Annotated in this window: 43 protein-coding genes and 1 rRNA gene; all 44 read right to left on the minus strand. The window is 47.8% G+C overall.

From position 1 onward, the window contains the following. Positions 1 to 343 precede the first annotated feature (343 nt). The gene (gene spoIIE / locus AA84_RS0109605) at positions 344 to 2,821 is read right to left on the minus strand and encodes a stage II sporulation protein E (protein ID WP_028977016.1); all 2,478 of its coding nucleotides are present in this window, start codon (positions 2,819 to 2,821) and stop codon (positions 344 to 346) included. 451 nt (positions 2,822 to 3,272) lie between these two features. Further along, positions 3,273 to 3,695: a S1 domain-containing RNA-binding protein gene (locus tag AA84_RS0109610; protein ID WP_028977017.1), complete on the minus strand. Its 423-nt coding sequence runs from the start codon at positions 3,693 to 3,695 to the stop codon at positions 3,273 to 3,275. Positions 3,696 to 3,762: 67 nt separating this feature from the next. Next, a complete protein-coding gene (locus tag AA84_RS0109615; RefSeq protein WP_028977018.1) occupies positions 3,763 to 4,143 on the minus strand; it encodes an FtsB family cell division protein in 381 nt (126 codons plus the stop codon). Between the two features lie 14 nt (positions 4,144 to 4,157). Beyond that, positions 4,158 to 4,736: a spore cortex biosynthesis protein YabQ gene (yabQ, locus tag AA84_RS0109620; RefSeq protein ID WP_028977019.1), complete on the minus strand. Its 579-nt coding sequence runs from the start codon at positions 4,734 to 4,736 to the stop codon at positions 4,158 to 4,160. Beyond that, positions 4,733 to 5,041 (minus strand): sporulation protein YabP, encoded by a 309-nt coding sequence (gene yabP / locus AA84_RS0109625; RefSeq protein WP_028977020.1) that lies wholly within the window; start codon positions 5,039 to 5,041, stop codon positions 4,733 to 4,735. Before yabP ends, yabQ begins: the two co-directional genes overlap by 4 nt. 69 nt (positions 5,042 to 5,110) lie before the next feature. Then, positions 5,111 to 5,356 carry an RNA-binding S4 domain-containing protein gene (locus AA84_RS0109630; protein WP_028977021.1) on the minus strand — a complete coding sequence of 82 codons (246 nt, stop codon included), beginning with the start codon at positions 5,354 to 5,356 and terminating at the stop codon, positions 5,111 to 5,113. After that, positions 5,353 to 5,628, minus strand: a complete 276-nt coding sequence (locus AA84_RS0109635) for an HU family DNA-binding protein (RefSeq protein ID WP_028977022.1) — start codon at positions 5,626 to 5,628, stop codon at positions 5,353 to 5,355. The genes AA84_RS0109630 and AA84_RS0109635 overlap by 4 nt, the downstream gene beginning before the upstream one ends. Before the next feature lie 90 nt (positions 5,629 to 5,718). Continuing rightward, positions 5,719 to 7,350 (minus strand): putative polysaccharide biosynthesis protein, encoded by a 1,632-nt coding sequence (locus tag AA84_RS0109640; RefSeq protein ID WP_028977023.1) that lies wholly within the window; start codon positions 7,348 to 7,350, stop codon positions 5,719 to 5,721. 259 nt (positions 7,351 to 7,609) lie between these two features. Then, a complete protein-coding gene (gene spoVT, locus AA84_RS0109645; RefSeq protein ID WP_028977024.1) occupies positions 7,610 to 8,146 on the minus strand; it encodes a stage V sporulation protein T in 537 nt (178 codons plus the stop codon). A gap of 95 nt (positions 8,147 to 8,241) precedes the next feature. Further along, entirely contained in the window at positions 8,242 to 11,796 is a 3,555-nt protein-coding gene (mfd, locus tag AA84_RS0109650) for a transcription-repair coupling factor (protein ID WP_028977025.1), read from the minus strand. Positions 11,797 to 12,068: 272 nt separating this feature from the next. After that, positions 12,069 to 12,638, minus strand: a complete 570-nt coding sequence (gene pth, locus AA84_RS0109655; protein WP_028977026.1) for an aminoacyl-tRNA hydrolase — start codon at positions 12,636 to 12,638, stop codon at positions 12,069 to 12,071. Positions 12,639 to 12,940: 302 nt separating this feature from the next. Beyond that, positions 12,941 to 13,567: a 50S ribosomal protein L25 gene (locus AA84_RS0109660; RefSeq protein ID WP_028977027.1), complete on the minus strand. Its 627-nt coding sequence runs from the start codon at positions 13,565 to 13,567 to the stop codon at positions 12,941 to 12,943. A gap of 95 nt (positions 13,568 to 13,662) precedes the next feature. Continuing rightward, positions 13,663 to 14,613: a ribose-phosphate diphosphokinase gene (locus AA84_RS0109665; RefSeq protein ID WP_037563393.1), complete on the minus strand. Its 951-nt coding sequence runs from the start codon at positions 14,611 to 14,613 to the stop codon at positions 13,663 to 13,665. 96 nt (positions 14,614 to 14,709) lie between these two features. Next, complete coding sequence (glmU, locus tag AA84_RS0109670) at positions 14,710 to 15,801, minus strand: bifunctional UDP-N-acetylglucosamine diphosphorylase/glucosamine-1-phosphate N-acetyltransferase GlmU (protein WP_028977029.1); 1,092 nt, start codon at positions 15,799 to 15,801, stop codon at positions 14,710 to 14,712. A 366-nt stretch (positions 15,802 to 16,167) separates the two neighbouring features. Continuing rightward, the gene (gene spoVG, locus AA84_RS0109675) at positions 16,168 to 16,458 is read right to left on the minus strand and encodes a septation regulator SpoVG (RefSeq protein ID WP_010025671.1); all 291 of its coding nucleotides are present in this window, start codon (positions 16,456 to 16,458) and stop codon (positions 16,168 to 16,170) included. Positions 16,459 to 16,622: 164 nt separating this feature from the next. Next, positions 16,623 to 17,471, minus strand: a complete 849-nt coding sequence (purR, locus tag AA84_RS0109680) for a pur operon repressor (protein WP_028977030.1) — start codon at positions 17,469 to 17,471, stop codon at positions 16,623 to 16,625. A gap of 54 nt (positions 17,472 to 17,525) precedes the next feature. Then, positions 17,526 to 18,392 (minus strand): 4-(cytidine 5'-diphospho)-2-C-methyl-D-erythritol kinase, encoded by an 867-nt coding sequence (ispE, locus tag AA84_RS0109685; RefSeq protein ID WP_028977031.1) that lies wholly within the window; start codon positions 18,390 to 18,392, stop codon positions 17,526 to 17,528. A 104-nt stretch (positions 18,393 to 18,496) separates the two neighbouring features. Then, complete coding sequence (locus tag AA84_RS0109690) at positions 18,497 to 18,688, minus strand: small acid-soluble spore protein, minor alpha/beta-type SASP (protein ID WP_010025675.1); 192 nt, start codon at positions 18,686 to 18,688, stop codon at positions 18,497 to 18,499. Positions 18,689 to 18,897: 209 nt separating this feature from the next. Beyond that, positions 18,898 to 19,152: a Veg family protein gene (locus AA84_RS0109695; protein WP_028977032.1), complete on the minus strand. Its 255-nt coding sequence runs from the start codon at positions 19,150 to 19,152 to the stop codon at positions 18,898 to 18,900. A 162-nt stretch (positions 19,153 to 19,314) separates the two neighbouring features. Further along, positions 19,315 to 20,178, minus strand: a complete 864-nt coding sequence (gene yabG, locus AA84_RS0109700) for a sporulation peptidase YabG (RefSeq protein ID WP_028977033.1) — start codon at positions 20,176 to 20,178, stop codon at positions 19,315 to 19,317. A gap of 423 nt (positions 20,179 to 20,601) precedes the next feature. Then, on the minus strand, positions 20,602 to 21,477 hold the full coding sequence (rsmA, locus tag AA84_RS0109705) for a 16S rRNA (adenine(1518)-N(6)/adenine(1519)-N(6))-dimethyltransferase RsmA (protein ID WP_028977034.1): 876 nt from the start codon (positions 21,475 to 21,477) through the stop codon (positions 20,602 to 20,604). Then, positions 21,474 to 22,034, minus strand: a complete 561-nt coding sequence (gene rnmV, locus AA84_RS0109710; RefSeq protein ID WP_028977035.1) for a ribonuclease M5 — start codon at positions 22,032 to 22,034, stop codon at positions 21,474 to 21,476. Before rnmV ends, rsmA begins: the two co-directional genes overlap by 4 nt. Before the next feature lie 15 nt (positions 22,035 to 22,049). Continuing rightward, complete coding sequence (locus AA84_RS0109715) at positions 22,050 to 22,835, minus strand: TatD family hydrolase (RefSeq protein ID WP_028977036.1); 786 nt, start codon at positions 22,833 to 22,835, stop codon at positions 22,050 to 22,052. Positions 22,836 to 23,173: 338 nt separating this feature from the next. Beyond that, positions 23,174 to 25,183, minus strand: coding sequence for a methionine--tRNA ligase (gene metG, locus AA84_RS0109720; protein ID WP_028977037.1), 2,010 nt, complete (start codon positions 25,181 to 25,183; stop codon positions 23,174 to 23,176). A gap of 203 nt (positions 25,184 to 25,386) precedes the next feature. After that, the gene (rsmI, locus tag AA84_RS0109730; protein ID WP_028977039.1) at positions 25,387 to 26,274 is read right to left on the minus strand and encodes a 16S rRNA (cytidine(1402)-2'-O)-methyltransferase; all 888 of its coding nucleotides are present in this window, start codon (positions 26,272 to 26,274) and stop codon (positions 25,387 to 25,389) included. Further along, positions 26,243 to 26,527, minus strand: a complete 285-nt coding sequence (locus tag AA84_RS0109735; RefSeq protein ID WP_028977040.1) for a GIY-YIG nuclease family protein — start codon at positions 26,525 to 26,527, stop codon at positions 26,243 to 26,245. Before AA84_RS0109735 ends, rsmI begins: the two co-directional genes overlap by 32 nt. Continuing rightward, the gene (locus tag AA84_RS0109740; protein ID WP_028977041.1) at positions 26,524 to 27,261 is read right to left on the minus strand and encodes a tRNA1(Val) (adenine(37)-N6)-methyltransferase; all 738 of its coding nucleotides are present in this window, start codon (positions 27,259 to 27,261) and stop codon (positions 26,524 to 26,526) included. Before AA84_RS0109740 ends, AA84_RS0109735 begins: the two co-directional genes overlap by 4 nt. A gap of 33 nt (positions 27,262 to 27,294) precedes the next feature. Further along, complete coding sequence (gene yabA, locus AA84_RS0109745; RefSeq protein ID WP_028977042.1) at positions 27,295 to 27,651, minus strand: DNA replication initiation control protein YabA; 357 nt, start codon at positions 27,649 to 27,651, stop codon at positions 27,295 to 27,297. Between the two features lie 14 nt (positions 27,652 to 27,665). Further along, positions 27,666 to 28,496 carry a PSP1 domain-containing protein gene (locus AA84_RS0109750; protein WP_028977043.1) on the minus strand — a complete coding sequence of 277 codons (831 nt, stop codon included), beginning with the start codon at positions 28,494 to 28,496 and terminating at the stop codon, positions 27,666 to 27,668. Further along, a complete protein-coding gene (gene holB, locus AA84_RS0109755; RefSeq protein ID WP_028977044.1) occupies positions 28,497 to 29,492 on the minus strand; it encodes a DNA polymerase III subunit delta' in 996 nt (331 codons plus the stop codon). Positions 29,493 to 29,585: 93 nt separating this feature from the next. Continuing rightward, positions 29,586 to 30,023, minus strand: coding sequence for a YaaR family protein (locus tag AA84_RS0109760; protein WP_028977045.1), 438 nt, complete (start codon positions 30,021 to 30,023; stop codon positions 29,586 to 29,588). Positions 30,024 to 30,049: 26 nt separating this feature from the next. Further along, positions 30,050 to 30,379, minus strand: coding sequence for a cyclic-di-AMP receptor (locus tag AA84_RS0109765; protein WP_028977046.1), 330 nt, complete (start codon positions 30,377 to 30,379; stop codon positions 30,050 to 30,052). A 34-nt stretch (positions 30,380 to 30,413) separates the two neighbouring features. Next, positions 30,414 to 31,085: a dTMP kinase gene (gene tmk, locus AA84_RS0109770; RefSeq protein ID WP_028977047.1), complete on the minus strand. Its 672-nt coding sequence runs from the start codon at positions 31,083 to 31,085 to the stop codon at positions 30,414 to 30,416. Positions 31,086 to 31,090: 5 nt separating this feature from the next. Continuing rightward, complete coding sequence (locus AA84_RS0109775) at positions 31,091 to 32,533, minus strand: aminotransferase class I/II-fold pyridoxal phosphate-dependent enzyme (protein WP_028977048.1); 1,443 nt, start codon at positions 32,531 to 32,533, stop codon at positions 31,091 to 31,093. Between the two features lie 113 nt (positions 32,534 to 32,646). Continuing rightward, positions 32,647 to 32,811, minus strand: a complete 165-nt coding sequence (locus AA84_RS19020; protein ID WP_156031426.1) for a hypothetical protein — start codon at positions 32,809 to 32,811, stop codon at positions 32,647 to 32,649. Positions 32,812 to 32,887: 76 nt separating this feature from the next. Beyond that, the gene (locus AA84_RS0109785; RefSeq protein ID WP_028977049.1) at positions 32,888 to 33,463 is read right to left on the minus strand and encodes a VanZ family protein; all 576 of its coding nucleotides are present in this window, start codon (positions 33,461 to 33,463) and stop codon (positions 32,888 to 32,890) included. A 164-nt stretch (positions 33,464 to 33,627) separates the two neighbouring features. Beyond that, positions 33,628 to 34,275, minus strand: a complete 648-nt coding sequence (locus AA84_RS0109790; RefSeq protein WP_028977050.1) for a response regulator transcription factor — start codon at positions 34,273 to 34,275, stop codon at positions 33,628 to 33,630. Further along, the gene (locus AA84_RS0109795) at positions 34,272 to 36,641 is read right to left on the minus strand and encodes an ATP-binding protein (protein ID WP_028977051.1); all 2,370 of its coding nucleotides are present in this window, start codon (positions 36,639 to 36,641) and stop codon (positions 34,272 to 34,274) included. Before AA84_RS0109795 ends, AA84_RS0109790 begins: the two co-directional genes overlap by 4 nt. Continuing rightward, positions 36,641 to 38,674 carry a sensor histidine kinase gene (locus tag AA84_RS0109800; protein ID WP_028977052.1) on the minus strand — a complete coding sequence of 678 codons (2,034 nt, stop codon included), beginning with the start codon at positions 38,672 to 38,674 and terminating at the stop codon, positions 36,641 to 36,643. The genes AA84_RS0109795 and AA84_RS0109800 overlap by 1 nt, the downstream gene beginning before the upstream one ends. A 125-nt stretch (positions 38,675 to 38,799) precedes the next feature. After that, positions 38,800 to 39,048 (minus strand): sigma factor G inhibitor Gin, encoded by a 249-nt coding sequence (locus tag AA84_RS17585; RefSeq protein ID WP_037563397.1) that lies wholly within the window; start codon positions 39,046 to 39,048, stop codon positions 38,800 to 38,802. A gap of 274 nt (positions 39,049 to 39,322) precedes the next feature. Next, complete coding sequence (locus tag AA84_RS0109810; protein ID WP_028977053.1) at positions 39,323 to 40,378, minus strand: undecaprenyldiphospho-muramoylpentapeptide beta-N-acetylglucosaminyltransferase; 1,056 nt, start codon at positions 40,376 to 40,378, stop codon at positions 39,323 to 39,325. Positions 40,379 to 40,542: 164 nt separating this feature from the next. Then, entirely contained in the window at positions 40,543 to 42,405 is a 1,863-nt protein-coding gene (locus AA84_RS0109815) for an ABC transporter ATP-binding protein (RefSeq protein ID WP_028977054.1), read from the minus strand. After that, positions 42,402 to 44,132, minus strand: a complete 1,731-nt coding sequence (locus tag AA84_RS0109820; protein ID WP_028977055.1) for an ABC transporter ATP-binding protein — start codon at positions 44,130 to 44,132, stop codon at positions 42,402 to 42,404. The genes AA84_RS0109815 and AA84_RS0109820 overlap by 4 nt, the downstream gene beginning before the upstream one ends. Positions 44,133 to 44,359: 227 nt before the next feature. After that, positions 44,360 to 44,439, minus strand: a 5S ribosomal RNA gene (rrf, locus tag AA84_RS19695); the annotation flags it as partial.

The raw sequence follows: 44,439 nt of genomic DNA on the forward strand, positions 1-44,439 counted from the left end.
GCGTCTCGCACCTCCGCTTTGTTTCTCGGCCAAGACACTGGGCTATTGGTTTGAAGATGGGGCAAAATCTTATACTTTCTTTTCCTGTGAGAAAAACCAAGCTGTGCTTGGTCCTCTATCTCCAGCCATGTGTGATGGATTCGTGTCTTTTCGGTGCTGAATCGTCGCTTCGGTTGCTCGCTTGCCGCGGGCGCACCACGAGCCTCCTCGGACAGGCAGGGATCTGCGGGGTCTCGTACCTCTGCTTTGCCAAGCCTTGGAAGGCAGCCACTTCGTTGCACGGATACGTTTCAACCCCTTTTCCAATAGTCGATACAGTAAAACTCACAAACTGCAAATGGGTTTACGCGCGTTTGATGCGCTTATCCGTTTGATCCGATGAAAATGCCGACCACTCCGGTATATGATGGCTTATTCGCGCCGTGATGACGGTCATATCATCATTGAGCGTTCCATTTCCTGCCCGAATCACTTCCTCGAGCAGCAAATCGGCAATTTCCTGTGGATCATCAGTCTCCATCTCTTTTATTTTTCGCTTGACCCATGCTTCCTTATTTTCAATGTGCTGAGGAACATCAAAAATTCCGTCGCTCATCATAATCAGCAGATCCCCTGACTTTAGCTGTTCGGAGCGAACATCAATTGAGACATCACGGATAATTCCAATAGGCAGATTTTCGCTGTCAAGCATAAAAACACGGCTTCCTCGTTTTATAAAACTTGGATTTGATCCTATTTTCAGAAATTTAGAGGTCGCATTTTGCAAATCAATTAATGCCAGATCCAGCGTTGCATAAATTTCCTCTGTCGAACGCAGCGATAAGATCGAATTAATCGACTTAATCGCCAGCGTCTCATGTATTCCCGATTTCAACACTTTTTTCAACAGCTGCAAGGTGTCTTTGCTTTCCATATCCGCTCGCTCGCCATGGCCCATTCCATCGCTGATCGCCATCACATATTTCTTGGAACCAATTTCAAACAGCGAGTAATTATCGCCGGAGATCCCCCCGCCACCGCGTGCAGCCGTTGCGACACCCGTCTCCAAATCATAAGCACGTGCTGAAACAAAGACGACTCGGCTCGGACCTCCGGGAAGGTCAGACGACTGTTTCTTCTCCACAACGATACTTTCACCGAGAATATCTGAGAGAAGCGGTGCGATGACCTTCTCGCACACTCCGTAGTGATCAACCGGAAGCACAGCTTCGATATCGATTGCCCCAGATTCCAGATTGTAGATTTCAACGCTTTCGACGCGAACACCAATCCCGTTCAGTTTCGTCAAAATCATTTCTTCCTGCCAATCATGAAGCCCGCGCTCTCGCTTCATTTCACGTGCGAAGTCGCCCATGACCTGGGATACCCCCTTCAATTGATCGGCCACTAATCGGCGGCTTTCCAAAACATTGTGGCGCATTTTCTCACTTAATTCGGCATGGCTCTGCTCGCGGTGAATGGCCTCCAGCGTACGCTCCGGTCTCGAACAATGGCTGCGCCACTGACGCTGCACACGCGCTTCCGAGTCCCGATTTCCGTGGCGTGCCTCCTCACGTAATTCAAGCATGATCCGCTGCGTCTTCTCAAAATTATTAATCCAGCAAAACTCTTTTTTAAAGCAATTCTGGCAAGTTTTTGCCGTAACGCGGCTTAAGAAAAGATCATCATCACTGGCCGACTCATGATTGTCTTCAGGCGGCGAGAAGCTTTTCGCAAGCGTTTGAAAAAGGCCGGAAAATTGTTCAACACGGCTCACGGTAACATCGCGCAGTTTGCGCACATATTGCTGTTGTTCTGCCTGATATTCACGCGTTCCCGGGATAAATGAGGCCATTTGCCGGATAAAACTTTTCGGCGTTAGAAAGAACAAAACCAAAGCGGCAATGGAGTCGATGACTTCGTTGCCTAAGCCGGCGTAACCGCTGCCATAAACACCGATCAGCAAGGTTGCGATCAAAAGGCCGGCTGCCACCCCCACTTTTCCAGCCTCTTTCAGCAGACCTCCGAGCACACCCGTAAAGGCGAGCAAACTCATTTGATAGAGGCTCGTTACACTAGCCATACCTAGAATCAGACCAATCACCACGCCCACAGTTGACCCGATTGCCGCACCTCCGGCATAAGCAAAAAGCAGCACCGCGTAACGTGCGAGTACATGGTCGATGGACACGTCATAGACATGCCAGCCGATCGTTCCGGCGATCACAGAAGAGATTAGAATCACAAAGCAAATGATTTCCTCGTTACGAAACAGTTTATGACTGACATGTGTTGAGATCAGCGGCACACTCTGCATGAAAATCAATGTGACCAAAGCAGATAAGGAGGCTTCAGCGCCGGCGGTCAAGAGATCCGTCCAAACAATGGTCAGCGAAAACGCCGCTTGGTACACCAAACGTACCGTGAATCCCATGATAAAAACGAGTCCCGGCAGCCACCGTTCCATTTTCACTCGCTTCAACGCGTTCATCATTCGCCATCCTATAAGAAATGCGAGCAAACCGAGCAGTGCATAAAAGGCTTGTCCCGCCGAAAGGGTCGCCGCACCAACCAATACCGCAAGTGAATCGGCATATTTGCGCTTGCGCTTCATCCAGAAAACCGTCGCAAAAAACGGAAGGATAAAAGGAGTTAAGCTGGTAATGATTACCGCACGTCCAAGGAGAAAACCGGCCGCCAAGAAAAAGAAATCCGTACGGAATACTACACCCAACAAGAACGTCTGGATCGAACGACCGGATCGCGCTCGTCCTTGCAATCTTTTCTTGTGCACAAAGGGATCAACCGTCTCTGCCGCTACACTGCCCATTTTTTGAATCATGTCGTTCGCCGCCTTTAACTTAGGATTGTATGATCCATTAAAGCATATAAGACATTCATAATTTGTCAGAATGACAAGGCTTATTCGAAAAAAACTTCGACCGCTTTCTCGATCTTCAGCCATATTTGACAAATGCTCGCATGGTCACGGCTGCTCGCGGTTCTGTCAAACGGCGAGTCTTGGCGAGTGCTCTCACTTTTCGCCATTGTCCTGTCGTTTGTTCTCAATTCATCGACAATGATTACGCTTCTTCTGTTTTCCTGTACTTTGATAAGAAAAATCAGGCAAACTTGGCCCTTACTTCTTCAGGATGCGGTGATTTCCGCATTGTGCACAATAGCATGTACGCCGTGACCACTCAAAATGCGCTCAGAACGCACAAAAAAGCATCCAAGTCCCTCTTGAACCTGGATGCTGCATTGCTATCTATTTATATCGATTCCGGTGGTACTCAGCCTCTGCGTGCGCCACGTCCTCCGCGTTTGGATTCGGTCTGACGCTTAATTGTCGAAAGACGATCCTCACTGTCTTTTAAATATTGAGAAATTTTGTCCTCAAAACTTAACGTGTGCGCATGTGAATTAAACCGTTTGCCGCCGCCATGTCTTGGTCCGCGAGACGACGATGCGACCTTGGGTTTGTCGACAGCTTTCCGAATAGACAGACCGATTTTTCCGTCGGGAGCAACCTGCAACACCTTAACCGTTACCTCATCACCGACCGACAGAACATCATGAATGTCTTTTACATAACGATCCGCAACTTCACTGATATGAACCAGCCCTGTTTTCCCACCGGGTAAATCAACGAAGGCTCCGAAGTTAGTAATTCCTGATACTTTACCCTTCAGCTTGCTGCCTGCTTCAATTGACATAAAGAAAAGCTTCCTCCTAAAATGGTATCAATAATTATATTATTATACATAGCAAAAAAAGTGCCTGTCAATCCTTGGTCTGAGCGGGTTTTGAAAAAATAATCTCACCCTTGTTCGATAATAGATAATCACGTCTGGCGATTTCGCCAATATAGTCTTTATCATGAAGCAGCTTGATTCGCTTCTTCACGTCGGATGCCTCATGTTTCGATTGGCTCAGCTGCTTTTGCAAACTTTTTTTGGTCTGCGTCGCTTCGTTAATTTGGTGAGATTGTGAAATCAATGAGGAAATCATGAAGGTGCTAAGCAGAGCGAAAACCACAAAGAAAGCAAGCAAACGCCGCATTAATCCTTTTTGTCGTTTCCTTTTTCTTTTTTCATTCAACTCATGTGACTGCAGATAATTATTTTGCAGCCGAGTAACCCGCTCAACGCCCGCACGTTCCATTTTATTCCCCCCGATCATTTCCGCTTCACAAGAAGTGATACCCACTGCCCAATTTTTTGCCGGATCTGTATTTGTTTCTTTGTTACAAATAGGAGAAAACGGTCCGGAAGAATCATCCGGATGATGCCTCTTAGCAGCTTCAAAGGAACAGCAAGCAGAAAAAGCACACTTCTTATCGCAGTGTTTACTGTCATTCTACACAATCTATACGTAAGCATCAATAGGAAAAAGATCGGATAGATCAATAAACGATAGACAGATTTTGCCGTAAACCGCCCTGTTCGGACAGCCATAAAGACTATTTTGCCGAAAAGACGCATAAAAGGCTTCTCCAAGAGTGCTTTATAAAAGGAAAAACCAAGCGCAATGGCCAGGAAATAATAAAGACGCAGCTGACCTTCATTCATCGGCAACAGAAATGAAAAGAGCAGCAGCGCTTGTACGATCCAAAAGAGAGGGTCTGAAATGAGCAGAATCCAACGGCGCTCTTTCCTCGGGTGAACAAAATGCTGATAGACAGAAAAAGAGGCGCCAAACCATATGCCCATGACAATCATCAGCATGAGCGACGCATATTGTTCTTCCAGTGTCATCGAAACAGCTTGCTGAAGAAGCCTTTGTGTGCTTCTCCGCCCTGATCATCCAAATAGCTGATTTCAATAATATGCCCCTCAATTAAAACTTGTCCCTGCTCAACATTCAGATTCTGCATTTTCAGACCCGAACCCCGAACGGCTAGATACCCCAGCACGGTTTCAAGTAGAAATTCTTCATGGTCAAAGCTTTCTACATGTTTCACACCGGTGATCTCAATCGACTTTCGGTCCTTCACCACAATGTTCTGATTTTGTATTGGCTTGTCTTTATTAGGGATTGGCGACGAATAGAATTGACTCAATGGACTCCCCTCCTCTAATTCTTACATTATGAAGGAGCTGTCCCATTTAGAACTTAAGCGAAAGGGCTGTTATTTTTGAACCACTTCATAGAGCGAAGCTGCTTCTTCTTTCTTAACAACCTCTTTAAGCTGCAGAATTCGAACCGTCATCGGTCTTTGCCCAAAGTGGAGCGTCAGCACATCGCCGACCGCGACATTCGTGCTTGCCTTTCCCGGCTGCCCATTAATGTCGACCCGTCCTTGATCCGCAAGTTCTTTCGCCACCGTTCGCCGTTTAATTAAACGGGAAACTTTTAAAAATTTATCTAATCTCATTTTTTCACTGCATCCTTAAATTTATTTCCCGCTCTGAATCCGGGCACGCATGTCGCCGGAATCGTAATGGTTTCGCCCGTCTGTGGGTTGCGTCCTGATCTGCTGGCACGTTCGCGTACTTCAAATGTACCGAATCCGACGAGTTGTACTTTTTCATTTTGTTTCAACGCTTCGATCACTTGGCTCAATGTCTCATTCACGATAGCCTCGGTATCCTTTTTCGCAATGCCTGTTTTGTCTGCTACTTTATTAATGAGTTCATTCTTATTCATGAAAAATTCCTCCAAATCATTAATCGTGATTCCCGCTGTCCCTGGCTGTTCCGCCTTATTTGTCCCATTTTATCATATGTAGCCCATGGTTCACAGTTTCGAGGATCGATGTGACGCCTCTGCTTCACGTCCCGTATGGTCGCTGCGCTTCGTCAGTGTCGCGGCAAACGGAATGCGTACCAAGTCACGCGCATCAAGAAAACGAAAAAACCAGATCAGTGTGACAAAAACCACACCGCCGACCATAGCAGCAGACAGCGCGCATAACGCTGCTGCCGGGCGCGAGGCAAGCGGTTCGGTAACCCTGCGCATCACTTGCTTCCACACAAAAACAGAAGTCGCCATCCCGGCAATTGCCGACGCTAGCTTAACCAGCGTCAACCAAGAAAACGCACGCGTCAATCCGGCACGCCGTAAATAAAAAACGTTCAATCCGGCTGCAATAAGTGTACCCGTACACGTTGCCAGTGCTGCGCCGACAATAGAAAAGCGGGGAATGAGCAGAAAGTTAGCCGCCGTTTTCGCGCACGCACCGACAATCAAACCTAAAAAAGGCATCCATGGCTTTCCGGCTGATTCCCAAATTCCTGAGGCGGTCAGCATCAGCGACAGGGTGAGCATCGTCAGCGCAGCAAGGGCGAATGCAAGCGTTCCGTTCGCGTTTCTGAAAAGCATGATGTTCACTTCTCGACTGATCGACATAAGCCCAGCTGCTGCAGCCGTACCAAATGCAAGGCTGATTTTGAGCGCGAGTGCCGCTTCAATACGAAAATCATGATGCCGACGCTGCACCGCAAGCTGTGAGAGTCTCGGCACGATTGCTGCGGTCAGCGAGGCTGCCGCAATCATCCCGAACTGAGTCAAGATATAAGCACGATCATAGATCCCTTTTACCGCACGCGCATCAGCAACCTGTCCCTGTTCGAGCAGACGCAGTACCGTAAGCGAATCAATCAGCTGAAAGAACAGCAGCGGCACCGCGAGAACGGAAAACAAACAGCCGCTGATCATCAATTTTTTTACCCATCGCCATCGAACAGGATGATCCGATAAGGACAGTAGCCTTTTGACTGCAGTCTTTTTGTGTGGCACAAAGAGCATTAAAATCACTAATGACACAAGTGGCGCAAAAGCTGAGCCGGCGGTTGCCGCAAACCCAAACGCGTAGGGATCTCCATGATTAACAAACAAGTACCAAGATACACCGAGAATAAAACAAACCCGTACCGTTTGTTCGCCGATTTGAGACAGTGCGGTCGGCAACATATTTGCTTCATTTCCTTGAAACGTTCCGCGCAAAAGGGCAACCAGCGGCACAAACAAATAAGCCGCGGAAGCAACGCGGATCAATCCGGTCAGATGGCGGTCGCCCATGATTGCGGTCAAGAAATCAGCGAAGAAAAAGAGCCCGACGAAAAAAAAAGTGCAAAGCAGCAGCAAGGCCATTCCGGCATGCCGCGCTACTGCAGCCTTCTCTGTTGGATGGCCGGATGCTTCTGCCATATATTTAGAAATCACAATCGGGAAACCGGTTGTCCCCAGTGCCGCGGCGAGCGCGTAAAACGGATAGACTTGCTGATAGACATAGAAGCCGACGTCACCAGCAAAGTTTTGGTAAGGAAGCCGGTACAGCGCGCTCATCAGCTTCACCAATAATGCAGCGGCGGTTAGAATCAGTGCGCCCTTCCATACGCGATGGCTTCCCTTGTTCTCTTGATTCATAGATGTTCCTGCTTTTCTCAAGAATTATAAATAGGATTATATCATATCTTTCCTCTTGGGATGGATTAATCACCTTGTTCACGAATGACCCTCCAGCTGCTCGCTGCACGTATCAACAAAGCGCGATCCCGCTGGCGCCAGAGTACCTCCGCTTTGATTCTCGGTCAAGAGACGGGTCGATTGGCTTGAAGACGGGGCAAAATCATAAACTTTCTTTACCTGCAAAAAAAGAGGCCGCAGACGCGCCTCTTTTTATTGTTCAATGTTCCATTTGTCTGCCAAGGAACCCAGCCGCTGTCTCTGCAAGCTTCACTTCGGTTTCACCTATAGCCTTCTGATCCTTGTCAATCAACATGATCGTCCCAATCGGATCGCCCCCGGCAATAATTGGGGCTACAACGTAAGGCCCGGACAAATTTTCATGCCCTTCAACCAAAGGTTCACCGCGTTTCTGCTCAGAAATGGTCTGCCGCTGCTCCATGGATCGTTCCGGGACAGAAAGCAGCCGCTTTTCTAAAAAATCTTTTTTCGAACCTCCTGAGACAGCGATCACCGTATCACGATCGCTCACCAAGGTCAGTTTGCCTGAATTCTCTGCTAACGACTCTGCATACTCTTTCGCAAAATCACTAAGCTCACTCATTGGCGAGTATTTCTTTAAAATGACTTCACCATCATGATCCACAAAAATCTCTAATGGATCGCCTTCACGTATACGAAGCGTGCGCCGTATTTCTTTGGGAATGACTACCCGCCCAAGATCATCAATCCGGCGGACAATACCAGTTGCTTTCATTTCAAGGATGTCCTCTCTTTCCGCTTCCGCAAAAATGATTGATTCCTTGAATTATTATCTGCGCTCCTGGCAGAACTATGCACCATTCACCAAATTTAACCTGCTTTCTCCGAAGGGCTCTTCACCTGCTCAATACCGCTAAGCAGTTTCGTGACTTCCTTCAGCATCGGCTCGGTATGACGCGCATCACGTTTAATCGTCACTTTCATTTTTGTACCCTCGCTGCCGAGCGCAACACCGTTGCCCATTTTGCTCACCGCTTTAAATAGCGATTCACGATCAAGCGCCTTCCAGCCCATCTCCGAAAAAATAATCGTGGTTTGTGCGCCTTGCTGTTTGATTTCCTCAATCATCAAAGTATTCGCACGTACACGCATCTCAGCTACTTTAAACAGATCGGCAACCTCGCGCGGGTAATCGCCAAAGCGGTCAATCATCTCATCGCGCAATTCGGCGATATCCTGCAATGATTCAGCCGATTTGAACCGTTTGTACATATCAATCTTCTGCAGCGAGTCGTCAAGATACGCATCCGGAATATAAGCATCCGTATCCATTTCAATCGTGACCTTAGGCGGACGCGGTGCGGCGGCCTGCGTTTTATCTTTACTGCTGCGCTCGGCGATCGCGTCTTGAAGCATCTGCGAGTACAGATCAAAGCCGACCGAATCGATGAATCCGTGTTGCTGCGCGCCGAGCAGATTGCCGGCGCCGCGAATTGACAAATCACGCATTGCGATCTTAAAGCCGGAGCCGAGCTCGGTAAACTCTTTAATGGCTTGCAGCCGCTTTTCGGCTACTTCATTCATAACCTTGTCGCGCTGATAGGTGAAATAGGCATACGCAACGCGGTTTGAACGTCCGACACGACCGCGCAGCTGATACAGCTGCGACAGCCCCATCCGATCAGCGTCATAGACGATCAATGTGTTCACATTCGGAATATCAACGCCAGTCTCAATAATGGTTGTGCTGACCAGTACATCCGCATTTCCATCAAGAAAATCAATCATTGCCGATTCAAGTTCCGATTCTTTCATCTGGCCATGAGCAAACGTTACCGAGGCATCCGGGACCAGAGTTGAGATCATCTCCGCCATTCTCTGAATCGTCTCAACGCGGTTATAGAGGAAGTATACCTGGCCGCCGCGTGCCATTTCCCGCTCAATGGCTTCGCGGATCAGCGCTGCATTGTATTCCATAACAAAGGTCTGAACCGGAAAACGGTTTTCCGGCGGTGTTTCAATAATTGAAAGATCGCGTACCCCAAGCATCGACATATGCAGCGTCCGTGGAATCGGCGTTGCAGTCAAGGTCAATACATCGATATTGGCCTTTAGCTGTTTAATTTTTTCTTTATGCGTTACGCCAAACCGTTGCTCTTCATCCACAATCAGCAGACCAAGATCTTTGTACTGAACATCCTTAGACAATAAGCGATGCGTGCCGATGACTAGATCAACCGTACCGTTTTTCAAACCTTTAAGCGTTTCCAATTGTTCTTTTCGCGAACGGAAACGGCTAAGCAAACCGATGGTTACTGGAAAATCTTCAAAACGTTCACTTGCTGTCTCGAAATGCTGCTGCGCAAGAATTGTCGTCGGCACAAGGAACGCCACCTGTTTCCCATCGGCAATGGCTTTAAATGCCGCACGCAAAGCGACCTCCGTTTTTCCGTAACCGACATCGCCGCACAGCAATCGATCCATTGGCTTTTCTTTTTCCATATCGCGTTTGATTTCCTCAATTGCCTGAAGTTGGTCAACGGTTTCCTGATAGGGGAAAGCCGCATCAAAATCATGCTGCTCTGCTCCATCCTTGCTGAATGCGTATCCTTTGCTGGCTTCGCGTTTTGCATAGAGCTTGATCAAGTCATCAGCGATATCCTGAATAGACGAGCGCGCCTTGCGCTTAACCTTCTTCCATTCACTTCCGCCAAGCGAATAAATTTTTGGTTCTTTGCCTTCTGAACTGACGTATTTTTGAACTTGGTCGATATGTTCAATCGGGACGTAAAGTTTATCATTTCCCTTATAGATAATTTCAAGATAATCTTTATGAATGCCGTTTACTTCCAGTGTTTCAATCCCGGTGTAGCGGCCGATCCCATGATCAACATGCACGACATAATCGCCGACGTTCAATTCGTTATAGCTCTTCAGTCGCTCAGCATTGGATAGCTTCTTCCCACGTCTCGCAGGCTTTGCTGTTTTTTTGGTAAATACTTCTCGCTCTGTAATGACCGCGATCTTCTTCAGCGGCAGTTCAAAACCGTTTTCAAACTGACCGACTGTGATTTGACTGATTCCATGAACCGGAAGTGTATCCGGAGCGACAAGTTCTGCCGGCACACCATAATCCGACAACACACGTTCCAATCGTTTCGCTCGCTCCGAATCGGAAGCAAGGAAGACGACCGCAAAATCGCCTTTTTTCCAGCGCTCAGCCTCTGTTTTAAGCAACTGAATTTGTCCATGAAAATTCTGCATCGTGCGGCACGTCATGTTGATGACATTCTGCGGCTGGAACTGGCCATGATAACGAAGAAACAATGAGAGCAGCAGCAACGGCTGATTGAGCCGTTCGGTTAATTCATGCCATTCCATTGTCATTGGCAGATCGCCGACGAGCTCCCCGCGCTGCAGCAGATCAACACGCCATTCGGCTTCCTCATGGTCCAGTTGTTCGGCCATTTCCTGAATGCGGCTGATCTCATCAAAAATGATCAATGCGTCCTCGGGCAAATAGTCATGAAACGTTGTTTGTTTGCTGTAGAATAACGTCGCGTATTTAATCATCCCGTTAAAAGGCTGATTTTGCCTTAACGCCTCAAGTTCGGCTTCGGTATGTTCATTGATCAGTTCCTTAACCTTCTGGTCGGACATCTTTTTCAAGGCACGTGCCCGTTCGCTTTCCAAGCCTTCTGCGGCTGTCGTAAAGTTTTCATCGTAGAGCAACAATTCACGTGCAGGCCCAATCAAAACGGGACCGCGAATCATATCCAGCGAGCGCTGCGTTTCACTATCAAAGAAGCGAACCGAGTCGATCTCATCATCGAATAGTTCAATACGAACCGGGTGCTCTTCCGTTAAGGGATAGATATCGATAATGCCGCCGCGAATACTGAATTGTCCGGGTCCGGTGACCATCGATTCACGCTCATAACCGATTGCCGTCAGCTTGCGCAGCAGTTCATCCAATTGAACCGTTTTTCCGCTTTCAAAGTGCAATAAGCTCGCTTTCCATAGATAAAGCGGGGCCAGCAGTTTCTTCAGCCCAGCTGCCGGTATGATGATTAATCCCTTTTTTTTCTGGGCCAGGTGGTTGAGCACATCAATACGCTGGGCCAGCAATTCAGGACTGGCGACCGCCAGTTCAGAAGCAATTAAATCATTTGCAGGATAAAGGAACAGTTCCTCTGCGTCGATGAGCCCCTCTAGATCGTTATAGAGCTTCTGCCCTTGAAACAAGTTATGGGTCACCACAACCGTTGTTTGGTTTCGCTTTTCATAAAGCGCTGTGATCCACAGTGCTTTTGCCCCCCCCGACAGTCCGGACACGAGCTGCTGTTTCATCCCCTGCCGATAACCATCAAGAACGGTCTGTATTTCGTTAATCTTTTGCTGATAGTATTGGCTCAGCCCAAGCATCGGCTAACCTCACTTTCTAGGACTTGGCTCAGCAAAGCCACCGGCGCAGGCTGAGCCCTGTTCATGCGTATACAATCCCCTTCGCTTCCCTCGCTCTTTTTGCACGGCATCATTTTGCCAGAAAAATGAGTGGAATTGGAAACGTTGGCGATCTCTTTGTCCTTTGTGTTACGAAACCGAAAAATGCTTTGGCAGATGCCAAAGCCCTGTACGGTTACATCAGAACCTGATTCTATAAAAAATAACTTCTATGATTATGCCCTTTGGGAAAATTACTTATTCGAATTATACATGTTCATAAGCTGTGAAAAAGGCTGCGTCAGCCATGCTTTTGCCGCCGAAGCAGAGCGTTCGATTGCAGCATCAATCGCTATCCGATCATCGCCTTGGAAACCTTGCAATACATAGCGAACGACCGCTTCGCGCGTATGCTGCGGATGTCCGATTCCTACTTTAATACGTGCAAACGCCTGAGTGCCAACGTGCTGAATGACAGATTTAATGCCGTTATGACCGCCAGCACTTCCCTTTTGCCGCAAGCGAATCTTGCCAATCGGCAGATCCATGTCATCTTGAATAACCAAAAGATCATCGGTATCCGATTTAAAAAAACGCAGCAGCGGGCCAACCGCTTCACCGGATGCGTTCATATAAGTAAGTGGCTTCACAAGCAAAACGTCCGTTTCACCAATTTTCCCTTTGCCAAACAACGCATTAAACTTATTCTTGGTTAAGCGGATCGATTCCTGCTCGGAAAGATAGTCAATCACTTCAAAACCTATATTATGTCGTGTATGGGCATATTCAGAACCTGGATTTCCCAAACCAACAATCACTTTCACAGTATTCACTCACCTTCAATGGAAGCTGGGTTTTTCGTTCATTACTTTATGACCCACCGACAACCCTATGCCGTTGTTCTGCTTTTTTAGTGCCTAACCCAGCGCTTCGGCTGTTCGCTGCTGCGGGCAGTCTGAGAGCTTTCGTATGCGCGCATGATCTTCGAGACTCCCCTTTTATACCGCTTGCCTCATCCAGCACGCTCAAGATCATAAACTTCCTGATCTGTAAAAAAGGTGTCTCAAAGTTAAAAACAGACTTTTGAGACACCCTCTCTTTCCCTAATCAAATCAGAAACGCTTCGTTATTCTGCAGCGTCGGTACTTGTCGGTTCAGCCGCCGTATCCTCAGCAGTTTCTTCTTCAGGTGCAGCTGCTTCTTGAGAACCATAAGAAAGAGAAACAATTGCGTCTTCAGCATCGCCGAGAATCGTATAGTCCTTAGCAGTGGAAGCAAGGTCACTGATGCGGATTGAATCGCCAACGCTTAATTTGGTTACATCGACTTCAATCGCACTTGGCAGTTTGTTCGGCAACGCGCGAACAGTCAGTTCAGACAATTGATTGTTCAATACGGCATCGCCGGATTCAACTTGTTCGACACCCTTCAGGATAACCGGAACAACGGCATCAATTTCTTCATTCATATTAATTTCGAGAAAGTCAATATGGCGAACGTTGCCTTTGAGCGGGTCAAATTGCAGATCGTGCGCCATAACGGTATATTTCTTCTTTCCTTCGATAGCCAAGTTGATGATGGCATTGCGTCCTTCATCGCGGAACAGCTTGTCAATCGCTTGAGCATCAACGGCTAGTCCTTCATTTCCTACGGTTTTTCCGTAAACAACGGAAGGAACTTTACCTTCTTTTCTTAACTGCTTCGTATATGACTTCTTGTAGTTATTACGAATTGCCGCATTTAATGTTGCCATGCGCGCGTGCACTTCCTTTCAACTCATCCATCTTTAGAATTTTTACCAAGCATAAGAAATCTAACCCTGTATCAACACATTACTTCAGTCCTAGGTTAGTTAAACAACCGGCTGACTGAAAGTTTCTCATGAATTCGGATGATTGCTTCTCCAATCAACGGTGCAACAGACAATTGCACAATCTTATCAATCTTCTTTTCTTCCGGCAACGGAATGGTATTCGTTACCACAAGCTCGCTGATTGCAGAACCCTGAATACGTTCAATAGCAGGACCCGATAACACAGGGTGTGTACAGCAAGCATACACCTTTTTCGCGCCGCGCTCAACTAAGGCGTTTGCAGCAAGCGTAATCGTTCCCGCCGTATCGATAATATCGTCGATGATAATGCACGTTTTATCCTGAATATCGCCAATAATGTTCATGACTTCCGAAACATTCGGACGCGGGCGACGTTTGTCAATGATGGCAATCGGCGCTTTCAAGCGATCAGCCATCTTGCGGGCGCGCGTGACGCCGCCATGATCTGGAGAAACCACAACGATATCATCAAGCTGCTTACTCATGAAGTATTCCGACAGCGTCGGAACACCAAGCAGCTGGTCAACCGGGATATCAAAGAATCCTTGGATTTGCGGTGCGTGAAGGTCAAGGGTCAAAACGCGTGTAGCCCCTGCAGTCTCAAGAAGATTTGCAACCAGCTTTGCAGTGATCGGTTCGCGTGCACGCGCTTTGCGATCTTGACGCGCATAGCCGTAGTACGGAATCACCAAGTTAATCGTCTTAGCCGATGCCCGTTTTAATGCATCGATCATAATCAGCATTTCCATCAAGTGCTGGTTAACCGGGTCACTCGTTGATTGAATAACATATACTTCGCTGCCGCGAATACTTTCTTCGATACTGATTTGAATTTCACCGTCGCTAAAGGACGAAACAAGACATTTTCCCAATTTAATGCCGATATGTTCTGCAATCTGCTTTGCAAGATCAGGATTGGAATTGAGACTGAATACTTTCAAATTTGGATCTAAATAGCTGACCATCGAATGGTTCCCTCCAGTTAATGGTTTACCCAGTGCTTTTCTGCATCTTTTAGTTATTATTTTTGAGCGTTGGGATCTTGCCGCAGCCTTGCCGCTTTAAGGGGTTGGCCCGCTCCGTTCTCCAATGTCCGTGTTCAACGTGTCAGTAAAACTGCCCACTTTAGCCTGATCATGGATCTTGGACAGCGGGCGAATGTAGGCAAACGGACCAATCTGTACTCGATTGCCAATCGTACTTCGCTCAAGCACGGATTGATCAATTGTCGTTTCATCGCCAATGACGCAATCGCGAATTTGCGTGTTGGCTCCAATGACACAGTTCTCGCCGATTTGCGTTTTTCCTGAAATCACTGTTCCCGGATAGATGACCGTATCCTTTCCGATCGTACATGTTGGCGCGAGATAGGTGCGCTCCGGATCAATAAGTGATACACCTTGTTTCATCATGGTGCAATTAATGCGTGCCTGCATATATTTCCCCGCAGCCGACAATTGAATTCGGTCATTAACACCGACCGTCTCTTCAAAATGCTCCGTGGTATAAGCAATAACTTTCTCAGATCCCCGGACAAGCATACCAATGACATCAGGAAGATAGTATTCGCCTTGAGCATTATTGTTCTTTACCTGGCCAAGCAACTGGAACAACCGTCGATTATCAAAACTATAGATTCCTGTATTAATTTCTGTTACTTTTTTTTCTTCAGAAGTGGCATCCTTTTCTTCGACAATTTTCGCTACATTGCCAAAACGATCCCGTATCACGCGTCCATAGCCCGTCGGCTGCAACGTGTTCGCTGTAAGCACCGCAGCAGACGCGTTTTTCTTTTCCTGAATTTGAATCAGTTTTTCGATCGTCTGGTGTGTGATGAGCGGTGTGTCGCCGCAGAGCACAACCGTCGTTCCATCAAGGTCGGCAAGTTGTTCAGCTGCTTGCAGCACGGCGTGACCCGTCCCCAGCTGCTGACGTTGAAACAGACATTCAGCATCTTTGCCCACTTCGGCTTTGACCGCATCGGCACCGTGACCGACAATCACATAGGTTTTGGAAAAATTCACCTGAGTCACTTCGTCCACGACATGGCGAATCATTGATTTCCCGCAAACCTTGTGAAGTACTTTGTGTACCTTCGACTTCATCCTTGTTCCTTTTCCGGCAGCAAGAATGATCGCAAAGCGATTTGACATAATGAACCCCCATAGCATTTGCTGATCCTTAGCGTCCATTTTAGACTATAGCTTAAAAACAGCCCTTTTTCAAGATCGTCCAAACGAAAAACGAATTGCTGTACGATCTTGCCGTTTCCCCCGTCTCAACGAGTAAATTTGCCATGTCTTTACAGGATCTCTCTAAAACTTATGAGCGTCCGTCTGCATATGTGTCTTGCCGGTTAACCGATCAGAAAATCCTATCATGAATGTTTCTAATTCTAAGAAAAAAAGAACCTAATCGGCTCTCTTTTCTCAGATGTGTTCATAAAATGAAGTGGAATGATACAGATCAACAGAACAAAAAGATTTAAAAGCTGCCTAGAAGTGCTGCTTCTGCAGTTTTTATGAAGCTCCTGCTTGCTCAAAAGAAGGATCCTCTTCACACGCGTGTTCATATTCATTCAGAATTGCGGACTGTATTTTCTCTCTAGTTCCGGATGTGATGGGGTGGCAGATATCCCTAAATTCCCCGTCCGGTGTCCGTTTGCTTGGCATCGCTACGAAGGTTCCGTTATTTCCATCGATCACACGAATATCGTGAACAACAAATTCTTTGTCAAAAGTGATCGAAGCAATCGCCCTCATTCGCCCGTCAGTATGCACAAGTCGCAATCTGACATCTGTTATTTCCATTAGTAAGACACCACCCTTTTCCCTAATGCGTAACTCATGGTTCTTACTACTTGTTTCAACACAAAAGTGGGAAATCCTGCTAATAGGAAAAAGAAATATGAATATTTTCAATCAATTTTGACACACACCGAACATCATAGCGATTCTGATGCCCGATCTTTTGTTTATACGTTTGTTGGGTTCACGTGCTGCTTCGGCAGCCAATCATATACGTTACCGTTTTCAATGATCGGCGTTTCCTGACGATCAGGGATGGCTAATTTAAGCAGTGATACATAACGGTCGACCAGTTTCGGTTGTTCTTCCTTTGTTTCAACCAACACCGCCATGCCGGCAACTTCCGCACCGAATTCCTGAATCATACTTGTCATGCCCTTCATCGTTCCTCCCGCTTTCATAAAGTCATCGACAATGAGGACACGTGCATGTTCCTTCAGACTTCTTCGTGGCAGAACCATCGTTTGGATCCGTTTTGAGGATCCGGATATGTAGTTAATACTTACCGTAGAGCCTTCCGTTACCTTGCTGCTGCGCCGCACGATCACAACAGGAATGCTGCGCTGCGAAGCAACGGCATAGGCGAGCGGAATCCCTTTGGTTTCCATCGTCATGACCGCGTCCAGTTTCTCATCAATAAAAACCGAAGCAATCAGACGTCCAATCGCATTGATATACGCCGGCTTGCCAAGCAAATCGGTCATATAAAGATAGCCGCCCGGGAGAAGCCGATCCTTTTGCGTCATTTGCTGGCGCAGAGTGCCCAGCAGCCGTTCAACTTCCGCAAGTCCCATATACGGCATATAGCAGACGCCTCCAGCAGCCCCTGCCTGTGTTTGAAGACGACCAATTTCCTGAGACTCAAAATTCTCTTTAATAATCGTCAGATCTTCGCTGATCGAGGATTTGGCCGACTGATACCGTTCCGAAAAATAGGAAAGCGAGATCACTTGTTGAGGATGCCGCAACAAATACGCCGTCATATCAACAAGTCTGCTGCTCCGCTTAAGTTTCATCATGTTCCTCCAAAACCCGAATATTTTAAAGCAATTCTACACCATTATTCGTATTTAAACAAGAGGAAACGGTTTACATAGGCGAACAGCATAGACTTGCGAGCAATATCCTCTCATTCCATTGATCAAACGCTGCATCCGGGACTCATGCTGTGTAAGTGCAAATACAGTTGGTCCGCTGCCGCTCATCAAAATGCCTTCAGCACCGATTTCTTCCATATGTGATTTGATCTTCGTAATGTCGGCAACCTTACGCATCGTCACCGGTTCCAGACAATTGCCAAGCAAGCGGCAAATCGATTCAAAATCACCAGCATCAATCGCGTGCAGCATCGCATCCACATCCGGATGTTCAATTGGACGACTGTCTAGGTCTTTATAGATCTGGGCTGTCGAAACGGAGACCGTCGGCTTGACCAGCACAACCCAGCAAGGCGGCAAGGGTGGGAGCGCCTCCAATTGTTCGCCACGACCGGTTGCTAGAGCCGTTCCACCTTTGAGACAAAAGGCAACATCGGATCCGATTTGCTCCGCAACAGCCAGCATCTCTTGGTAGGACATGCCCAGCTTCCACAGCCGATTCAATGCGCGGATCGTTGCCGCAGCATCCGTACTGCCGCCTGCAAGTCCTGCGGCGACGGGGATATTCTTTGTAATTGCAATCTCGACGCCGCAGCGGATCCCATACTTCGCTTTAATGTAGTGTGCCGCTTGATAGGCGAAGTTGCGCTCATCCTCAGGCACGTACGGTACCGATGCGCGTACTTCGATTTGATTCTCGGGCAAATCGCCGCATTCCACGCGATCGGCCAAGTCAATCGACGTCATGATCATTCTTACTTCATGGTATCCATCGCCACGCTTGCCGAGCACGTCCAAAGAAAGATTAATTTTCGCCGGCGCTTTTTCAAGTACTTTCAAACGGTTCCCCCACTTCCCCCATTAACTATTTACACTATAAAGGAAACGAACCAGAAGAAAAAGGGGTCCTATCCGTTTGACGGACAGAATCCCCTCTTTCACGCTCAATCATCGTGCTGATTTTTCGTTCCGTTCATTGTTGTTTCAGCTTTCTCGATGGCAAGGCGCACCATATTCCCCGCATCGCGGGCTTTGATGCCACCCCATCCTTCAGATTTCACCGTATCATAAAACCCCAGCTCTTTGGCAAGTTCCTCTTTAAATGACTCAGACATAATGCCTCTTCGTCTGGACATGATCGGTACAACTCCTTTCAATGGTCGAGCAGAAATTAGGTTATACCGATTGACTTCCTTCTATTCGAAAATCGTGTTAAAATAAATTTTGGCAAAAGATTCAGGCAGCATAAACGCGCATCACAATTTTGTTGCCGATCATGAACAAAAAGGGTGCGCGTATCCGCTGTTATTTATAATGTTTGTCATCAAAATCAGACAGCCGGTCATCATTGACCGCTCGCCATCTCCTCCAAAAAGGTGAGTTCTACTGCGTCCGTCAATACATCTGTGTAGCTGTAGGACACACGATCATATGCGCTTGACTCCTTATCCAGCCTGACCGTGAAAACAGACGGATAGGTTCCTTCCAAAACACCGATGCGTTGAATGGTTTTGCGTCTTCCACCGTTTGCTTTCAATGTCAAACGTTCGCCGACACGTTCATCAAGGACGCCTTTGATATCATCAATGGTTTTTCCCATCTCGACAATCCACCTCGCTTAATTATAAGTATACCACAATGGACGTCAAAAAATCAAATAGAATTAACTATAGCAGGAAACCCTTACAGCTGTCAATATATTTGTGGCAAACGACAGATATTTTTTTCTTCATCATTCGACTTTTTGCTCGAAACCATGGCTTTATTCCGATGGAAACGGCAGTCCGGTACGCAGCATGCCACGGCTCTCCACCCCACCTAAGCCGCCTGCGCCGGTCAATGTATTTTTCAGAACATCCCAGACGTTGACACGATCCATAAATGATGTGAAACTGATTCGAGCTGCCAGATAGACCGGATCAAGCGCGTGAATGTTGATGCGATCAGGTGAACTAGCAAAGTTCGCCCCTGCCCGAATCAAATATTCAAAATGTGATTGACAGGCGCCGGAGAAAATAACCATTTGATCAAGGCTCGGCCAATGATAGCGGATTTCTTTGACTGTTCGAATAAAAAAGCTGGAGTTGCGATACGCTTTAAGATCGCTTGCCGTTCCTTTGTTTTTCATAAATGCGTCGTGACCCGTTAGGACGAGAATATCGGGTCTGATTTGAGCCACCAGCCTTGGAGCCAGATCAGGCATCTCTGATTCAGGTATATATTTACCAATCACCGGTACATGCAGTTTTTTGTAAAAGGTAAGGCATTTTTTCAAATAATAAGGATCACCGTCAATATGAAGCACACGCCCCGGCATTTCAAAGTATGAGGTTTGGTCACGATAACCGTTGGTGGCCGTGTAACCGTGTTTCATTTTCATTTGCTTGTAATCCTGCCTGAACAGCTTGTAGGATTCATCCTCCTTCGAGCTCGTCATTTTTTCATACTGTTCCCGTTCATCCTCGGTCACTGGTACTAAATCGTCCAGGGGTGCATCTGCATAGAGACGCACGTCATGGCCGTTCAGTTCGGCGCTTTTTGTTTCTTCGTGAATCGCCACCACACGAAAAGGAAGGTCGCAATGGTACGAAGTCCGTGCCACAAGATCTCCAACTTGAACCGTCATGTTCTACTCCCTCTTTCCACGCGCATCCGGCACTGCATACTCCATCAGAGTCATCCTTTTCATGCTATGATCGATCGTCTATGAATATTCATGGACAAGGCTGCCGTGAGAAAAACTAGGCTGTGCTTGGTCCTTAAACCATCCTGGTTTTTGTGTACGCTCCGATTACTCGCTTGCCGCGGGCGCACCGCGAGCCTCCTCGAACACACAAATTCCTGTGGGGTCTTCCTCGCGCGCATCAACAAGGCGCGATCCCGCAGGCGCCAGAGCACCTCCGCTTTGATGCTCGGTCAAGACACGGCTCTAGCGGTCTGAAAACGGGGCAAAATCTATACTTTATTTTCCTGCAAAAAAGACGTCTCAAAGTCTACTTTTGACTTTGAGACGTCTTTTAAATCACCCGCTGCAAATGGGGTATAGCGGTTATCCTTTCAGCTTCTGCAATTGACTGCTGAGCGCCGCAAACTCTTCAATCGACAGCGTCTCGCCTCGCCGGCGCGGATCAATCCGTGCCGCCTCCATTGCCGTAAGCAGATCGTTTTTTCGTTCTTTGGACCAAAGATTGTTCATCAAGTTGTTGAGCAGCGTCTTCCTGCGCTGCGCAAAGCTGGCACGCACCACTCTAAAAAAGAATGCTTCATCATCGACGCGAATTTTTTTCTGCGGACGGACGTCCAAGCGAATCACCGCTGAATCAACATTCGGTTGTGGTACGAACACCGTCTTCGGAACCGTCATCACGATTTTCGCCTCAGCAAGATACTGAACGGCAATAGACAATGAACCATAGCTCTTTTCGCCCGGATCGGCCTGCAATCGACTGGCGACCTCTTTTTGAATCATTACAACAATCGTTTTAATGGATAGACCATCCGTGAGCAGCTTCATCAGAATAGGGGTCGTGACGTAATAGGGCAGATTGGCAACAACTGTTACGGACGTTCCCGGCGGGCATTCCTGTGCTAGGATTTGAGCGACATCCAACTCAAGTACATCACCGAAATGGATCGAGACATTATCGAAATCCTGCAGCGTGTCGTTAAGGACCGGCGCCAATCGACGGTCAATTTCCACCGCGATGACCTTTTTGGCACGGCCGGCAAGGACCTGCGTCAGCGCCCCGGCTCCGGGTCCAATTTCGAGGACATAGCTGTTTTCATCGATTGAAGCTGAGGATGCAATATTATTTAGGATGTTCTCATCAATTAAAAAGTTCTGACCAAGACTTTTCTTTAACGTAAACTGATGCTTGCGTATAACGTCCTGCATTCTTTTTGGTGAGGAAATTCTTTTATTCATGATGATTGCTCCTTTGCTCCAATGGCATCCATTGCCTGCTTCAGGTCACGTTCAGAGATTTGGAACATACGCAGCCGCTTGTAGAGCTGCTTGCCGTTGGCGTAGCCGATGTTCAGTTGGTCGCAGAGCTGCTCCCGGATCCTGCGCGATGCTTTGCTGCCAAGCAGGCCTAGGCTTCTCAGTGTTTGCATGCTGATCTGTTCCTCCGGTTCCTCGAATTGCGTGTAAACCTTTGCTAAGGATCGAAGGATCGTGCGCGGAGTCGCATGCTCGATTCCCAGACTCTCGTTTGACCCGCCTTGTCCTTCGGCACGAGTAATGAAGGCATGCTTGCAGCCCGGTACCGCCTGACTGACTATCTTGCGAATCCGTTCTCCGGGGTAATCGGGATCAGTAAAAACGATGACCCCGCGGCGCTTCTGCGCATTTTGAATCGCCCGGATCGTCCGTCTGCTGACGCGTGAGCCGTTCGTTTCAATCGTGTCGGCATCAAGCGCCCGGCGAATGGCTTCGGTATCGCTTCGGCCTTCGACGACAATAATTTCTTTCACAATCATAAGTTTTCTCCTTGGTTAACCATTTTCAGAGGATTCATCAATTCGGAAGCAGCGCAATGCGTTTTGCGTCGTTTGCTCTGCAACTTCTTCAAGTGACAGGCCTTTCAACTCGGCAATTTTTTCCGCAACCAGCCGTACTCGCGCCGGTTCATTACGTTTGCCGCGAAACGGATGGGGACTGAGAAACGGACAATCGGTTTCAATCAGCAGACGCTCGATCGGTACTTTAGTTGCCGTTTCGCGCTGCAGCTGTGCATTTTTAAACGTGACCGGCCCGCCAAAGCTAATGTAAAAGTTTAAGCCGATAAACCGTTCTGCCCATGTCCAGTCATCGCTGTAGCAGTGCATCACGCCGCCAATGGTTTCCGCATGCTCTTCACTCAGAATCCGCGCCACATCCTCTGTCGCTTCGCGGCTGTGAATGATAAGCGGCAGGCCGGCATCCTTTGCGAGCCGAATCTGTCTGCGGAAGACGTCATGCTGCACGGATTTCGGTGATTTATCCCAATGATAGTCAAGACCAATTTCACCGAGCGCAACGATTCCCGGATGCGTCAGTCCTCGTTTGATCATCGCGAAATCGGCATCAGTCATATCGATTGCGTCCTCCGGATTCCATCCGATCGCACCATAGATAAACTTATGCTGATCAATGATTGGAAAGACGCGTTCAATCGTTGGCCGATCCACACCGACAACGATCATTCGGCCAACTTCGGCTTGCTGGGCACGCGCAAGGACTTCTGAAAAATCTGCATCAAACGATTCATCATTAATATGTGTATGTGTATCAAAGAGCATGAAGCATCCTCCTCTATGCTTACGCACGGTTATGCTCAGAAAAACCGGGCTGGTTGATCCTTTACTCCCACTCGTGTATGTGGCCAATTCATCCATTTAAGCAGCAGCGCTTCAGCTGCTCACATCAACAAGGCACGCCCCGTGGACATCCGGCGTTTCCTCAGTCACGCAGGGGCATGCGGGGGCTTCTTGACTTGCATCATTCGCCGCAATAATCCAGCACGTTTCGTCCAAAGCTGCGTCTCTGCCGTGCTTTTAAATCGTCTGATTCTACAAAAAAGCGGGATCTGCGCGTGTGTTCGCTCATCTCCCGCTTGCTTTTGTATCCTTATTACAGCTTAGCGAATTTTCGTTCCGTTCGGTAACGGCCCGGACACCGTTGCTACCTTAAGCGTCCCGTTTGCATCGCCTGCAAGCAGCATGCCTTGAGACAACTCGCCTCTCAGTTTGACCGGTTTCAAGTTGGCGATCACAATGATCTTTAAACCAACAAGCTCTTCCGGCTTGTAGAATTCCGCAATACCGGAAACCACCTGGCGCTTTTCATAGCCAAGATCAAGCTGTAGTTTCAACAGCTTGTCGGCGCCCTTAACTTTATCCACCTGCAAGACTTCAGCGACCCTCAGGTCAATCTTTTGAAAATCATCCAGATTAATTTGCGCCGGTGCTTCGGCATTCTTTTTCGCCTTTGATTTGCTTTCTTTGTTGCCGTTCGGTTTTGTATCGGATGCGCCGCGCATTTGCGACTTGATATAAGCAACCTCTTCCTTCAGATCAAGACGCGGGAAGATCGGTTCTCCCTTTTGCACCGTCCACTGGCCCTTGTTTGCGCTCAGATCACGGATTGAATCCCACGCCTGATCTTCAGCTTGAGTCACGCCGAGCTGCGTAAACATTTTCTTCGGGGTCGACGTGAAGAACGGCTGAATCATAATTGCGACCGCGCGAATCGTGTTCACAAGATGCCCGATCACCGAACCCAGCGCCTCTTTCTTCGCTTCATCCTTAGCAAGTACCCAAGGTTGCGTATCATCGATGTATTTATTCGTTTGTCCGACGAGTTTCCAGATTGCCGAAAGCGCAACCGAGAACTGCAGATTTTCCATCTGTTCTTCAACGGTCGCAAGCGTTGTCTCCAGTGCATCCTCAAGGGCTGCATCAAAGTCGGTGACATGACCCGCATAGGCAGGTACTTTCCCGTCAAAGTATTGACCGCACATTGCAACCGTTCGGTTCAACAGGTTGCCGAGATCGTTTGCAAGATCAAAATTAATACGTTCGACAAAAGCTTCCGGTGTGAACATACCATCGGAGCCGAACGGTACTTCGCGCAGCAGATAGTAACGCAGCGCGTCCAGCCCATAACGATCAATCAAAGGTTCCGGATCGACAACATTCCCCTTCGATTTAGACATTTTTCCGTCCTTCATCAACAACCAGCCGTGTCCGTATACTTTCTTAGGCAGCGGAAGACCAAGTGCCATCAGCATGATCGGCCAGTAAATCGTATGGAAGCGAACAATTTCTTTACCCACAAGGTGCACATCGGCCGGCCAGAACTTCTTATAATTGGTGTCGTCTTCTGAACCGTAGCCAAGCGCCGTAATATAGTTGGTCAGTGCATCCAGCCATACATAGACCACATGTTTCGGATTGTTCGGCACCGGGATGCCCCATGAGAAAGAGGTACGTGATACCGCAAGATCCTCCAGCCCCGGCTTGATAAAGTTGTTAATCATTTCATTTTTACGCGATTCCGGCTGAATAAAATCCGGGTGTTCTTCATAGTATTGAAGCAGGCGATCCGCGTATTTGCTCATCTTAAAGAAGTAGCATTCTTCCTTAACCTTTTCAACTTTGTGGCCGCTGTCCGGGCTTTTTCCGCCGATAACTTCGCCTTTTGCGTTCTTTTCAATATCGACCAGCTGCGACTCGGTATAATAAGTTTCGTCAGGAATGCTGTACCAACCTTCGTATTGACCAAGATAAATATCGCCTTGGCGTTCCAGCTGTGCAAAGATTTTCTGAACAACCTTTGTATGACGTTCTTCAGTCGTGCGAATGAAGTCATCATAGGAGATGTCGAGTTTTTTCCAAAGCTGCTTGATTTGGGCAACCATACCATCGACGTATTTGATCGGCGTTACGCCTTTTGCTTTAGCTTTCTCCTCGATCTTCTGTCCATGTTCATCCGTTCCGGTCAAGAACATGACATCATAACCGCGCAGCCGTTTATACCGGCACATCGCGTCTCCGGCCACCGTTGTGTACGCATGACCGATATGTAGTCTACCGCTTGGATAGTATATAGGCGTTGTCAGATAAAAAGATTTACGTTCCTCCGTCATTAGCCCGTGCAGCCTCCTTATTTCTTTCCGTTTCCAAATGATCCCTATCTTTAAAAACTATACGTTTCGCATGTATGAATGTCAAGAAAGTGAATGCCTTGCCCTCATATATTAAAGAATGCGTTTGGCTGTGCTTATTCCAAGCCTTTCCAAGTAGCAAAAGTCTATTCAAAAAGGATCCGCATCCGTCTGCGCATCCCCGTTCATTGCGATTCAATTTGATGGTAAATGCGATAAATATCCCGCTTCGGCTGTGCGCGATCGATCGCCACCTGCTTAATCGCCTCTTTGGCGCGCCAGCCTTTTTCGCGAATATAGTGGTCCACATGGTCCTGAATCGTCAGCGCCGACCACCAAAGTTCTTCCTCACGCGTCTCATCATCACCGCTGCCGTCAACAACAAGGCAAAATTCACCTTTTGGCGCATCACCGCCCGTAAAGAAGTTGATCGCTTCCTCAAGCGTCCCGCGGATAAACGTTTCATAACGCTTCGTCAGCTCGCGAGAAATTGAGATCTGCCGGTTCCCGAACACTTGGCGAAGATCGTTCAACGTATCCTTCACGCGAAACGGCGATTCATAGAAGATCAGCGTATAAGGCACCATCCGCAGCGCATCGAGTACCTGCGCACGCGCTTTGCCCGCTCGCGGGAGAAAACCGTAAAATAAAAAGTGATCGGTGGACAGCCCGGACGCAATCAGTCCGCTCAGTGCTGCATTTGCACCAGGAAGCGGGATGACGCGAATCTGATGCGCGATGCAGGCAGCGGCAAGATCTGCTCCTGGATCGGAAATTCCCGGTGTCCCGGCATCCGTTACAAGGGCAACATTTTTCCCATCTTCAAGCTCGGCAAGCAGCTTGTCCCCACTTGCTTTTTTATTGTGCTCATGATAGCTTACAAGCGGCGTATGGATGTTGAAATGGGTACACAGTTTCATGGTGTGCCGTGTATCCTCGGCAGCAAGAAGATCTGCTGTTTTCAGTACATCAAGCGCTCGGTAAGTGATATCCTCCAGATTGCCAATCGGCGTCGGGACAAGAAACAAACATCCTTTTCCATTATCGCTTTGAAAACTGCGCTGCTCCCACATCATGTCCGCTCCTTTGAATAAGTGCCAACTTCTCTTGGCGCGTTAACTGTTTGATCGACCATTCGCGACGCAGGGCCGCCGATTTATTCTCCAGTTCTTCCTGATAAACGATGCGCAAGGGCTTATGACTGCGTGTATAGCGCGCCCCTCTGCCGCTGCAATGCAGGGAAAAGCGCTTGGCAACATCAGCCGCATAGCCTGTGTAAAGGCTGCCGTCCGCACATTCTAGAATATAAACACTGTAATGGTTCATTGCTTCTGCCGCACATCCTCTGTATATTGACCTGCTGCATCATAAACAACAATCGGTTTCAGTACCGTAAGCCCGGGCTTCCCGCCCTTCGTTCCTTCCAGCAGCACCATGTTGGCCGGTTTCTGTCTGTGCGGATGTACCCATTGCATTCGTTTCGGTTCGATGCCTTGCGCGCGCATACCGGACATGAGCTCAACCAGCCGCTCCGGACGATGTACGAGCGCCAGCTTCCCACCGGGTTTCAGAAGACGCGCACTGATTTCGAGAACATCGGCAAGTGTGATCAGCAATTCGTGCCGTGCAATCGCCAAATGCCGGTTCAGCTTCATATCGCGCGCCGCATCAACCGTAAAATATGGCGGATTACAAGTAACCACATCACAGCTGCCGCGCCCAATGTGTGCATCGCTATCCTTAGCATCTGCACATAAAAAAGTGACTCGGTCCTCTAAATGATTTAAAACCGCGCCTCGGCGGGCCAACGCGCAAACTTCCGGCTGAATTTCAATGCCGATAATGCGTCCCTTTGTCCGCTGTGATAATAAAAAGGGAATCACACCACCCCCGGCACAAAGATCCACGAGCCGCCCTTTTTGAATGGGAACATAGGCAAAGCGAGCCAGCAGTACAGAATCCAACGAAAAAGGAAAAAGCTCGCTCGATTGAATAATCTTTAGATCGGTATCGAAAAGGCAATCAACCCGCTCATGGTTCTGTTCCTGCTGTTCGTTCATTCATTTCACCCTAATTCCGTTCTTGTTCCTCTTTCATTTTTTATTGAGAAAGGAAAGGCAAAACAAGCAGTCACCATCTTTGCGCACGCTGCCATAATGCAAATTGCAGATATGAAAGCCTTCTTGATAGAGTCGCGCCAGGTTGTCGTATCCTTCGCCGATATCCGGCTCGGAAACGGTGCCTTTCAGTTTCGCCTGATTCTGTGCATCTTGAAAATGCGCCTTTCCGTCCTCAAGGCGCTTTCTCAGATTCTCATTTTCAAGCGTGAGATTCTGGTTTTCTTCAAGTACCGAAGCAAGCTGTGCCTTCAGATTTCCGAAGTCAACATAGATTTGCCCCAGCTGCTCTTCCAAATGACTGACTTGTGAGAAAATGTCCTTCTTCTCCAAGTTCATCCACCCTCTTATTTAGTGGCTTGCGAAGAAATAACCCCTTCTTCAATAAGCTCATCCAATGTATACTCAACAACTTTTTTCTGCTCTTTCAGTTCAACTTGAACCAAATGCTGCAGAATATTTAAACCAACCACTCGACCGGCTCCGTAACTGACTTTAATTACAGAACCAATATCCGGCAACGCTTTTTTCGCAGATTCGTATTGATCATTTTCATACTTTAGGCAACACATCAGCCGTCCACACACCCCGGAGATTTTCGCAGGGTTCAAAGACAAGTTTTGGTCTTTCGCCATTTTAATGGATACAGGTTCAAAGTCCCCCAAAAAAGTCGAGCAGCAAAGCATGCGTCCGCAGGGACCAATCCCCCCCAGCATTTTGGCCTCGTCGCGTACGCCAATCTGACGCAACTCGATTCTTGTCTTGAACACGGATGCCAGATCCTTGACCAATTCGCGAAAATCAACGCGTCCATCGGCAGTAAAGTAAAAGATAATTTTGTTGCGGTCAAATGTATATTCAACATCCACCAGCTTCATTTCTAGGTGGTGGTTGTAGATTTTCTGAAGACAAATATCCATTGCAGCCTGTGCGTCTCCTCTATTCTTTTGCACCTGCTGTTCATCCGATGCCGTTGCAATACGCACGACCTTTTTCAAAGGCAGAACGACATCTTCTTCATCGACTGTTTTTCTTCCGATCACAACGGTTCCGCATTCAATGCCGCGCGTCGTTTCGACAACAACATGAGCATCAACCGGAATGTCTCGTTGATCCGGATCGAAATAGTAGATCTTACCGGCTTTCTTAAATCGAATGCCGACAATATCGTAATTCATTTATCGGGTACCTCCTAACCTGATTACCAGCCGTTCCATCACACTTACACCGTTGACATGCGCATCCAATTGTTTACGCGCGTCAAGAATAAGCGACATCGCTTGAACGGCCTGATTCGATGAAAACGAGAGCATTTGCTCTTTTAATCGATCCATCTGATCTTCATAGACAATTTCTTCTCGTCGATTTAAGTGCAACGAAAGCAAATCTCTGTACCAGTAAAGCATCAAGTCCAAACCGACCGTCATTTTCTGATTATCATCAAAGTTGGGAGCGAATTTTTCATAAATATAGAGTTGTGCCGCCTCCAAGGACTCGCACAATCCTTTTAGTAATTGTAACACTTGAGAACGCGCCTCGGCAAACCATTCCTCTTTGCAGAGACGTACTGCTTCTTCATAATCATGTGTAAGCGCAACTGCTGGTTTGAGGAGCGGCTTCGGCAATCCTTGTTCGTCCATGCGTCGACTAATTGCGTGATCAGATAAAGGCACAAAGGCAAGCACCTGGCAGCGGGAAATAATGGTATCGAGCAGCTGGTGAATCTGTTCGGTAATAAGAAGGGCAAGTGTCCCGGAATGCGGCTCTTCGATAAACTTGAGTAAGCTGTTTTCAGCCTGTGCCGTCATCTTTTCCGCTTGCTCAATGATAAATACTTTGCGCCCAGATTCAACGCCGCGGTAAGCGAACTCCTTCATCAAATAAGCAATCTGCTCTTTTTTAATCGATGCGGCTCCTTCTTCCGGGGCCACCCAGATCACATCAGGATGGTTGCCGGATGCAATCCGCCGGCAGTTCCTGCATGTCAGGCACGGCCCTAGATCAGTCGGCTGCTCGCAAAACAAGGTTTGTGTCACAAGCATGGCCGTCTCATGCTTTCCGGTTCCCGCTGGGCCTTCAAGCAAGTAGGCATGTGCCAGTTCTTTTCGATCAATCGCATGCCGAAGCACTTTTGCCACTGTTTGCTGCTCTTTGCTTAACTGTTGCCAATCCATGATCTTGCACGCTCACTCTCTGATCTGATTCTTATGTGTTGCGCCGGCATCCCTTTATTGTTGTACGGCTCATCGAAATCCCGTCCTGCTTTTTTAAACATACAGATTAATCAGCATGCCGCGTATCTCATCCAGCTGATCAAGCAAATCCACTTCATCCTTTTGTTTCTCCAACAACTCATTGGTCAGCGTAATCAATTTCTGATTGACGGTCCGAACCAGCGTTTGTTTAGTGCCGCCCTGCTGCCATGAATGTGCCTGCGACGTGCTTAGCCCGCTCTGCACTGCTTCCTGAAGGAATGCTTGAATGTGTTTCTTGTAGAGCTGCAGATCGCGAACCGTGCGCGATACCGACACTCGCTTTGCCTGCTGATCTACCTGATCCAGCAAGGCTTTGAGCGCATCACTTTGCATCGAGCCCTTCTGAGCATTTAATGTGCGGGCAAACGATATCTGCGGCTGGACTGCCGCACGTTCCCGCGGCGCGCGCGGATCGCTGATTCCGGCAGACTGGTTGATTTTAATAGCCATGAATGATATCCTCCCGATACTTCATCCTAAAAATGTTTAAATTGATCGACGTCGAGAACGAAAACCGTTGCACCGCCAACTTCAACCTCAACCGGATGCATCATGTAACCGTCCGTATTCGCGTCTAGCGAAGAGATTGGTGAAATCACCTGATTACGGCTGTGACAATGCTGCTTAATTAAATCCAGTAATTCGTCCACACGCCTGTCTTCGGTACCAATCAAAAAGGTCGTATTGCCGGAACGCAGGAACCCTCCAGTACTTGCCAGTTTCGTCGCATGAAGTTTCGCAGCAACAAGCGCCTGCTGGAGATTTGCACTATCCTTATCCTGAACCACTGCAACAATCAGCTTCATCTGCATCATTCCTTTCGCATGGTCTTAAACCGTATTAATCAAATCGACGGATAAACTGAAAGAAGTCGTCACAAATCATACGGTGTACTTGCTTTTGGTCTTGGGCACCATCAATGAGACGGATCCGTTGTTTATTTTCTTCATAGATAGCGTGAAATCCTTCCCGCACGCGCTGATGATAAGCAAGCGCCCGCATTTCAATTCGATCCAAGTCGGCAGCATCCTTCATCGCGCCCAACTCAGCCACGCCACTGCGCCGTTTCATACGCTGTCTGCCGATCTCCGGTGCAATATCGATCATGTAGGTACGATCCGGAGTCAGTCCGCCAGTTGCAAAATCATTGATCTGTTTGACGGTTGCAACCATCTCACCCAGACCGTACCCCTGATAGGCAATTGAGGCATCGACGAACCGGTCGCACAGAACGATCTTGCCTGCCTTCAGTGCCGGTTGAATTTTCTCAGATACATGCTGACTTCTTGATGCAGCATACAGCAAAATCTCCGTATGATCGGCGAGTTCCGTATGCTCCGGATTCAAGATGATCGAACGAATTGCATCGCCAATCGTTGTTCCACCCGGTTCTCTTGTAAGGATAAAGCTGCGTCCACGCCGCTCCAGTTCTTCGGCAAGCTGGTGGATCTGCGTCGTTTTTCCTGATCCGTCCGGCCCCTCAAATGTAATAAAAAGTCCTTTATCTGTCATCCGTTTCATTCTCCCTCATGCTGATAGATCATTATCCTTCCTTCATTCGTGCTCGCATTTTGGAAGGCCGCCCCCGCCTGCTGCCAATAACGGATCAGCGCTAGACTTCGTTCAGTGATGCGCTCGCCTTCAACAACGATCGGAATGCCGGGCGGGTAGGGAATCACTTGTTCCGCCGCGATCCGACCGACCGCCTCACTTTGCACAACCGATTTGTGGGGCAGTGCTGCCAAATCTCGGTACGAACCCATTAATATGCTGCACTCTGGAAAAGGAGGCAGCTGCCGTTGCTTCGACTGAATCGTTTTCGTGCATGACCGCAAGACCCGTTCAATGCGGCGAACTGCATCCTCATAATTGATTTCATCGGTCAGTCCAAGCACAAGCAGCACGTGATGCGGATCGGCCATCTCCGGATACACGCCGGCATCGAGCAATTTGCGCTGCACGGCAAAACCACTTTCGCTTGTATGCAGACGCAGCACAAGTTTAAACGGATCCATCAAGAAGTCGTTCGGCTGCTCGTGCTCCACAGACAAACCATCAATTTCCTGCAGCTGCTGCGCAAATTCATCACGGTGTGCAAGCATTCTTTTAAACCGGTTTGCACGCAATGTTGCCAGCCAGCAGCGTGCCAAATCTAGCGAAGCCATGATCGGATAAGACGGACTCGAGCTTTGCAGCATTGCCAGCACCGCTTTTACCTTAACACTTGCCACCCGGTTTGAATTGATGTGGAGATAAGCGCCCATCGTCATTGCCGGCAGCATTTTATGCGCCGAATGAACCACAAGATCGGCACCCAAATCCAAGCTGCTCGGTGGAACAGGAGCGCCAAGTTTAAAGTGAGCCCCATGCGCCTCATCCACTAAGACCACTAGTCCTGCTTGGTGCGCTCGGTCAATTAATTGACTGAGCGAGCGCGCGGCTACGCCGTAGTACGTCGGGTACGTCAAAACAAGTGCCGTTGCCTGCGGATAGCGGCCAAGCGCCTCATCCAGCGTCTGCGGATCGATGCCTTGCGCAAATCCTGATTCCTCAGCAACAGCCGGTGCCAAGAATACCGGCCGCACCCCCGCCAGTTTCAACGCGTTAAATACCGACTTATGGCTATCGCGCTGGACAAACACGCGATCTCCCGGCGCACAAGCCGCCAGTATCATTGTTAAGTTGCCTACCGTCGAACCACCAACAAGAAACAAGCTTTCCCGTGTCCCATAATAGTCAGTCAGCAGCTGTTGCGCCTCATCAAGTATACCCTCCGGATGATACAAATCATCCAGATCGGCAACCTCTGTTGCATCGAGTGAAAGCAGCGATGAAAAATAAGGCAACGCTTTTTTTGAAAAAATGAGGCCGTCCTTATGACCCGGGACATGAAACGAGCAGACCTGTGTTCGATGATAGTTCGTTAATCCGTCCAAGACGGGCGTTTTCGTTTGATCCATACTGGAACTTCCTTGACTGTTGATACACTCATTTTAGCATAGACCGGCCATTTTCAACCATGAATAACTTTAGGAAGTCCGCTCACTTGAACAATCAGGCAAGCTTCAGCAATTTATTTCTTACCTAATTTAACAAACAATTCCGTGGCACCAAGGATGAGCAGAGACAGGGCAAAGAGGATCATTGCTGAGGTATGTGAAACCGTTTGATCATTTAAAATCACAAGACTAAAAAGAAAAAGAAGAATACCAATGATAAATCCGGCAGAACGTTTCATAAGAATCAACTCCAAACGGGGAATTTCATCATCTTAGAGGAACTGTGAAGGGTAATCATTAAAAACAGGTTACGTACTATCTGGCCGACAGCGTGTTTACGATACATTCTCGCATCCATGACTTCGTTTCCAGCCAGCAGAACAGCAAAGTACCTAAACTAATGCCGATTCCATTGAGAATCAGCCGGTCAATATCAAAGAGGTGTTTTGGAAATTGAGGGATCGCATTCATGAGAAAAAGGCATAATGCTGACGCAAACGAGGCCGCAAAGCCAACCATCAGAAAACCTGACCAAGACAAGCGTCCGCGCCCAATAAAACCAACAAAGAATACAAAAGGAATTGGAAGGAAAATATGCCACATGATCAGCCAGTGTCCTTGAACACTCTGAAGTTGTGCTGCGATAATTCGAAAGGGTTCAAGATTGATAAGCGGGCTGTCCGGCGCAATAACAGAACGTTCTGCACTGCCCATCGGCTGAATCATAAGCAGAAGCGCAATCATTGCGTAGCCGATCAACAGCGAATAGAAGACCCCGCGATGATAAGTGAGCGTTCGCCGTAAATATTTTTCCCAAAGCAACGTGGCGCCAAGCAACAGACAATAGGTGACAAAAAACTCAGCAATCGTCGGATTGTATAAATCGGTCATCACACCACTCCTCGCGTGTTCTGTTCTTATATCAATCATAATATAAGTTGAACCGCATCACTCCGCATTTCTGATGCGGTTGCACGCACTTTTTCGTGCGGGACCCCGCACAAAACAGAAGAAAACGTTTAATGATCCTTCGCTGTGCCCTTCTCCGACTATGACTAAGCATTCCTCTTTGGGACTCTGATCAATCCTAATTCGTTCACTCGCTCAACCGCTTCAATTCGCGAATGGACGCCTAATTTCTGAAAGATTCCAGTCAAATGTTTTTCAACGGTACGCTGTCCGATGAGCAGCTTACGTGCAATATCACGATTGGTCTCACCACGCATCACACCCGTGAGAATCTCACGCTCTGTCTGATTCAAGTGTACATTCGTACCACTTTTCCGTTCCGTGTCGCGCACATGCAGGCGTTGAAACAGCCATATTGGCAGCAGAACCTCGTCGCGCAACGCCGCATTCAGTGCCGCAATTAGCGAATCAATCGAAGCCGATTTGCTCACAACGCCGGCAATGCCCCGCTCAATCATTGACGCAAACAGCGGCTCAATTTCGGTTTCATAGCCTGTATAAATAATGATTTTTGCATCAGGATCGAGGTCCAAAATCAAATCCGAGGCGGCCATCCCGTCCATATCGGGCATATTCAAATCGATGAGGAAAAGGTCAAAGCGCCTCTCTTTTAATAAGGCCGCAATATTTTTTGCAGAGGGCTGCGATTCGACCTCAAAGCCTGCATTCTGCAGTACAGCTCTTGTTCCACTGGCAACCACTGCATGGTCATCAATAACAAGTACGGATGTCATCTCTGCAACTCCTTTCGTTTGCTTTGGTTTGTGATCGGAAGCTTAATACACAGGGCAAAGCCGCCGCTGACGCTTCCAAGTTCCTGAGTCCCAAATTCCACTGTCCCACCAATCCCTTGTACCCTGCTGACGATACCGGTCAGGCCCATGGTGCTGAAGTAAGGGTCAAGTGCTTTTGGATCGAATCCAATGCCATTATCGCGATAGTTGAGCACGCCGCACGCATCATCAAAAGTAAGTCCCAACCAAACCCGCGAACAATGCGCGTGTTTCATCGCGTTCCCCAGCAATTCCTGCACCGCACGAAACAGGCACAAGGCACTTTGCTTGGACAGATTACATGGCGTTCGGCTAATGGCTGTTTCAAGATAGAAGTCCGCAGACAAGTTTACTCGACGGAACAATGCATCAAGCGCTTTGCTGAGTTCACCATGAAAGATATCCGCAGGGTACATTTCTCGAATCAGTTTACGCATCATATCCGCATTATCAAGAATGCGGTCACGGATCGTATTGATGCGCGAGCGCGTCTCCGGATCATCAATCGTTTTCATTGCTGCATCCATTTCACGAGCAATGGCCAGTTGGTCCTGAATGTTCGTATCATGGATGTCGCGAGATAGATGTGCCCGCTCATTTTCTGAAATAGAGAACAGCCAGCGGTTCATTGAATGAGGAATCTTGGCACGGTCATCTTCAAGATGCTTAAATGCGCGCATCAAGCCTTCCGTTTTATATAGATTATCGACAACAACGCGCGCATAATTAATCAAGGTCTCCAGCCATATCCGTTCGTCCAAGTTCAGCGCACGCCCGGGCTTGACCCATTTTCCAACGAAAATTACCTGTTCGGCGTCGCGCGCTCTCAACACCGCTCTGAATCCTTTCCGGACTGCTTTTCTTACCTCCAGCTCTGCATCTGCTGCGCGAGCAAAACGCAGCAAATCAGGATGAACATGCGCGTTCATTGAGCGGATCTGCCCATCTGCTTTAATGATCACGATCCCCGCATCCTCAACAGGAAGCTCCGATTGAACCGTGTGGCGTAGCATCAAGGCTACATGGCGCAAGGTGTATTCCGTCTTTGAGGTTTGCAAAAAACGATTCAAGGCACGCTGTCTTGCCGCGCGATGCGGATGAAGCATGTCCCTAAGCCGATAATCAATATATTCTTTCACGTAAAGAATAAGCAGGGCCGTAACAAAACAGATCAGACCGAAACGGACAACAGCCTCCGGGCGTTCTGTAAAATGGCGCTGCGTCATGCCAAGAAAAGTGAGCATCATCATTAACGTAATGATAAAGCTCAACGCACAATAGTAGCCGAACTGTCCAATATAAAATGACATATCAATAAATGCGGATGACAAAATCATCGAGCATAAGGTGATCGGCAGAATAATAACAAACGGCGTTGTCCACTCAACTGGGACAAGTGAAGTCCCAATAATCATGTTTGGTACGGCATACAAAGCAATGAACGGAAGCGTTGAAAGTATAAAACCAACAATCAACAGATGAATCACGCGTCCATATTCCGATGCTTTAATTTGTGTATACAACCGCGCTAACTGGATACACAATAACCCGAAAACGAAAACAGAGAAAACTAACTCCTGCTGATAATACGCATTGACCTCGCGTGAGACAAAGAAACAGCTGTTGATGAAGATCATCGATGCACAAAGATACAGGCAGCCGAGCATCCAATTGGAAATCAGATGGAACCCACAAGGCAAGAAATAATCCCTAAGAAAATGAACAAGGAAAACAAGCGTAAACAGGATCGAGAAACTGGTCAGCCTGAGGCTCCAGCTGTCATGCCGTGCATTGGCCGCCATTTCAAATAAAAGCGGACTCAATGTAACCAGTAAAGCGATCAACACATGAACAACCGGTTTGCTCTCTTTGCGCAAGTATAAAAAAAGCACTTCAACAAAACAGGTAACAAAAAATCCAAGTGGAATAACCAAATAAAAAAGCAGCGCCCATTGCGACGAATTATTGTCCACAACCAGAGACCGCGCTGCTCCGTCGCGCTCCAAGGTCATCTCATGCGCAAGACCGATCATATTGAATGTTCTTACATTTCTGTTCTCAAAGGCTGGTTGTCCGTCGATGCTGAGCATTGTATCTCCCGGATGAATGCGCGCAGATTCTCCCCAACTGTATGGAGCAACCTGAGATACGGTCACCTTATTTCCATCTTGAAGCGTGTATACGCCCACATATGGCTGATTTAAAATCACCAGCATAAAATGAATGGCCAGCGTTAATGAGTAACCCATAACGACAAGCAGAAAACCCGAGTGAACCCACCTTTTTCCATTGGCTCGGATCATAGCTTCCGCTGTTCCCTTGAACATCAGGCATAAGCTCCTTTTTTAGTCCATTGAATGCTGATTCTCAAACCGCTCCCGGGCTGTGAATCAATCGCAAGGTGTCCACCCATTCCCTCAACACGTCCGATCATACCTGGGAGACCCATCGTACCGAAGGATTTCCCAATGGCCGACACATTCAATCCGATCCCGTCATCGCTATAAGTGAGCATGAACCGATCATTCTTTTTCATCAGATTCAAGTGAACACAATGTGCCTGCGCATGTTTTTGTGCATTATTCAGCAGTTCTTGTACCACACGGTAGACCGCCATGTCCCATTCATTTTGGAACCCATCCAGCCGATCATCGACATGACCATAAAGCTTAAAGTCAGCACGCAAGTTGACTTTATCAAAGAGCTCCAAAAGTGCTTTTTTCAGTCCTGTCCGATAGATAAATTCTGGATGCAGATCATTAATGACCTGGCGCAGCACATAGACGCCGTCCAACACTTGTTCACGAAAGCCCACCATCAGCGCTTTAGTCTGTGGATCTCGGCTCTCTTTCCCCCAGGCATCAAGCTGTCGGGCAATGTCAAGCTGATCCTGCATGTTTTGGTCATGTAATCGGCGCGACCATTTAAAGCGTTCTCGCTCTGAAATGCGCAACATCATTTTCTTAATCGTCATTGGCACGAAAGCACGCTGAGCCGCGCTTTCTTCCAGATTCTTCATCAAGTCGTTGATATTTGCCCTGTTTTCAATCACGATTTGCGCATAACTGATCAGCGCGGCAAGCCACACCCGTTCGTCAGGATTCAATCGTCGGCGCGGTCGTGTCCATTTTGCAACCAGCACAATTTTCCCCAGTGCACTTTCAGATAATAGAATTCGGAACCCTTCTTGTGTTGCGGTTATTTCGCCCGGGTCGCCACGTGATGCATAGCTGAAGTACGGATTTGTCTCGTCTTCCTTGCCCAACACAAGCAGCTGTGCGCGTTCAACCGGCAAACAGTTCTCCACTTCCCGTTCGATGATCGGTCCGATGTTTTCTAAATCATCATCATTTTCAATCCACTGCAGGAAACGGTTCAAGGCGATTTGCACATCTTGTTGCTTCGCATTTAGCCGCTTCCTTAATGAGTAATCAAGATACTGCTTTATGTACAGCATGAAAAATAAAACAAGGAACATCAAAATTCCGGTAACAAAAACATCAGAGCGATCCGCAACCAAATTTCCCCATGCGGACACATGATAGAATACAATACTGATGAAAACGGAGGGAAGAGCGGCAATCAACGCACAGTAGGATGCGTGCTTCAATGTAAAAGAGAGATCCATGAATCGCTCAGAGCATACAAGATAAGCAAGAAGAAGCGGCAAAAGACCAGGGAAAAGAACCGGCATCGGTATCGATGAGACACCGTTCAGCGTACATACCACCCCAATGAGCGCCGGTGCACAAGAAAACAGCAGTCCGAACAGCAGAACGTGCAGCATCGGCCGATACGCCGCTTCACGACTGACGATCATGACGTGAGCGGACGCGGCAAGAGCCAGCGCCATTAATGCTGCCATAAGCAGTAGCGCTGCCGGTCTCAGCGCTGGGAATCCGGCAATCTGCAGTCCGGCCGCCGTACCGAGTAAACCTAAAGCAGGAGCAGATACAATCCATTTGACCGATTGGGGCAGCCAAACGAGCCCCCAGTAAGATAAATAGTGTTCCAGAATATGCATCAGAAGCAGCAGACTCAAAACGTCCCCAACAAAAGCAGCCGTTTGAAAACCATTGCGCGCTGCGGATGTATCACCAGCTTCTGCCAACTGCCACAATAGGCCGACCAGACATAAGAAACAAATAAGCAGCTGTTCGCCTTTTTTCGAACAATTCGCTAACCACAAAGAGAGGGCTAAGCCAAAACAAACCACGAACGAAACAGCAGGAAGCACAGTTGCAGTGATCAAGCCGCCCGAATGGCTCATCACGGATAAACGAACGGATGCGGCCAGCGAAAGACATAGGCAGCCGAGGAGCAGCCTTCGATTCCACTCATGCATTGATGTGGCCGTCATTACAGCCGCCTCCCGCCCATCGATTTGAAAGCGGATCATCGCATAGCTCAGCAGCCGCTCTCTTTGCTCTCAGTGTAACAAATCCGATGAGCCTCGTAAACGATGCACAAACAAAAGGAGAAGCATCATTGTTTCTCTGCCTCTCCTCCCGTTCCAGCGTGGACAACTGCTGTTTCCAAACCCTTTTTGTACTTACCGATTCGCAGTTTTGCTAACTTATCCATATAATATTTGTATTTCCAGTCCGTCACATCCGTCTCGACGATTTTCTTTTGGCAAGAGTTACAGATTAATTGATTGAAGATGTGAATCCCTTCAGTCTTATGCCGACCGCAGACAAGGCACACCTCTTGAGTTTGTTCCTTTAGCGCCATATGATCACCTCCTGCTTTAGTTTCTCCCGAAAATTAAAAACCTATTCATTTTACTGCTAGCAAACTATTTTTCCACGCGAGTCATTCGACTTTTCCAGTGTATGATTTCTAGGCTCGGGCGGTGTCTCGAATGAAACAGTGCATGATGTCCGGGATCTCACCAACTATTGACCGTTTACGAAAACAGCACCTATAATTGTTAAAATCATCTCAATACTCATTGAATTGCACCAAAAAACGGACCGAGTATGATCCCGGTCCGCTTTTTAAGAGCTTACTTATTCAATTCAGTTAAGATGTTTTCAATGCCGTGCGTGGCGCCTTGTGCCTTTACCATGCGTTCCCGATAATCATAGCGGTTGACATAAACCTGATCAAGGGTTTGCAGCAGCGCATCAGACGTCAGTGTATCATTGTCGAGCACTTCACACAGTCCTTTTTTCTTAAACGAATCCGCATTGAGAATCTGATCGCCACGGCTTTGGTGAAGCGGCAGCGGAATAAGCACCATTGGCTTCTTCAAGGCCAAAAATTCAAAAATAGCATTCGATCCGGCGCGCGAGACAATGAGCGTTGATGCAGCCATCACATCAGGAAGCGCTTTGTCGATAAATTCAAATTGCTTATAGCCGGGCGTTTCTGCCAGTTTTTGGTCAAGAAATCCTTTGCCGCACAAGTGAACAATCTGATATTTTTTGAGCAGATCCGTGATTGAGGCACGAACCACATCATTAATTTTTTTCGCTCCAAGACTGCCACCCATGATGAGGAGAACCGGTTTGGAACCACTGAAGCCAAGAAAATCGAGTCCCTTTTTTCGTTCACCCTTCAGCAGCACATCTCGGATCGGCGCGCCGGTATAAACGACCTTTTCCTTTGGCAGCTGCTTTCCCGCTTCCTCGAAGGTGACAAACAGTTTCGTCGCAAACCGGATCGCAATTTTATTCGCCAGCCCGGGCGTGATATCGGACTCGTGAATGTACACCGGAATCCGGTTCAGCCATCCGCCGATCACTACCGGCACGGATACAAATCCTCCCTTAGAGAAAATCACATCCGGTTTGATTTTCTTTAGCAGCCAGTACGCCTGCATCACACCTGCCAGAACCTTAAATGGATCGCCAAAGTTTTTCATGTCGAAATAGCGGCGCAGCTTGCCGCTTGATATGCTATGATACTCAATTCCGTGTGCGGTAACTAGATTTTTTTCTATGCCGTTTTTCGACCCGATATAGGTCACTTTGCAGTCCTTTAATTCATCAATCAGCGCTAGGTTCGGCGTCACATGCCCCGCCGATCCGCCGCCGGTAAATACGATTTTTTTCGCCATTGCTTCTGCCTCACTTTTTTCATTCCACTTCTAAAAAGTTTAATATACTTGCCGGCAAAGTAAAACAAAAAGTTAAAAAAAGATCAAGAACAGGAGAAAATCCGGACAAAAAAGTATGTTAAAAGGCAGCCGAACATTTTATCCGACTGCCTTTATTTTTATGTTCAACCGGTTTTCTGACCGTTTCGTTTCTCAGCAAATTGACTGTTGTAGAGTTCCGCATAAAAGCCTTTTTGCTCCAGCAATTGCTGATGCGTGCCTTGTTCGATCACCTGTCCGTGATTCATGACCAGAATCAGATCGGCATGACGGATCGTTGACAGACGGTGAGCGATCACAAAACTCGTCCGATTCTCCATCAGTTTATCCATAGCTTCTTGGATATGCACCTCAGTTCGTGTATCTACATTGCTGGTTGCCTCATCCAAAATCAGTATGACGGGATCAGCAAGAATTGCACGGGCGATCGTCAAAAGCTGCTTTTGCCCTTGAGAAATATTGGTGCCTTCTTCATTTAAAATAGTGTCGTAGCCATCAGGAAGCGTACGGATAAAATGATCCGCATGCGCTGCTTCGGCAGCCCTTATGATTTCTTCTTCTGTAGCTTTTTCACGACCGTAAGCGATATTTTCACGAATTGTTCCTTTAAACAGCCAAGTATCCTGAAGCACCATACCAAAAAGACTGTGCAGCTGTTCACGCTTCATCTCTTGTGTATCCAGACCGTCCACCGTAATTTTCCCTTGCTGAATTTCATAGAAGCGCATCAGCAGGTTAATCAGCGTCGTCTTGCCCGCGCCGGTGGGACCGACAATCGCAACCGATTGGCCGGCGTTCACATGAAGCGACAGATTGTCGATCAGCGGCTGGTCTTCCTTATAACGGAAAGCAACGTGATCAAAGACAACCGTGCCCTTCGGATCCGTCAGTTGCTGAGCATGATCGGCATCGGCCATCATCTCGTCCTCATCGAGAACCTCAAAAATTCGTTCTGCAGACGCAACCGTTGACTGAATAATGTTCGAAATGTTGGCAATCTGATTGAGCGGCTGTCCGAACTGTCGTGCGTACTGAATAAACGCCTGAATATCGCCAATTTCAATCGAACGCTTCACAACCAAGATCCCGCCGACTACAGAAATCAGCACATAACCAATATTCCCAACGAACATCATCAGCGGCATCATAATACCTGACAAGAATTGAGCCTTCCACGCCGATTGATAGAGCTTTTCGTTAATCCCTTCAAATTTATTTACGGATTCACGTTCTTTTCCAAAAGCCTTGATGACCTGATGTCCGGTAAACATTTCTTCGACATGACCGTTGAGTTGGCCGATCTGTGCCTGTTGTCCTTTAAAATGGCCTTGGGACCGTTTGGTGATTTGTGCAATACCGACAAAGCTGAGCGGTATCGTGACCAGCAGAATCAAGGTTAGAATCGGGCTGATGGTCAGCATCATCACGACAACACCAATCAGCGTCACAATGGACGTGATTGATGCAGTCAAACTTTGCTGTAATGTGTTGCTGATGTTTTCCGTATCGTTAACCGCGCGGCTGAGTACATCGCCATAAGGATGCGCATCATAGTAGCCCACCGGCATGCGCGCCAGTTTTTCATTGACCTGTTTGCGCAAAGTATAAACCATCTTCTGTGCCACACCGCTCATGAGATACTGCATCAAAAAGGTAAATAAAGCACTTAGGATATAAAGAACCACCAATGTAACCACAATGCCCCAAATAGAATCGAAATCAATCCGAGCACCGGGGACACCTTTGATCTTCATCATCATACCTTCAAAAAGCTTCGTGGTTGCATTTCCCATCAGTTTCGGTGCGATAATTGTAAAAATCGTACTAAGGATCGCTGCTGCAAACACAGCAAGCAGCATCAGGTAGTGCGGCTTCAGATATCCCATCAGCCTTCGAAACGTTTTTCGGAAATGCTTTGGCTTTTGTACTGGCATCCCCATATGCCCATGACCCGGTCCACGCTGCGGCATTCTTTTCTTATTGCTCATGCCAATTCCTCCTTGCTCAGCTGGGATGCCACAATTTCCTGATAAACAGCGCAGGACTTCATCAGCTGATCATGCGTGCCCATACCTGCGATCCTTCCCTCATCCAGCACGATAATTTTATCGGCATGAAGTATGGTGCTGACGCGTTGAGCCACAAGAATGACTGCTGCTGAATGCGTCATTTGTGCAAGTTCAGCCCTCAGACGCGCATCGGTCCGGTAATCCAGTGCCGAAAAACTATCGTCGAGCAAGTAAATATCTGCTTTTCTCGCCAACGCACGCGCAATCGCCAGACGCTGTTTTTGTCCTCCCGAAACATTTTTACCACCTTGCGCAATGATTGAATCATAACCATGGGCCATCTCTTGGATGAAGGCATCCGCTTGTGCAATTCGTGCCGCAGTTCTGACTTCCGCATCCGTTGCCTGCGCATTGCCGTATCGAATGTTTTCCGCCACCGTGCCAGTAAACAGCACTGATTTTTGCGGGACATACCCGATCCTGCGGCGCAGCTCCTCTAACGGTACATCTTTCACATCAACACCATTGACGCGCACACTGCCACCGGTTACATCAAAATAACGGGGAATCAGATTCAGAATCGTTGATTTTCCAGCGCCCGTACCTCCAATGATTGCAGTCGTTTCACCCCGTTTCGCTGTAAAAGATAGATGTGACAGCGCCGGCTTTTCTGCTCCAGGATAGCTGAAACTGACATTCTGGAACGTCACACCCTCGTTTTGCGTGGATAAAGTAGATTCAGCGCATTCACTATCTTGAATAACCGGTTCAATCGTTAGTACTTCATTGACCCGGTTTGCAGATATTTGTGCACGCGGAATCATGATGAACATCATCGCACCCATGAGAATTGAAAACATAATTTGCATCGCGTACTGGATGAAGGCCATCAAATCTCCAACCTGCATCGCTCCACCGCCGATACGCAATCCGCCGAACCAAACAATAGCGACCATTGCAAGATTCATGATTAGCATCATCAGCGGCATTGCAGCCGACATAATTTGGTTAATACGGATGGACGTTAGCGTGATATCCTGATTCGCCTCATCGAAGCGATGCATCTCATGCTTTGCGCGATTAAACGAACGAATCACGCGGATACCGGTTAATTCTTCGCGTAAAACTAAATTAAGCCGATCCATCTTTTTTTGAATCGCTTTAAAGTAAGGAAGCCCTTTTTTCGCTAGAATAAGAACAGAAATAATGAGCAGTGGCAGGGCGACTACAAGAACTAGCGACAGCGGCGCATCTTGGGATACCGCCATAATAATGCCGCCGATGCACATCAGCGGGGCCATCGTCATCATTTTCAGAACCATCATATACACTTGTTCGATCTGAGCAATGTCATTCGTCGTTCGTGTGATCAATGAGCTCGTTCCCACCTGATCGAATTCTTGCAACGAAAAACGTTCAACATGTGCGAACATCTTATTGCGCAGGTCGCGTCCGAATCCTGCAGCTGCCTTCGACGCCAGATAGTTTGCCAAAACGGTCAACACACCGGCTGCCAGTGTGACGAGCAGCATATAACCGCCCATCTTAAAGATGTACGGCATATCTCCTTGAACGACACCTGTATCGACGATATCCGCCATCAATGTCGGTAAATACAAATTTGCCAAAGATTGCAAAAAGACAAAGAATACAGAGAAAAGTGCCGGCCATAGATAGGGCTTCATATATTTTGCCAAACGAATCATTGCCTCAACTCCAATCATTTAAAACCGTTGAATCAATACTATATCAGTTTAACCGTTCAATATGAACCTGGAGTGAACCCACCAACGAATTTTATAAAAAAACCCTCGATCCTCTTGTGCCTATATCGCTTTGAAGCAGTGCTTTGGGTCCGGGGTTCCTCTACTTTCTTATCCTGCAAAAAAAACACGCGTCTCTCAATTTCTGAGAAACGCGTGTTGATCGCTTTGCCTGGCAGTGACCTACTCTCACAGGGGGACAGCCCCCAATTACCATCGGCACAGAAGAGCTTAACGACCGTGTTCGGGA

The organism is Sporolactobacillus terrae DSM 11697, assembly GCF_000648615.1.
Lineage (GTDB): Bacteria > Bacillota > Bacilli > Bacillales > Sporolactobacillaceae > Sporolactobacillus > Sporolactobacillus terrae.

Bases quoted from the DNA above. Each gene is read 5' to 3' on its own strand.
- AA84_RS0109795 (WP_028977051.1), bottom strand. From the start codon at position 36,641: ATGTTCAAGGGAACAGCGGAAGCTATGATCCGAGCCAATGGAAAAAGG.
- AA84_RS0109785 (WP_028977049.1), bottom strand. From the start codon at position 33,463: ATGACCGATTTATACAATCCGACGATTGCTGAGTTTTTTGTCACCTAT.
- AA84_RS0109735 (WP_028977040.1), bottom strand. From the start codon at position 26,527: ATGAACCATTACAGTGTTTATATTCTAGAATGTGCGGACGGCAGCCTT.
- spoIIE (WP_028977016.1), bottom strand. From the start codon at position 2,821: ATGATTCAAAAAATGGGCAGTGTAGCGGCAGAGACGGTTGATCCCTTT.
- AA84_RS0109750 (WP_028977043.1), bottom strand. From the start codon at position 28,496: ATGAATTACGATATTGTCGGCATTCGATTTAAGAAAGCCGGTAAGATC.
- yabQ (WP_028977019.1), bottom strand. From the start codon at position 4,736: ATGACACTGGAAGAACAATATGCGTCGCTCATGCTGATGATTGTCATG.
- AA84_RS17585 (WP_037563397.1), bottom strand. From the start codon at position 39,048: ATGGCGCTAAAGGAACAAACTCAAGAGGTGTGCCTTGTCTGCGGTCGG.
- glmU (WP_028977029.1), bottom strand. From the start codon at position 15,801: ATGTCAAATCGCTTTGCGATCATTCTTGCTGCCGGAAAAGGAACAAGG.
- AA84_RS0109610 (WP_028977017.1), bottom strand. From the start codon at position 3,695: ATGTCAATTGAAGCAGGCAGCAAGCTGAAGGGTAAAGTATCAGGAATT.
- AA84_RS19020 (WP_156031426.1), bottom strand. From the start codon at position 32,811: ATGAAACGTTCTGCCGGATTTATCATTGGTATTCTTCTTTTTCTTTTT.
- rnmV (WP_028977035.1), bottom strand. From the start codon at position 22,034: ATGATTGTGAAAGAAATTATTGTCGTCGAAGGCCGAAGCGATACCGAA.
- rsmA (WP_028977034.1), bottom strand. From the start codon at position 21,477: ATGAATAAAAGAATTTCCTCACCAAAAAGAATGCAGGACGTTATACGC.
- yabG (WP_028977033.1), bottom strand. From the start codon at position 20,178: ATGACGGTTCAAGTTGGAGATCTTGTGGCACGGACTTCGTACCATTGC.
- holB (WP_028977044.1), bottom strand. From the start codon at position 29,492: ATGGATTGGCAACAGTTAAGCAAAGAGCAGCAAACAGTGGCAAAAGTG.
- spoVT (WP_028977024.1), bottom strand. From the start codon at position 8,146: ATGAAAGCAACTGGTATTGTCCGCCGGATTGATGATCTTGGGCGGGTA.
- AA84_RS0109740 (WP_028977041.1), bottom strand. From the start codon at position 27,261: ATGAACGAACAGCAGGAACAGAACCATGAGCGGGTTGATTGCCTTTTC.
- tmk (WP_028977047.1), bottom strand. From the start codon at position 31,085: ATGACAGATAAAGGACTTTTTATTACATTTGAGGGGCCGGACGGATCA.
- AA84_RS0109635 (WP_028977022.1), bottom strand. From the start codon at position 5,628: ATGAATAAGAATGAACTCATTAATAAAGTAGCAGACAAAACAGGCATT.
- AA84_RS0109615 (WP_028977018.1), bottom strand. From the start codon at position 4,143: ATGGAACGTGCGGGCGTTGAGCGGGTTACTCGGCTGCAAAATAATTAT.
- AA84_RS0109660 (WP_028977027.1), bottom strand. From the start codon at position 13,567: ATGGCAACATTAAATGCGGCAATTCGTAATAACTACAAGAAGTCATAT.
- rsmI (WP_028977039.1), bottom strand. From the start codon at position 26,274: ATGTGGGAGCAGCGCAGTTTTCAAAGCGATAATGGAAAAGGATGTTTG.
- AA84_RS0109815 (WP_028977054.1), bottom strand. From the start codon at position 42,405: ATGAGCAATAAGAAAAGAATGCCGCAGCGTGGACCGGGTCATGGGCAT.
- AA84_RS0109790 (WP_028977050.1), bottom strand. From the start codon at position 34,275: ATGACATCCGTACTTGTTATTGATGACCATGCAGTGGTTGCCAGTGGA.
- AA84_RS0109690 (WP_010025675.1), bottom strand. From the start codon at position 18,688: ATGTCCAGACGAAGAGGCATTATGTCTGAGTCATTTAAAGAGGAACTT.
- spoVG (WP_010025671.1), bottom strand. From the start codon at position 16,458: ATGGAAATAACAGATGTCAGATTGCGACTTGTGCATACTGACGGGCGA.
- AA84_RS0109820 (WP_028977055.1), bottom strand. From the start codon at position 44,132: ATGATTCGTTTGGCAAAATATATGAAGCCCTATCTATGGCCGGCACTT.
- AA84_RS0109800 (WP_028977052.1), bottom strand. From the start codon at position 38,674: ATGACGGCCACATCAATGCATGAGTGGAATCGAAGGCTGCTCCTCGGC.
- mfd (WP_028977025.1), bottom strand. From the start codon at position 11,796: ATGCTTGGGCTGAGCCAATACTATCAGCAAAAGATTAACGAAATACAG.
- AA84_RS0109775 (WP_028977048.1), bottom strand. From the start codon at position 32,533: ATGGATCAAACGAAAACGCCCGTCTTGGACGGATTAACGAACTATCAT.
- AA84_RS0109630 (WP_028977021.1), bottom strand. From the start codon at position 5,356: ATGAGATTAGATAAATTTTTAAAAGTTTCCCGTTTAATTAAACGGCGA.
- AA84_RS0109715 (WP_028977036.1), bottom strand. From the start codon at position 22,835: ATGCTCTTTGATACACATACACATATTAATGATGAATCGTTTGATGCA.
- AA84_RS0109810 (WP_028977053.1), bottom strand. From the start codon at position 40,378: ATGGCGAAAAAAATCGTATTTACCGGCGGCGGATCGGCGGGGCATGTG.
- AA84_RS0109765 (WP_028977046.1), bottom strand. From the start codon at position 30,379: ATGAAGCTGATTGTTGCAGTGGTTCAGGATAAGGATAGTGCAAATCTC.
- AA84_RS0109695 (WP_028977032.1), bottom strand. From the start codon at position 19,152: ATGGGAAAAACCATTGATGATATCAAAGGCGTCCTTGATGAACGTGTC.
- AA84_RS0109665 (WP_037563393.1), bottom strand. From the start codon at position 14,613: ATGGTCAGCTATTTAGATCCAAATTTGAAAGTATTCAGTCTCAATTCC.
- AA84_RS0109640 (WP_028977023.1), bottom strand. From the start codon at position 7,350: ATGAATCAAGAGAACAAGGGAAGCCATCGCGTATGGAAGGGCGCACTG.
- AA84_RS0109760 (WP_028977045.1), bottom strand. From the start codon at position 30,023: ATGGCTATTAAAATCAACCAGTCTGCCGGAATCAGCGATCCGCGCGCG.
- metG (WP_028977037.1), bottom strand. From the start codon at position 25,183: ATGACGGAGGAACGTAAATCTTTTTATCTGACAACGCCTATATACTAT.
- purR (WP_028977030.1), bottom strand. From the start codon at position 17,471: ATGAAACTTAAGCGGAGCAGCAGACTTGTTGATATGACGGCGTATTTG.